Below are 57,671 nucleotides of genomic sequence, written 5' to 3'. Positions count from 1 at the left end.
CACTATCGAATCCACGCTGGGCACAGCGGAGATCCCGGCGGCGCCCGAACGAGTCGTCACCATAGGACAAGGCTCAGCCGACACCGCCGTGGCACTCGGCGTCGTGCCGGTGGGTGTCGAGGCCGACCCGTGGGGCGGCGACGAGGACGGATACCAGCCGTGGCTGCGGGCGACAATCGAAGCTGCCGGGGATGAGCTGCCGGTCGCCTTCGCCGGGCAGCCGGAACTCGATATCGATGCCGTCGTCGCGCTCGAACCCGATCTCATCCTCGCCCCGCAGTCCGGCATCCCCCAGGCCGACTTCGACATTCTCAACGAGCTCGCTCCCACTGTCGCGTATCCGGGTCAGGCCTGGAGCACACCATGGGACACCCAGATCGAATTGATCGGCCAGGCTCTCGACCGCGCGGACGATGCCGCGGCACTCATCGAGGACATCAACGGCGAGTTCACCCAGGCCGCAGCCGAGCACCCGGAGTTCGAGGACATCACCTTCGCCTACATCTACACCGGCGAACCCGGCTCACTCGGCGTCTTCCAGGCCGACGAGCCCCGATCGGCCTTCATCTCCGGTCTCGGACTCACCATCGACCCTGCGATCGCCGAACAACCCATGACGGAGGGCACCGCCTCGTCGGTGCTGGGCTTGGAGAATGCCGATCTCTTCGACGAGACCGACGTGGTCTTCTCCTGGTTCAACGACGAGAACCAGCAGGCCGAGATCGAAGCGCAGCCGCTGTACGCCCAGATCCCGGCCGTCGAGCGGGGTTCGTACGTAGTCAGCTACGACCGCCAGTTCGTCACGGCCACCAGCCTGCTCACCCCGCTGAGCGTCCCCTGGGTGATTGACCGCTACGCCGCATACATCGAAGAAGCCGTCAGCAAGCTCTGACACCAGAAACCTCTCGACCGACGCCGCTCGAGACCCGCCGACGACGAAAGGACACGGGGTGTCCACCATGACTGCACGCTCCCGGAGGACCACCGGATGGATCGTTGCCGCGGCTGCAGCTGCCTTCATCATGGCTGGCTGCGCTAATGCGGAAGATCCTGCCGAAGCCGATGGCGCGGCCGACACCACGGCAGGTGCGGGAGACACCGGCTCGGACAGCCCGGAACAGTTTCCCGTGAGCATCGACTCGGCGCTCGGCACCGCCGTCATCGAATCACCGCCCGAACGAGTCGTCACCATCGGCTGGGGCCCGGAGGACCTGGTGTTCGCGCTCGGTGTTGTCCCCGTCGGGGTCGAGCACGACGAGTGGTCCGGTGACGAGGACGGATACCGGCCCTGGTTCAGAGAGGCGGTCGAGGAGGCAGGGCACGAGCTGCCCGAGACGTTCATGGCCACTCCGGAGATCGACATGGACGCCATCGTGGCGCTCGAACCAGACGTGATCATCGCCCCGAACTCCGGGCTCACCCAGAGCGATTTCGATGTTCTCAACGAACTCGCTCCCACTGTCGCCTATCCCGAAAGAGCTTGGGCGACGCCGTGGGACACCCAGATCGAGCTCATCGCCGAGGCGCTCGGCAAGAGTGATCAGGCACCGGTGTTGATCGACGAGATCACCGCCTACTTCACCGAGGCCGCTGCGGCCCACCCGGAGTTCGAGGACGTCACCTTCGCCTACATCTATGCCGTGCAGCCCGGCCTGCTCCACCTCTACCAGCGCCACGATCCGCGAGTCGAGTTCCTGACCCGGCTCGGGTTGCAGGAAGTCCCGGAACTGGCCGAGATGGAGTTGAGCGAGGGCCAGTTCACCACTGACCTCGGGCTCGAACAGGCGGACCTGCTCGACGACGCCGACATCATCGTCACCTGGTTCAACGATGACGCCAACCAGGCAGAGATCGAAGCGCAGCCGCTCTATGCGCGCATCCCCGCGGTGGAGCGCGGCACCTACGTCCCCATCAACGACCACCACCTGGCTGCCGCGTCCAGCCTGATGACACCGCTCACCGTGCCATGGGTGCTGGACGACTACCTCGAGCTGATCTCCGACGCCGTGGATCAGCTGGACTGAAGCCGTGTCCACCGGAATCCCGGTCCCGCCCTCGGAGACCCGCTCGACCTCACCCGGTGAGCAAGGCACACAGGCAACGACGAGTGGCGGCCTCCCGGACCGTCCCAGGCCCTCCTGCCCACCACCGGAGCGTGAGGCACACCAGGCATCGGACGCCAACGCGTCGCATGAACAGTTGCCGTCCGACCGGCAGAACCGTCGCCGTTCAGCGTCGCGCATGTCTCTCGGGTTGGTCGTGGTGGGTGTGTTGTTCGTCGCGGCCGTCTTGCTGAGCCTGGCGGTGGGAAATAAGGATCTCTCCATCGCGGAGGTCTGGACGGCGCTAACTCAACCCGGCGGCAGCCACGCACATGTGGTCGTCGAGAGCCGGATACCGCGAACCGTGCTGGGCGTCCTGGCGGGCGCCAGCCTCGCTGTCGCGGGTGTGGTGATCCAGGGCATCACCCGCAACCCGCTGGGCGACCCCGGACTGCTCGGCGTCAACGCTGGCGCGTCGGCTGCGATCGTCACCGGTATGGCCTTCTTCGGACTGGCGACGGCTGCGGTGTGGGTGGCAATTCCGGGAGCGTTCATCGCGGTGATCGTGGTGTACATCCTCGGCTCCGGCCGACGCGGAGCCACGCCGCTGCGGCTGGTGCTGGCCGGCGCCGTCATCACGGCAGTCCTCGCCGCCTATGTCCAGGCGGTCACGCTGAGCACCCCGTCGGTATTCGACCGGCACCGCTTCTGGATCGTCGGTTCGCTGGCCGGCCGCGGGTTCGACGTCATCGGCGAGATCCTTCCGTTCGTGGTCGCCGGACTGGTGCTGGCATTCGCCCTGATACCCGGGTTGAACGTGCTGGCGCTCGGGGACGAGACCGCGCGGGCGCTGGGAGCATCGACCACCACGGTGCGGATCGGCGGCGCGGCGTCGGCGACGCTGTTGTGTGCTGCCGCCACGGCAGCTTGTGGGCCGATCGCGTTCGTCGGCTTGGCCGTGCCGCACATGGTCCGCGCCGTCACCGGCAACGATCACCGCTGGCTGGTGCCATATTGCGTCCTGCTCGGACCGGTGCTTCTGCTTGTCGCTGACGTGATCGGCCGGGTGGCATCCCGGCCCGGAGAGCTGATGGTCGGGGTGGTGACGGCGTTCATCGGCGCGCCGATCCTGATGCTCACGGTCCGCCGTTTGAAAGGCCGGATCTGATGACCGGACCACCAGCCGTCGGATCTCGCCGGGCAACCACGGCACCTCCGAACCCGGCACCTCCCACCACAGCACCTCCGGGCACGACACCTCCAAGCACGACAACTCCAAGCACGACAACTCCGAACACGTCGCCTCCGGTCCGCACGCTGCGTGTCGGGCAGATCGTCAGCGTGCCGGTCGGCGCCCGAAGCGTCGTCGTCGGATGCCTGCTGACGGCGGCGATCATGACGACGGCGGTCTTGACCCTCACTCTGGGTGATCTCGGCCTGCCGGTAGACCGGCTCCGCGACATGTTCGGCCATGGGCTGAGTCCGCAGGAAGAGTTCGTTCTGGGCCGGTTGCGCGGGCCGAGGCTAGCTGTCGCGGTCACGGCGGGTGCCGGGCTCGGCATCGCCGGCGCGCTATTTCAAACCGTGACCCGCAATCCCCTCGGCAGCCCCGACGTCATCGGACTCGCCGCCGGTGCCGGCGCCGGAGCAGCGGCGTTCGGACTCATGTGGACCGGCGTGCTGCCCCTGCCCATGGGAGCGCTGGTGGGCGCCCTCGTCGCGATGTTGCTGGTCTACCTCGGCACCGGTCACGGTTTCTCGTCACCGGCCCGAATGATCATCGTCGGGATCGGGGTGAACGCGATGGCGCTGGCGTTCATCCAGTGGATCATCACCCGAACGAGCCGTGAGCAGGCCACGGTTATCGCCGCGTACCTGAACGGCAGCACGGCTTCGCGATCGTGGGATGACGTCCGGCTGATGGCCGTCGCGCTCGTAATCTTGCTGCCACTCGCGGCCATGCTGAGCCGACGGCTGCAGGTCCTCGAAATGGGTGACGAGGTCGCCGAATCGTTGGGAGCGCGGGCCAACCTTACGCGGATCTGCACCGTCATAGTGGCGATCTGCTGCGCCACCGCTGCCGTCACTGTCGTGGGGCCGGTCGCCTTCGTCGCCCTCACAGCGCCGCAGATCGGACGACGGCTCACCCGTGCTACCGGACCGAACATCGTCGTTGCCGCGTTGACCGGAGCGCTCATCCTGGCGCTCGCGGATCTGATCGTGCAACAAGGACCACTCAACACCCAGCTCCCGGTCGGCATCCTGACGGCTGCCGTCGGAGGTGTCTACCTCGGGTATTTACTGATCAAGGAATGGAAGAGGGTGTCGGTATGAACGACGCGCCCCGCGGCCCGTCCGATGTCCCTTCGAGCGACTCGACCCTGTGCGCACGCGACGTCACGCTCGGCTACGAATCGAGTGTTGTCGCCACCGGACTCAGCTTCGACGTCCCCGCCGGGGAGTTCACCGTCATCGTCGGGCCGAACGCCTGCGGGAAGTCCACACTGCTCAAAGCGCTGGCTCGGGTGCTGCGCCCCATGGCCGGCGAGGTGTTCCTTGACGGGCGAGCGATCGGCTCGTATCGCAGCAAGGCGGTGGCGCGGCGGCTGGCGATGCTGCCCCAGAGTCCCATCGCGCCGGAATCGATCAGCGTGCAGGACCTGGTCCGGCGCGGCCGCTATCCGCACCAGAGCCTGCTGCGGCAATGGACGGCCGCCGACGTCACGGCAGTCGACGAGGCCCTGTCCATGACCGGCGTGGCGCATCTCGCCGAGCGTCAGGTGTCCGAGTTGTCCGGGGGCCAGCGGCAACGAGTCTGGATCGCGATGGTGCTGGCCCAGCAGACCGAGTTCCTGCTACTCGACGAGCCCACCACCTTCCTCGACGTCGCCCACCAGTACGAGGTGCTCGATCTCTGTGCCGGCCTGCACCGAGCGGGCCGGACCGTCGTCGCCGTGCTGCACGATCTCAATCAGGCGGCGCGCTACGCCACCCACCTCGTGTGTATGAAAGACGGCGCGATTCACGCTCAGGGCCACCCGGCCGAGATCACCACGAGCGAGCTCGTCCATGCCACGTTCGGTATGCAGTCCCGGATCATTACCGACCCCGAAAGTGGGACGCCCCTGGTCATTCCCCGATCGACCGCTGGAACACAGGCTTAGCCAGCGGCAACGGCGAACCCGCGTAGGTTCTGAGTTGCCCCGGGTCAGAACGGTGGGATTTCTTCGGGGTCGGGTGCATGGGGGTTGCCCGGCACCTCGGAGGCACCCGGCGCCGTTCTAGGGCTGGCAAGGGTCGGACCGCAGCCGCAGTACTCAAGGCAGCCACAGTCCAGACGGGTCGGTGGGGGCTCGACCGCGTCATGCTCGTGCGGGCGTGGTTGCGACGTTGAAGCCATGACCGGCGGCGCCCGGTTCACATACTGGTGACCGAGCCCACTGGACCAGACCGTGATCTGCGATCCCGGCTTAGCGACTGCCCACCCACCAACGTGCTTCAACCGATGGTGACGTCGACAGCAACAGCCCAAGTTGGTGTCAGTAGTGAGCCCACCATCTGCATAGTCGACGACGTGGTCCTGGTCGGTGTAGGCAGCCGGTGCCCGACATGCCGGATGCGTGCAATATCGATCGCGGATCTGCACCAACCGGCGCAACGCAGCCCCGGCTGACCGCCGCCGCGCACCGTTGCCTCGTGCTACACCACCGTTATCGGCACCGCCGCCTCCATCGCTCGTGTCAGCACATCGCGCTGTATCACCGCGGCCCGCAGCTTCACCCCGACCCGCAGCTTCACCCCGACCGGCCATCTGAGCGGCGGGAGCGGTGGCGGCGATCTGAGTGCTGATGTCGTCGATGAGGCGTTCATAACCTGGGTGCGCAGTTCGCGCCCCGGCGTCGAGCCGGGAAAGATCGCTGGCACAGAGTTGCAACTCCACGATGCCGCGCGCCACCCCCGACACGCGCGAGTTCGGAGAAACCCCCCCCCGCGCGCGTACTGTGCTGATCCCGGCGGTGATCACGTAACCGTTGTCGTCACATAGCACCCATCTGAACTCGGCACCGGCCATCGTGGCCACGATCCGCCGGCCAATAGTCGCGGGGATGAAATCCCAGCCGACCACCTCGGCCGGTCGCTCATCAAGCCCGACCAAGGTTGCCAAGCTGATACGCACCTCGCCAGGAGTCCAACCGCCAGCACAGCGAGCTCCTGCATCCGCCGGGCCAGAGTCCGCGGCCCGGGCGCCTGACGACACGCTGGCGTCGGGCGCAACACACCCACTATCGGTGGCCTCATCACGCGTGGTACCGGCCGGATCGTCGCTCCGGCCACCATCAGCCTGGCCACCATCGGCCTGGCCACCATCAGCCTGGCCACCATCCCGGCCGCCGTCATCATCCGGGCCACTACTACCAGCCGGGCCTCCATCACCAGTCGGGCCACTATCCCGGCCATCGCCCAAGCCGTCACCCCGGCCACCATCACCACCCGGAGCATCACGCCTGCCATCGCCACCACCAGGAGCACCACCCTGGCCATCGCCCAAGCCATCACCCCGGCCATCGCCACCACCAGGACCGCCACCCCCGCCATCGCCCAAGCCGTCACCCCGGCCACCATCACCACCAGGACCACCACCCCGGCCGCCATCATCACCTGAGCCGGGCCCGTCGCTGGGACCAGTTGGGTCCTCGGGTTCAACAAAAGGGTTGGCGAGGACGTGAGCGATGATTTGTTCATCGCCCATCGCCTGAAACGTGCCGTCCAGCATCCCCAGGTACAGATCCGCGCGGATATGGTTCATTGGCCGGGCGTCGCCGCCACGTTTGCACCGCCGGGCGAGGACATCAACACGGTGGCACGCTGCGGCGGCACGCTCAACGGGCAGGTCAAGGCCGGACACGTTGGCCGATCCATCCGGGTTGCGTGAGCCCTGTACCCGACGCCCTCTGACCGCCTGTGTGTAGCGGCGTTGCGCCCAGTCCGGATCAATCGCGATAGCTGCGCGTTTGATCGCATCGATCAGCTCACCGACCAGCATGCCTGACGCGACCGGTATGAGGTCACGACAGATCTGAGCGGCTTGGTCGTCGCTCAGGCCAGAAGTCCATTGGGTGAATGCGATGGCGCGTGGCTCGTCGAGATCTCCTGCGAGCATCGCCTCACCCAGCATCGGCAAACGATCATGGATGTCATAGGCCAGCGCGAACGTAGTGTCGGAGCGTCGGCGTGACCACACCAAAGCCGCACGGGCTTCCTCAGCGGCGAACTCGCCTGGATGCTCGACCCTGGCCACCGAATCCGGCGTGTGCGCTTGGCGCATGCCAGTCTCCAGCAACGCCCGCAGGAAAATTGCCCGATCATGATTAGCCTGCCGGTACGCCGCGGCCATCACCTCTACCGTGTCAAACCCACAGACCAGCTCAACCGAGATCTCAGCCAGCAACGCAGCCAAACGAGGGCCAGGCGTCATGGTGGACAACCCCTCAGGAACCGGCGTCGGCCCGCCGGGATCCCCCTCCACACCACCGTCCGGGTCGGAAACGTACATGACGAGCACTCCCTGTGCGAATCACCGGCACGCTGTGGCTGACGGCCACAGACACACCAAGGGGATTGTTCGATGGCCCGGCCACACCCGAAAGCCCGCTACTCGTCACACGCCGATGGAGAACCCAACGACCCTCCCGGCAGCTACCCCCCACCATATGCCAAACACCTGTTCGATTCAACCCTCCTAACGAGCACTCACATCTCCAACGGCGATCGCCGGCCAGGAGCGAGGCCGCGCCCATGGAAGGCCACGAGACGCTCCGTCACCAGAGGTGATCGGCGGCACTGGGTAGACGACGAATGCCGCTCGGCAACGTGTCGCCGCTCGTCATCGCCGCGCGTGTGCCTCCTCTGTGAGCTCGGCCAACAGCCGGAAGCCGGCGGCGTCCACGGAGGCCGAGGTCGCGGAGAGGATTACCGCGCCGGTACCGGCGTCGCGATCGAGGCCGAGCCAGGAGCGGAAACCTCCAGTGCCGCCGTTGTGCCAGGTGATCGACCGGCCGCGGACCTCGATGGTGATCCAGGCCGCTCCGATCCGGACACGGCGTCCACCGAATACGTCGATTGGGTCGAGTGCCGCGGCACCGGGCGCAGCGCCGTTGAGGAGGGCCTGCACGAGACACGCCATATCCTCGATGCCAGCCCGGATACCGCCGGCCGGGCCGATCGCCTCACCGGTCCACGGTTCTCGGGTCCGTCCGAACCTGTTCCTACCCACGAGCGCAGCCGGCCGAAGCCCCTCGGGAGCGGCAGGTACATAGAACGTGGTGAGCCCGAGAGGGCCAGCGATGCGCCGCTGGACGAGTTCGGCGAACGTCGTACCCGCCGCGCTGGCGAGAGCATGCCCGAGCAACTCGAAGCCGAAGTTGGAGTAACGCGACCGCGTTGCCCCCGGCTTGGCCAGGCGGGCCTGGGACAGCAGCTCGTCGAGGTTCTCACCGTACGGGTTCGCACCGTGCACCCACAGCGACAGCGTTCTTCTGATCGCCGACGCCGATCCGGGCAACGCGGGCAACCCAGGCAACCCGGAGCGATGGACCGTGATCGAGCCCAGCTCCAGGCCGGCCGCCGGGGTGCCGAGCAGCGGCAGCAGATCGCCGAGCGTCGACGTCGGGGCGACCTCCCCACGAGCGAGTGCATCCACATAGAGGAGCCCGGTGACCCCTTTGGAGATCGAGCCGATCTCGAAGTCCGCGCCGCGGGCAGCACCGATACCGGCGACGCGAACCTCGTCCGGAGTGACACTGGCGGCCGCGACCGCTCGCCGCCTGCCCCGAAGGAGCCGGCTGACCGTAGCCGCGAGCTCGACGTCGCCATTCACACCAGTCATGGCTGCCCCTTGAACAGCCCACGACCACCGAACTTCTTGTGCACAGCCTGCTTCGACACGCCCAGCGCCGCGGCGATCTCGGCCCACGTGACACCGGCATTGCGGGCCTTGCGGACGAGCACCGCCTCGCGCCGCTCCAGCTCCTGGCGCAACCGCCCAGCCGCAGCAAGCGCAGTCAGCGGATCATCCTCCGCGGCCGAACGAGCCAGCGTCGTCAGCACATCATCACTCATGGCGTCAACCTTAGTTGACAGGCGTACCGTGGTCAACCTATGTTGACGACGTGCCCGAGGGTGACCTCCCGGACCGCCTCTCGCCACCCTTGCTCAACGGCTGGACGTCATGGCCCGCAGCGTCTCGATCGTTTCCTCGAGGCCACGGTGCACGGGCTTGTCTCGCCTGACGACGAGCGCGAGCTCCCGGTGCAGCAGTGGCGACAAGGGGCGCGCAACGATGGCCGCGCGCTCACTCTCCTCCCGGACCGCCATGCCCGGCAGAATGGCGTATCCGAGCCCTGCTCCCACCAGTTCCTTGATCGCCTCGACGCTCCCCAGCTCCATGATCGGCTTCACCGCTATGCCCGCGCGGGCGAACCAGTCGTCCACGAGCCGCCGGGAGTGGCCGCCGGGCTCGTACAGGACCAGCGGCAGTGTGCTCAGGGTGCCGGGGGTCACGGTGTGCGGCAGGGCATCGTCGTCAGCCGGAGCGATCACCACGAGTTCGTCGCTCAGCACCGGCGTCACCTCGAAGATCCGGCCGGGCGCCGGCGTGGTGACGAGCGCGACGTCGAGACGGTTCTCCTCGACCAGTTTCAGGATGTCCGTTGTATTACCCGTGCGCACGACCAACTCCAGAGCCGGCATGCGCCGGCGCAGGCTACGCAGGATGGACGGGAGCACGTAGATGCACGCGGTTGCGCCCGTCCCGAGCCGTACCCGGCCGGCCTGGCCGGTGGCATACGGAGCAAGGGCTTCCATGGCGCTGGCTACGGCGCCCTCGATACGCCCGGAGTGCACCAACAGCTGGGCACCGGCGGCCGTGGGGGTGACTCGTTTGCCGACCCGTTCAACCAGCCGCACGCCCAGGCGCTCCTCGAGCTGGCGGACCCTGAGGCTGATGGCCGGCTGGGTGAGGTTCAGCCGCTCCGCCGCCCCTGAGAAGCTGCCAGCCTCCACCACCTCGGCGAATGCGTGCAGCTGAGCCAGATTGAACTCATGCATATCAAAGCATTGCTTATGCACTGTATAACGTCAATGAGCAATGATTATGCTCGTGCGGTGACGTCGATCCTCGATCCGCGCGACCATCAGCACCGCACCAGTTCCGTTCGTGACGCCACCGATGCCGACGTCCCGGCCATTCAGCAGATCTACGCACACTATGTGCGGCACACGCTCTCCACCTTCGAAGAAGAGCCGCCGACTGTCGACGAGATGCGGTCCCGCCAGGCGGCCGTTCTGCGGGCCGGTCTGCCTTACCTGGTGGCCGAGGCGGGCGGGGCCGTCGTCGGCTACAGCTACGCCACGGTCTACCGGCCCCGGCCGGCGTACCGGTACACCATCGAGGACTCGGTGTACGTGGCCCCGGACGCACAGCAACGCGGCGTTGGACGTTTGCTGCTCTCGGCTCTGATCGAGCGGTGCGCCGCGGGTCCCTGGCGGCAAATGATCGCCGTGATCGGCAACAGCAACAACACCGGGTCCGTCACGCTGCACGAAAAGCTCGGGTTCCGCTACGTCGGCACCCTCACGGCTACCGGCTACAAGTTCGGCCAATGGATCGACACCGCGCTGATGCAACGCGAGATCGGACTCGGCCAGCACACCGCGCCCGAGCTTGGAAGCCCGGAGGACCGGCAGCCTTGATCCCGCGCCGCACGGTGCACTTTCTGGGTACCTCCCAGCTGGTCTGCTGGGGCGTCACGCACTACCTGATCGGCGTATTCGGCAGTCACATCGAGGACGATCTCGGCTGGGAATCCGCGCAGGTCTATGGCGGTTACTCGGCGGCACTGCTGGTCATGGGGTTTGCCTCACCGGTGGTCGGCCGGCTGATCGACCGACACGGCGGCAGCAAGATCATGAGCATCGGGTCGGTACTCGCCGCCGCCGGCTGCACCGGCCTGGCGGTGTCCACCTCCCTCGCGACCTATTACGCCGCGTGGGTCTGCCTCGGAGTGGCCATGCGGTGCACGTTGTACGACGCCGCATTCGCCACCCTGGCACGTATCGGCGGGCCGACCGCCAGGCGTGCCATGTCGCAGATCACCCTGCTGGGCGGGCTGGCGTCCACCGCGTTCTGGCCCATCGGACACGGTCTCACCGGTCTGGTCGGCTGGCGCGGAGCGGTCCTGTGTTACACCGCCATCGCCCTGGTGACCCTCCCGCTGCACCTCGCCCTGCCACGCGGCCGATACGGTGAGACCTCCGATGCGTCGCCGCACAAGGGACCCGCGCCTTCACCGGCGGAGCCACCGGAGCCGGGTACGACACCACCATCCGCAGCGGTGCCGGAACCGCTGGCGAGGACCGGCCGCGAACGGCTCATCGCGGGGAGCCTCTACGCCGTGATGATGACCTCGGTAGCCTTTCTCGGCGCCAGCATGTCGGCGCACATGATCAGCATCCTGACCGGCCTGGGCCTGGCAGCCACAGCGGCGGTCTGGGTCGCCGCCCTGCGAGGTGTCGCGCAATCGGTAGCCCGACTCGCCGACGTCCTGTTCGGGCGGCGTATCCATCCGCTCACACTGGCGTTGATCGCCACCCCGCTCCTGCCGCTCGGTTTCGTCGCGGGCCTTGGGGCCGGAGAGCTGCTGATCCTCGCGATCGCGTTTCCCATGCTCTATGGGGCCGGCAACGGCCTCTTGACGATCACTCGCGGCACACTGCCGCTCGCGCTGTTCGACCACCACACCTACGGCGCGTTCGTCGGGCGGCTGCTGCTGCCCGGCTTCATGCTCTCAGCCAGTGCGCCCATCGTCTTCGCTTTCGTGATCGACAACCTCGGCGAGCGCGGCGCGCTGCTCGTAGCGGCATTCCTCGGCACCTTCATCCTCGCCGCCGCGGCAGCATTAAGGATCCGCTTCCAGCAGGGACCGCCGACGACGTAGCGCCGCCCGGGGGTCGTCGTTCAGGCACTCGGCCGATATTCGCCGACCGGGTCGAGGCGCGACAATCCAGCCGGCAGCTCACCGCTGTACACGACGCCCAGACGGCGGGTGGGCCGGGTCAGCGCCACGTACAGGTCAGAGTAGCCACGCGGCGAGTCGGCGATGATCTCATCCGGCGCCACGACGATGGCGGCGTCGAACTCCAGGCCCTTGGCCTGCTCAGATGTCAACACGGCGACCTGAGCATCGAGCATGTCCGGATCCCCGGCGCCCCGTGCCCCTGGGTGGTATGGCTTGATCGCCGCCATGCTCCGGGCGAGCAAGGAGACGGGAACGACGAACGCGAGTGTGCCCTCGCCTAGGGCCGCGAGCTCACGGGTGGCGATCTCGGGCAGCACGGTGGCGAGCTGATCCGGGGCGACACACCACGACCACGGCAGGTCGCCACCTTCTCGCACCGCACGCGGCGCTGCCCCGTCCGAACCACCCGCGGCCAGCACGTCTGATGCGACAGCCATGATCGCTTCGGTGGAGCGATAGTTCACCGTCAGCCGGGCCCGGCGCCACCGGCCGGCAGCCAGCGGATCGAGCACCTCCGCCCACGAAGTGACTCCGTCTGGGGCGCTGGTCTGAGCGATATCGCCCACGACCGTCATCGACAGTGTCGGGCAGCGCCGGAGCAGAAGCCGCCACGCCATCGGCGACAGCTCCTGGGCTTCGTCGACGATGACGTGGCCGTAGCGCCACTCCCGGTCCCGCCGGGCGCGCTGGGACAGCGTCGCGTCCGGCCCGGTGTCGTGGTACCTCGACAACACGAGTTCGGCGTCGACCGGCATCGCCACTTCTTCGTCGATGGCCATGTCCATCGCCACGTCGTACGCATCCGATACCAGCTGGCGTTCTTCTTCGGTATGCCTCGAACGCTCCATCTCCGCCAGCATCCGCTGGCCGGCAAGCCGGTCGAGCGTGGCGTCAAGCTCTCCGACCAGCGTCGCGATCTCGTCCAGCAGAGGCACGTCGGCGACGGTCCAGGAGCCGCGGTCGGCCCGCTGCACGGCGTTTCGCTCGTCCACGCTGAGCTGCGGGGCGACGTCCGCGCGCAGCACCGGGTCGGTCAGCAGATCGCCGAGAAGCCCTTCGGGGGTCAGCTCCGGCCACAGCACGTCGAGCGCTTCCCGGACACCAGGCGAGGAGCGCAGCTCCTGGTGCAGCGCGTCACGGTCGATGAGCCCGGAAAGCTCTTGATCGACTTCGTCCTCGTTCTCGTCGGGTGCTTCGACGCCGTCGAGCACGGACTCGATCGCCGTGAGCGCCTGACTGGTGAGTTCCTCCAGCACGGCGCGCACGACGAACCGGCGCATCCGGTTGTGGGGTTGTTGAGCGCGCCGCGCCAGTTCCTGGGCCTCGTCCCGGATTCGCCGGCAGGTTTGGTCGTCGAGAACGTAGGTGTCTCGATCGGTGACAACCTTCATGCCACCGATGGGCGCACGTTCATTGTTGCGGACCGCTTGTTCCAACACGGCCGCCATCCGCAGATCGCCTTTGACGACGGCCGCCGCCTCGGTGTCCGGCCGCGACGTTGCCACACCCGGATACAACTCCCCCATGGACGCAAGAACGACGTCTGTTTCGCCCAGGCCGGGCAGCACCTGATCGATATAGCGCACGAACGTGGCGTTCGGCCCCACCACGAGAACACCGTTCTTGGAGAGCCGCTCCCGGTGGGTGTACAGCAGATAGGCAGCACGGTGCAGGGCGACGACCGTCTTTCCGGTGCCAGGCCCACCTTCGACGACGAGGATGCCCTCGGAACCGGAACGGATCACCCGGTCCTGCTCGGCCTGGATGGTGGCGACGATGTCGGCCATCCGGCCGGTGCGGGCCGACTTCAGCGACGTCAGCAGGGCTGCCTCACCGGTCAGGTGCTTGATCTCGTCCTCGCCGAGTTCGTCCAGCGCCAGGAGGTCGTCGTCGAGGCGGATCACGCTACGGCCCTTCAGATGAATATGCCGGCGACGCCGCACACCGAGCCGTTCGGCAGGCGTGGCACGGTAGAAGGGAATCGCCGCCGGCGCCCGCCAGTCGACAAGCAGCGGATCGTATTCCTCGTCGTAAATGCCGGCCCGTCCGATGTAGAGCGGAGCATCGTCGTCGACGTCCAGGCGGCCGAGCACCAGACCGTGTTCGGCGGCGGAGAGCCGCGCAGCCCGGCTGGAATGGTGCTGCGCCGCGACATCTCGTTCGAGCTTCGCCTGGTGGGTCGGTGATTGCTCCGCCCCGATGCCGTCAACGAAGTGCTGATAGGACCCATCGCGCAAGGCATCGAACCGCTCATATACCACAGAGACGTAGGCCTGTTCAGCCTCAATCTCTTTTTTCATATTGTCGATTGACGAAGGCTTTTCAATCACGGTATAATCGGTCGCATTCAACGCTTCTTGCCTTTCGGAATTCTCCGGAATAAACAAATCAACAAGATAGCGCGAATTCGTCGGCTTGAACAAATCAGGTGAGTCCAGCGACCACTGACATCGTCGGCGATGACGGTTCAGGGCACCCCGATCAGCCGCAGTCCGGCGGCCGTGATCGCCGCGGCCAGCACGACGACGACGAACGGCGCCCGGCGCCATGCCAGCACGCCACCAACAACCACCCCCGCCGGCCGGGCAAAACCGGCGAACTCCTGGCCGTCGAGAACCGCCGAGGTCACCACCAGCGCTGCGAGCAGAACCACCGCCGAGACCGCCATCAGTTGCTCCACTCGCGGCGACAACTCGACCCGGTCCCGCAGGACCGGACCAGCGAATCTGAAAGCGAACGTGCCGACTCCGAGCACTATCGCCGCGAACACCAATGTGGTCACGAGGCCACCTCCTGTTGCCGCCGCTCAGGCTTGCGTCCGGCGCCGGCCAGCACCCCCACCAAGGCCAGCAGCACAGGCAGCCCGGCCGGAAGGAACGGGGCCGTGGCCACAGCCACCACGACACCCAGAAGAACGGCACGCCGTACAGCCGGGTCCCGCAGCGACGGCAGCACCAGAGCGAGCAAGACGGCCGGGAAAGCCGCGTCCAGCCCGAGCGCATCGGTATCCGTGATCACGGTGCCGCCAACGGCGCCGATCACCACTCCGAGGTTCCATGAGACGAACAGCCCCAGTCCGCACGCCCAATAGGCGGCGCGGCGCTTATCAGCATCGTGCTGGGCCAAAGCAAATGCGACCGATTCGTCGATCATCAGGTGAGTGCCGGCGATTCGCCGCAGCCAACCCTGACCGAGAACGTCGCCGAGGGCGAACCCGAACGGCAGATGCCGAGCATTGACCAGCAGACCGGCAATGACAGCCGCCACCGGATTGCCGCCCGAGGCGACCAATCCGACGAACATGAACTGGGCCGCGCCGGCGAACACCACCACCGAAAGCAGCATCGGCATCCACACCGGCAACCCGGAACCGACGGCAATGGCCCCGAAAGACACACCGACGATCCCGCCCGCCGCCCAGACCAGCGCGACGTCGCGCACCAGTTCGGGACCGAGTGTTCGCCATATCGAACGCATAGCGTTCTATGATGAACGGAGCAAGACTGTTCGTCAAGCCGAACGAAACGACTTGTGGAGCGAACGATGGTTCAGGATTCCGGCGCCCCGTTGGCCGTGATAGCCGCCTCCTTGCGGCGTGAACGCAAACGCAGTGGGCTCTCGCTCACCGAGGTCGCCCGTAGGGCGGGCATCGCCAAATCCACCTTGTCTCAGCTCGAGTCCGGCACGGGAAACCCCAGCGTAGAGACACTCTGGGCACTTGGTGTCGCGCTGGACGTGCCGTTCGCTCAGCTGGTGCAGCCGACCCGCCCCAAGGTGCAGATCATCCGCAAAGGTGAGGGACCCGCTCTCGCCGCCGAACACGCCGACTACGTCGCCACCCTGCTGGCCTCCTGCCCGCCCAACGCCCGCCGCGACATCTACCTCATCGCAGGCGAACCCGGCGCACCCCGCCAGTCCGAGCCGCATATGCCCGGTGTGACCGAGCATGTGATCCTCAGCCGTGGCCGAGCGATGATCGGTGTGGCCGAGGACCCCGTTGAGCTCAATCCCGGCGACTACATCGCGTATCCGGGCGACGTCGCGCACATTTTCAAGGCCTTGGAGCCGGACACCTCCGCCGTCCTCGTCTCCGAACACACGTAACGGAGCGCGCAACGGAACTCGCCTCGCGGCGGATCGTGCCGAGCGTTCGCTCCTCGGCACGATCCCGACACCAGCGCGAGATCACCCGCCCGCACCTCCGGGACACCCTGGCGATCTCATCGCACCGGAATGATCCCCAGGACCGTCTGGTCCACCTCGTTGCCGGCCGTGTCTGTGGCGACGGCTCGCAGCGATACGCTCGCGCCGGACTGCAACGCGCTCACCGGGAGCAGCGTCGCCCGGAAGGTGGCCTCGCCGGTGCGCCGCGCAGGCGCCTCCCGCCACGTCTCACCATCGTCGACTGACCACCAAAGCCGCATCGACTCGATGCGCTCCGGTACTTCCACCCCGGCCAGATGCCGTGCCCTCAGATCCAGATGAAGGGGCCGCCGGGCGAAGGCGTGCGCCAGTTCATCGAGGTCCGCGTCGTAGTCGAGGATCAGCAATGGAGGAATGGTCAACCCGCCCCCGAACGGATCACCGGCAGGCTCGGAGTCGAACGTCCACACCGTTCGGGCCCGCTGCGAACGCATGAAGTCATCGCGCAACGTCAGGTCGTGCTTGAGACGGAACCGGCCGGCCTCGTCCGGCACCGGGAAATGGCCGGCGTACGTGTCCTGGCTGTCGATCAACTGCCCGTCTTTGAACAGCGTGATCTGGCTCGACTCCACGAGGTCATCGTTCAACTGACCGACCCGCCCACTGGTGCCGACCCCAATTTCGGCGTTCAGCGCGACCGAGCTGTGCCGGGAGACTTCCGGCGCGGGACGCAACGCCGCACCGACCTGGAACTGGGTTCGCTCACGCCGCTCGTAGGTATGGAAGTCGTCGCAGATCTCGAAATAGGTGTCCTTCAGTACGCCGAGACAATGCCGCCACGAAACATCCGGGCCCGCCGTCATGAACATGTCCGTTTCACTCGGCACGTCCGCGGGCATCCAGCTCATGAAACTGATCCCGATTCCGCTGAAGCCGAAACCCAGGCCATTGACGTGCTCGCCGTCCGCCCGGATCGGGTGGTGTTTGGCCTCGACTCTGGCCATGTCATTGACCTCACGCTGGGTCAGCGTGCGGGACAGCGGGTCGGAGAACCGCGGCGCGTCCAGCACGAGATCGAAGATATCTGGATTAGCCGAGTTGCCACGTCCGGTCGATCCCAACCGCCACCGGAACACCGCGTCGAACCTGCCGGTCTCCACCGGCTCGGTCGGGGTGATGAAAACCTGCCCGTCCGCGACCATCTCCGCATCGACGAAGACGGCCTCGAAGTAACCTCGTTGGTCGTCGCTGTGAGTGGCGTACAAGATGCCGGCGAAATCGCGGGCCTCGGTCGGCTGGCCCTGGATCGTCGGAGGTTCCAGACGTTGCGCTTCGCGGGCATCGATCACGTACGAGATGTCGGAGCGGACCTCGAGGCCGGTGGTTCCCGCGATCGTCAGCGTTTCCCGCCCTCCGTCGTCCGACGGACTGACGATGCGGGTGAACACGCTGTAGCTGCCGGGGTCCACCCGGGCCGAGGCATACCCGTTCTCGTCCGGGTACAGCCGTCGCATCAAGCCGGTCTCCGCGTTGACCGCCTGGATCGTCGGGTCGGCGTTCGGGAGTCCCAGGCCAGTCGCCGGATCGTACGGCTCACCGTTTCGATCCAGCAGCTGGACTTCGAGGTCGTAACGCTCCTCCTCACTGAATACGCCGATGGGCAGCCGGAGCAACGTGGTCTCGCCGGAGCGGACCGACACGCCGCCGTCCCACGGCCCCGCGGACAGCAGTTCCGGATGGAGCGTGACAGTGGTCGTGGCCGAACCGCTCGCCGGCACCGTCAGGGTGGCCGGACTGACGTCGAAAGCGCCGTCGGCGGCGGGCACACCACGACTGGTACTGAGCTCGCCGACCAGATCGACCGCGACCGGCTCCGCGCCGTCGTTGGTCAGCGTGAGTTTCTGCCTCCGAGGTGTGTTGTCACCGAATCGCAGGTAGCCGAAATCGAGGGTGGCGAGATCGGCACGGAGGTTCTCGTGTACCGCACGGTTCAGGTCGAGCCGGCCGTTGCCGTGCGACCAGGACGTCTGATACTCGTAGGTCTCCGCGGTGGTGACCAGCTGTGCCTTGATCTCCTGCCAGCTCGATTCCGGCCGCTGCTGCATGAGTAGGGCCGCGGCACCGGCGACGATCGGCGTAGCCATCGACGTGCCGGTCATCGGCACGTACAGATCGCTGTCCCGCGCTCCCGCACGCGCACCCAGGATCTCCACGCCCGGTGCGGTGATCTCCGGCTTGAGCCGGTAGCTGCCGAGGGTGGGACCGTTGCCCGAGTACATCCACGTCGCCTCCGTCTCGGTGACTGCACCGACGGTGAGGGCCGACGCAGCCGAGCCCGGCGTGTTGATCGTGAAATAGGTCTCACCGAAGCCGCCGTCGTTCCCGGCGGCGGCGACGAACAGGGTTCCGGTCTGCTCAGCCAATGCTTCCAGCGACTCGACCACAGGGTCGTCGACATCACTAGCTGGACCGCCGAGGCTGAGGTTGACCACGTCGGCGCCTTGATCGACCGCCCATTCCATGCCGGCGATCACCCACGAAGCCTGCCCGGCGCCGTCGTCGTCGAGCACCTTGGCCGACAGCAGCGTGGCGCTCGGTGCGACACCCTGCCGGGCACCATCGGCACCCGCGCCGGTTCCGGCGACGAGCGACGCCACGTGCGTGCCGTGGCCGTGTATGTCCGCCGCGGACTCCGCGCCGGTGAAGTTGGCGTGTGCCCGCACCTGCCCCTCGAGTCCCGGGTGCGCGTCATCGACACCGGTGTCCAGCACAGCGACGGTGACACCGGAGCCGTCCAGCCCGGAGTCCCAGGCCGCCGGCGCCTCGATCTGATCGAGATAGCCGTCGAGAGCGGCAACCTCGACTTTGCTGTCCAGCCAAATCTTGTCCACACCCCCGAGCGCGTCGGCGGCGGCCATCGGACGTGGCTCGCTGATCTCGGCCAGGGCGGCACCAAGATCAGCCGCATTCTCCTTGTCCAGTTCGACCGCGGCACCGGTGATGCTCTCGAGCTGTTCACCGGCCCGAAACAGGCCCGTGTTGTCGGCGAAAGTGTTCACCGAGCCGGCGCTGCGGACGATCAGCGGCAAGGCGTCAGAATGCTGATCGTCGTAGCCCATCTCCACGAGAGTGGTGATGTTGAACAACGCCGGATCCAGCACCTCCGGCACAAGCGAAGCGACGTCATCGGGCACGACGTGCACGTCAGCGCCGTCTCGATACACACTGAACCCCGACGGCTCGGAGCCGGGTGCCGGATCGAACATGACCTCCGGCTCGCCGGCAGACGGCGTCAGCGTGACCCGGTCGCCCGTTACAAGTGTCACCGTCGCCGGGGTGCCGGACGACGTGTCCGTGACGGGTGGATCCTCCGGTCCGGACGCAGAGCCGCTCCCGGCTGCCGGCAGCGGCCCGGCCAGCGTCGCCACCAGCATGACGCTGACCGCCGGCGCCAGTAGGCGACGCACGGATCGATGGGCAGGTGTGGTGCGCATCCTGGATCCTCTTCTCTCCCGACGGGCGACCGTGAGGCACATCGTGTCCCGGTCCGGTGTGCGTTGCGAGTGGGTGTATCACCCAAAGCTGCGCCGGCGTCCTGCTATAGCGGCTCCCACCGTTCCGCCGGGCGGGGTTCGTCGTCAGTGTCCCGCTGTGTGGTCATCGGCTCATCTGGGTCGCGCTCCGGAGCTTGACCGGGCGATTCGGGTCCGTCCATGGGTGTACACGATGCGCCGTCGAAGCACCGGACGCGAGTGGGTAAATCACCCATTGTTCCCCTGTTCGACATTCGAACTGGCGATGTCGAAAATGCGACATGTCATAACAACGGCACATTCAAACTAGTGACTCGCCGTGGGTTGTCAGGCGAATCTGGGCGATACGCGGCACCCAGCCGCGGCTGCCCCGCTCGGTTCCCGAAAGGCTGCACAGATGCTCCCGTTGTCAAGACTTCGACACGTCGTGGCCGGATTCGTCCTCATCACCCTGGCTGCCACGACCGGAATCTCCGTCAGCACGGCAACCAGCCCCGGCCACCACCCGCCATTCGCTCTGGGCTCGACCTCCGGCGACGGCATCCCCCGGGGCGTCTCGCACACGGTGATGCTGGTGACCGGCGACGTCGTGCGGGTCGAACGAGCCGGCGCCGGACGCCAGGTCGTCACCGTCGAACCGGCCGAGGGCCGTGAACTGATCGACTTCCACCAGCTCGAACTCGACGGCGAACTCTTCGTCATCCCCCACGTCGCCATCCCGTACCTGGACGGCGACCAGCTGGACCAGGCGCTGTTCAACGTCGATCAGCTCATCGAGCAGGGCTATCACGACGAAGCCATGGACACCCTGCCGCTGATCGTCCGCTACGGCGACGCGGCGGCACCGTTCGGTGACGACACAACGGACGTGCTGGCCAGCGCAGAGCACGAGCTCTCGCTGGAGAGCGTCGACGCCCACGCGATCAGCGTCGACAAACGGGACGCGGCCGCGTTCTGGGACTCGGTCGACAACCGGGACGACGCCGACGTCTCAGCGACACTCGACCATGACATCGAGATGATCTGGCTGGACGCGAAGGTCGAACCGGCCCTCGAGCACAGCGTCGAACAGATCGGCGCACCCGCTGCCTGGGAACATGAACTCGACGGCACGGGCATCACGGTCGCCGTGCTGGACACCGGGATCGACACGGAGCACCCGGATCTGGCCGGCAAGATCAGCGACGAACGTGACTTCACCGGAAGCGGGTCGACCAACGACCTGATCGGACACGGAACCCATGTCGCGGCAACCATCGCCGGCAGCGGCGCCGCCTCCGACGGCCTGCGCACCGGCGTAGCACCTGGCGCGGAACTGCTGAACGGCAAGGTGCTGGACGACGGTGGCACCGGCTTGAGCTCATGGATCATCGAAGGCATGGAGTGGGCCGTCGCCGCCGGAGCCGACATCGTCAACCTGAGCCTCGGAGGCGGGCCGACCGACGGTACCGACCCGATGAGCCTGGCGTTGAACGCCTTGACCGAAGAGACCGGTGCCCTGTTCGTCGTCGCCGCCGGCAACTCCGGTCCGGCCAGTACGACGGTAGGCACGCCGGGCAGTGCCGACGCCGCGCTGACGGTCGGAGCCGTTGACCGCGACGAGTCGCTGGCCCGGTTCTCCAGCCGTGGCCCACGCCTCGGCGACCTGGCGATCAAGCCCGAGATCACCGCTCCCGGCGTAGGCATCACCGCCGCCCGAGCGGCCGGAACGTCCATGGGCAGCCCGGTGGACGAGTTCTACACAGCGGCCAACGGGACGTCGATGGCCACCCCCCACGTAGCGGGCGCGGCGGCGATCCTGGCCCAGCGGCACGCCGGGTGGACCGCAGACGAACTCAAGGATGCGCTGGTCAGCACCAGTGTGGCAGCGGCTGAATACACCGCGGACGAACAAGGTGGCGGCCGCGTGGACGTGGCCCGAGCCGTCGGCCCGGGGCTCTACGCGAGTGGCATGGTCCACCTGGGCACTTTCACGGAGGATGACGACGAGCACACCCGCACCGACGTCGTGTACACGAACACCACGGACACCGACGTCGACCTCGAACTGGACCTGACACTGACCACCGCGGGCGGCGATGAACCCGGTGAGAACGCAGTCAGCCTCGAGCAACGCCATCTGCGCGTGCCCGCCGGCTCGACGGCGTCGGTCGAGGTCGTCGTCGCTCCAGATGTGCTCGAAAGGGGCCGCTACTCCGGCCGGCTCACGGCCCGGGCCGGCCACACCGAAGTCGGCAGCGTGATCTCGCTGCTGAAAGAACCGCCGATGCACACCGTGACGTTTTCGGTCACTGATCCAGACGGGCGGCCGGGAACCGCCCTGCCGCTGGCCGTCTACGGCGACGATCCCCGGTTCGACATGGTGACCGACCTCTGGCAGCCGGGGCAGACGATCACCCGCGAGTTCGGCGAGGGTTCGTACTACGTGTTCGCCAACATGGACCACTGGGATGACGAGTACGGCGAGAGCGCACATGTCGTCGTCCTGCCAGAGCTGGAGATCACCGAGGACATGGACGTCGTGCTCGACGCACGCGACGCGGTCGAGGTGGAGATCGAGACACCGAAACCGGCCGAGCAGACCGGCATCTACAGCTACTACGCCTACCGCGACATCGGTTCGCGGACCGTCGGCAACGCAGTGATGAAGTTCCCGCACACCGAACGCCTCTTCGTCACCCCCACCGAGGCTGTCTCAGGCGGATTCGAGTTCAACTCCCGGTGGCAGCTACGCGCTCCGATGTTGACCGCCGAGGTGGTCGGGCGGCCGCGGCAAGAGCTGGACCTGTATTACTACTCTCCTTCCATCGCGCTCGAAGGCACCACGACCTTGCCTGTTGTCCATGTGGGCGAAGGCACGCCGGAGGACTATGCCGGCGTGGACGTCCGAGACGCCATGGCGCTCGTCACGCCATCCGGCGATCCCGACTTCAACGCTCTGACGGAAGTGGCCGCGGACGCCGGCGCCGCGATGGCCGCGTTCGTGCCGCCAGGAACCTACAGCTGGTTCAGCGAATGGCAGCCCGGCGACTATCGGTTGCCGGCGATGAGCACGTTCGTTCCGCCCCGGCAGGCCGGACCGCTTCTGGAGTTGCTCGCCGAACGCGACGTCAAGGTCCGGCTGACCGGGATGATCGACAGTCCGTACTTGTACGACGTGATGCAGGTGTCCGAAGGCCGGATTCCCGAGCGTGTCCGGCACGTCGTGGATCGAGACACCAGCGCCACCGTCATCAACCGGTACCACGGCACAGGAGGCGACGAGTGGGTCAAGGAGCAGCGATTCGGCTGGCGGGAATGGATGGGGTCGGTCATCAACCAGACCGAGAGACATCTGCGCAGCCCGCACGTGCGGGAAGAGACGGTCAGCTCCGGCGGCACGCTCTGGCAGCACCGGGTCCGCCACGACTCGCCCTGGCTGAGCGGGATACCGGTCCAAGGCGGCATGACTCACCTGCCACGCACCTACGAATCCGGCGAGCGTCTCAACACCGATTGGCATCAGGCGGTGGTACGCCCGGCGATCCCGCGGGCCGTCGACGGGCTGACCAGCTACCGCGAAGGTGATGTCTTGACCATCCGTATTCCGGAGTTCGCCGACAGCAGCTCCGACCACTACGGATTCGCCGAAGACGCGGACGAAGCCTGGGGTGACGAGGTCACGGCCAGGCTGTATCAGGACGAGGAGCTCATCTTCGAGGGAATCGGCGCGTGGGGCGACTACCTGGTGGCCGCCGGGCCGGCCCGATACCGTCTCGATCTCGATGTCGAGCGCGACCAGCCGGAATGGGAGTTCTCGCCGCGCACCAGTACGACGTGGACTTTCACCTCCGCGCGTCCGGCACAGCCGGAAGAGCCACTGCCACTAATTCAGATCGACTACGACGTCCCCACTGACGTGCGCAACCAGGCGCCGGCGGGACGGGTGGTTCACCTCGGCCTGACCGCGCGGCACCAGGATGGATTGGGCGAGCTCGATGTGGTCCGGATGTCAGTGCGAACTTCCTACGACGACGGAACTACCTGGGAGGACGTCCGCCTGCTCGACGACGGAGCGGGAGAGTACCGGGCCCTTGTCCGTCACCCACCGCTCCGGGCCACCGACGGCTACGTCTGGCTCCAGGTGGAGGCCGAGGACGACGCCGGCAACATCGTCAAGCAGACCATCGAGCGCGCGTACGGACTCGGGGGCCGCTGATCGAACCCTTTAGGACCCGCGCGGGCCGCCACGGTTGGGTCACACCCAGCCGTGGCGGGCCGCCTGCCAGGCCAGCTGCATGCGAGTCTCGGCACCAACCCGTTGCATCATGTCGCTGATCCGGCGTTGCACCGTGCGCTGGCTGATGCCCAGCTGGGTCGCGATCGCCTTGTCGCTGACACCGGCCACCAGCAACGACAGCAGATAGAGGTCATCGTGCCGGACAGCTTCCGAGGTACGTTCGGGCGCTGCGTGCTCAATGGCCGGCAGGGCGCCGGCGGCTTCGGTGACCTTCAGGGGCGAGGAGTTGGTCCAGTAACTCTCGAACAAGGCGATCAGGGCTGCGAGGAGGTTGCTGTCGCGGACCAGCGCGGCCGTAGGTTCGCCGGGACCGTCGCCACCACGCACCAGCGGGCACAACGCCAACTGACGATCGGCAATCACCATGCGCACCGGCAGGTGCGGGGTGGCCCGGGCCTGCTCGCCCTGCCGGATGCCTGCCGCGACGTTGGTGATCATGCCCGGCTCTTCGAGCAGCGCCTGCTCGTAGATCACCTGGTAACGCACACCGCGCGCGAGCATCTCGAACTCTTCGTTGTTGTCCTCCGATGGCATGGCCACGTGACCGGAGCGGCAGAACCACAGCGATTCCTCCCGGGTGCCAAGCTGAAGGTTGCGTAACTGCTGCCGGATCGCCGGCGCTCCGGTGACCACTTCCACCAGCTGTGTGGCGTCACGGCGGCGGACGCTGCTGCGGTACTCGTCGGCGAGGTGCGCGACCGCTCCGCGGGCGCGCTCGAGCGCTTCCTGGCCGCTGAGCAGCAGCGGTCCGAGCCCGATGTCGGGCGCCGTCACGGTGAAGCGCACGGACTCGCCATTGACACGGCGGCTGACCAAGCCCTTGGCGTGCAGCGAGTCCAGGACATTCTGCGCCTCGGACGCGGTGACCTCCAGCATCGCGGCCATGGCGACCGAATCGGCTTCGACGACGCCGACCAACAGGCGATACATGCGTTCTTCGGCCGCGCTGAGCCCGACCGCCTCGAACACCATTCCTCCTCGCCCTCGCTCGACGCTGCCCAGTCCCGAAGTACCAGCTCAGGGACGCTCACGCGGCGATATGACCCAGCTGGTATGTACCCGCCGGAGCGGGCGCCCCTCTACTGTACGGATACCCCCTGGAGGTTCAACCCTCCATCACCCTCGTCCCAGTAAGGAGATCCCCACAATGGATCGACGACTGAAGAGACTGGCCGCGGTACCCCTGCCCGCGGCCTTGGCCATCGCGCTCGCCACACCATTGAGCGCGGTCGCCAGCGACGATGTGGACGTCGCCGACCTGGCCACGCCAGAGATGCTCGCCGCGGCCGAACGCGACCTCGACCTGAGCACACAGGAAGCGATCGAGCTGTTCGCCAGCGACCTCGATGCGATCGAGACGCACGAGGAGCTGACCGAAACCCTGGGCGACGCTCTCGGCGGCAGCTGGATCGACGAGAGCGGCGACCTGGTCGTGGCGATCACCGACCGGAGCAAGGCAGCCGAGGTGCGCGCCAGCGGCGCCAAGGCCAAGCTGGTCGAGCACAGCGAGCAAGACCTCGGTGAGGTCGTGGCAGATCTAGACGAGTCGAATGTTCCAGACGCATCCGACATCCACGGCTGGTTCGTCGACGTCGAGTCGAACAGTGTTGTGGTGGAAGCGGCACCAGGTGCGGGACCGCTGGCCCGGGAATGGCTCGCCGAGGTGGGTGTCGACACCGATACCGTGCAGATCAAGACCTCCAGGACCGCACCCGAACCCCTCTATGACGTGATCGGCGGCTATCCGTACAACGTTCCCGGCTCGGGCTGCTCGGTCGGCTTTGCTGTCCAGCCACGTGGTTTCGTCACAGCTGGCCACTGCGGCCGGGTGGGCACCCGCACCACCGGCCACAACGGCGCGGCCCAAGGCGTCTTCGAGCGCTCGGTGTTCCCGGGCTCGGATGCCGCCTATGTGTCGGTCAACCAGAACTGGACCCCGCGCGCTCTCGTCTCTCGTTACGACGGCACCTTCGCCGCCGTGAACGGCTCGCAGGTCGCCCCCATCGGTGCCACCACTTGCCGCTCCGGCCGCACGAGTGGCTACCGGTGTGGCCAGATCCAGGCCTACAACCAGACCGTGAACTACGCGCAAGGGCCGGTCCGCGGGCTGACCCGGACCAACGCGTGCGCAGCCCCTGGTGATTCGGGCGGTTCCTTCATCGCCGCTGGAATCAATGCCCAGGGTGTCACTTCCGGCGGTTCCGGGTTCTGCGGCTCCGGTCAGCCGCCTCAGACCTTCTTCCAGCCGGTCAACCCCATGTTGAGCAGCTGGAATCTCAGGCTGGTCACGCAGTAGCGCTAATCACGACAATCCGGGGAAATCACTTGGGGCGGGTGCTTGCACCCGCCCCAAGTCGCTGTTCGCGATCACTTCCGCCAGCCGCACACACCCGAAGGGCGAAGCTCTGACCAGCGCTCACACTCCGCACTACACCCCTTCATCTCGGTTCCATCACGATCCCCACCAAAGGGACTACCTTTCGTTAGGATTGCTTCCAGTTCGGTCCTAGGCCACTGGTCAACCCTGGTTCACGTCCTGAGTACGGAAGAGGAACGGTATGTACCCACACGTGCCATTCCATGCACGAGCAAGTGGTCGGTCACTTGGCGTCCACCCGGAGGCCGGTCATCGAAGCAGGAATCGGCACCTTGGCTCGGCAGGTCTCGTGTCACGGCTCATCAGGGCACGTATGAGGACGGCTGCCGGCTGGCCACCCTCCCAGCACGTCTCGGCCTGACAGCGACCGGCAATCCCGGTCGGCTCCGAACTGACATCGAACAACTCACCCACGCAGGACTCCGTGCGGCAGGTGTCCTGTGCCTGCGTTATTCCCGCACTCATCGCCGGAAACGGGACGCCGTCCTGCGGCGCCGCCGGCCACTCACGGTGCTCACCGGCGGCTCAACCGGGTGCGCGAACTCCGCACTCACCTCAACGGAAGGGTCATGGACATGAGATCTGGCACCAAGAAGGCCCTGAACTGGGTCCCTGCCGTCGCAGTTCTGGCGCTGGTGGTCAGCGCGTGCGGCAACGACGACGACGGCGACGCCGCGGCCCCGGATCCCGATGGCGATCACTCGGGCGAACTGACCGTCTGGATCATGGGCGACGCCGCGGATCCCGTCGGCAGCGCCGTCGGCGAGATGGCCGCGGCATTCGAAGCCGAGCACGAGGATGTCAGCATCAACGTGGAATACGTGCCGTGGACCGCGGGGAAAGATCACTACACCAACGCGATCATCGCCGGCGAAGTTCCTGACCTGGCGGAATCCGGCAATACGTGGACGCCGGAGTTCGCCGAGGAGGGCGTGCTCGCAGAGGTGGATCTCAGCCGGGACGAGTTCGTACCAGTACTCGAGGAATCCGCGACCTTCGACGGCGCGACCTACGGCTACCCCTGGTACGGAGGTTCACGGGTCCTGCTCTATCGCACGGACCTCTTCGACGAGGCGGGCGTCGAACCGCCGGACACCTGGGACGATGTGCTTGAGATCGGCGAGACGATCGAAGCCGAAACCGGTGTCGCCGCGTTTCAGGTCGCGGCCAACAACCAGCACTTCTTCCTGCCGCTCGTATGGCAGGCCGGCGGCGAGATCGCGACTCAAGAAGGTGACACCTGGACGCCGGGATTCGACACCGCCGAAGGGCACGCAGCCTTCGAGTACTTCGACACCCTGTGGCAGACCGGCTGGAGTCCGCCGGACGCCCAGACCGACGACTTCACCTCGCTCAGCCTCGCCGAGGAGTTCACCAATGGCCAATCGGCGATGGTGACGGCGCTGCCCTGGCAGGTCACCGGGATCATCGCCGACAATCCGGACCTTGAGGGCAACATCGGCGCCGTACTGATGCCGGCCGGTCCGGCTGGCAACCGCGACACACTGGCCGGGGGCAGCCACCTCGTGGTGTTCGAAGAGTCCCAGCAGAAAGATCTCGCCGCGGCGTTCGCCGAATACATGATCGCCTCGGAACAGGCCACCGACTTCGCCGAGACCACCGGATTCTTCCCGGGCACGGTAGCCGAGGCCGAGGCCATCGTCGACGAGGACGACTGGCTCTCTCCGGTGGCTGCCGAGCAGTTCATCGAGCACGCCCGTGCCTATCCGGTGGCCGGCTGGTGGGGTGCGCTCGAAGGCGCCACCGCGGTGAAGGACACCCTGCAGGAGCTCATCGCCGGGAACTTCACCGTCGAGGAGGCCGCGGCCAACCTCGACAACGAGATCAACAGCCGGACCGGGAACGGTTCGAATTGAGTGAGGCTGGAGCACCTGGCCGGGGACCGTCTCTGGTTCCCGGCACGGGGCACCAGGTGACGCCACGGCCCGGACCCACGCGGTCGTGGCGGCGGATCTTCGACGACAGGCTGTTCCCCCTCCTGCTGATCGCCCCTGCGCTGATTTTCATCGTCGGACTGGTGGGCTTTCCGGTCGTGCGCACCGCGTGGCTGTCTTTCACCGACGCCGCCGGCATCCGCGCCTTGACCGAAGGCGACATGAACTTCATCGGCCTCGGCAACTACGTCGAGATCTTCTCCAATCCGATCCTGCGCCGCTCCGCGATCACCACCGTCGTGTTCGGCCTGATTTGCGTGGTCGGCACGATGGCACTGGGTATCGCGGTGGCCCTGCTGCTCAACCAGCCGTTCCGTGGACGCAGGCTGCTCGGTGTCCTGGTGCTGTTGCCATGGGCGATCCCGCACATCGCGGCGTCGTTCGTCTGGCAATGGCTCTTCAATGGGCAATACGGCGTCGTCAACTGGACGTTGTCATCGCTTGGTTTCTCCACGTTCGACGAGTTCTCCTGGTTCACCCAGTACTACACGGCCTTCACCGTCGTCGGCATCGTGGTGATCTGGCAGTCGTTCCCCTTCGTCACCATCGCGCTGCTGGCCGGGCTGCAGACGATTCCGAACGACATCATCGAGGCTGCGAAGCTGGACGGCACCACGGCCTGGCAACGGCTCAGGATGGTCACCCTGCCCATGCTGAAACCATTGCTGCTCGTGCTGGTCGTGATCTCAACGATCTGGGACTTCAAGATGTTCGACCAGGTCTGGGTGCTCACCGGCGGTGGGCCCGCCCGGCGCACCGAGGTGCTCTCGGTCAGCACCTACGTCGAGGGCATCACCCAGAGCCAGTGGGGCATGGGCTCGGCGCTGGCCATGGTGCTGTTCGTCATCCTCATCGTCATCACGATCATCTACATCAAGCTGATCCGCGAGGAGGAGCAGATCTCGTGACCACCTCGCTCACCCCGCCCGCGGCACCGCGTACCGGACCGCGCTACCCCACGGCGCAACAGCTGCGCCGCCGCCGGATCGTCCAGCGGATCTTCATCTATCTGGCGGCCATCGCCGTCGGCCTGTTCGCCGTCTTCCCGCTCTATTGGATGGCCATCACGGCGGTCAAGCCGCAGGCGGAGATCATCACCCCTGAACCGGTCTGGTGGCCGTCCGAGCTGGTCTTCGACCGCTTTCCCCAGGTGATCGACCGGGGCTTCGGCCGGTTTCTGCGAAACTCGCTGATCGTCGCCGTCACCACCACGGCCATCGGGCTCGTCGTGGCGACGATGGCCGGTTACGCGCTCGCCCGGTTCCGGATCCCGTTGCGGAAGTACCTCGCGCTGGTGATTCTGGCTACCCAGCTGTTTCCCGTAGTCGTGCTGCTCATCCCGCTGTTCATCGTCATGCGCAACCTCGGGCTGACCGGCAGCCTATGGGGTTTGGTCGTCGCCTATCTCGCGTTCATCACGCCGCTGATGATCTGGATCCTGCGCGGCTTCTTCCTGTCGGTTCCGAACGAACTCGAGGAAGCAGCCTTGATCGACGGCTGCACCCGGTTCGGTGCCATGCGCCGGGTCGTCCTCCCGCTCGCCGGGCCAGGCATCGCCGCCGTCTCGATCTTCGCCTGGATCGCGGCGTGGAACGAGTTCCTGTTCGCGTTGACGTTCGTGCGCAGCGAATCACTGCGCACGTTGCCGGTGGGGCTGGCCTTCTTCGTCGAACAGGAACGGGTGGACCACGGCGCGATCATGGCCGCATCGCTCCTGTTCACCCTGCCGGTGGTGGTGTTCTTCCTGTTCGTGCACAAACGGCTCACCACCGGGCTGGTCGCGGGAGCCGTCAAAGGCTGACCGGAAGGCCCCTGCTCAGCGCCTACGTGCCGCTCCCACCCGCGCGTTCAGGCGCTCGAGTTCGGCCTGCTCTGCCGGGGCCACGGGAACGTGCGCCGCGGAACGGATCCCGGCGGCGGCCTCGAGCCGGCGGGCGGCGTCGTCGTGCTGCCCGGCCAGCATGTACGCGCCGGCCATCCCTTCCAGCGCGCGTGTTTGCAGCCAGGGGTCACCCACGCGCCTGGCCGCATCCAGCCCCTCTCCGAACAGCCCCAGCGCCGCTTCGACGTCGCCACGCTGGACCGCGACGAACCCGAGTTCGGTCTGAATGTGGGCGACTCGATCGTGCGCTTGGATCCCGCGATTCCAGTCGAGCCAGCCCCGCAACCGAACCTCCGCGGTGTCGAGCTCCCCATCACGCCGGGCGACACCCCCGAGGCCAACCTCCGCGAGCTCCATCGCCACCTTGATGAAATGGTCGCCGGCGAGCCGCCGGGCACGCTCGAAGAATTCCTTGGCCGCCACGTTATCGCCGGTCAGCCACGCGATCTGGCCGAGGCCACAGAGCACGAAACACGCATCTGCCCACAGCCCGAGTTCTTCGGAGATGCGCAGCGACGTTCGGTACAGCCGGGCGGCCTCATCGAAATCACCAGTCAGGATCGCGCGTTCGCCGAGAAGGCTGGCGGCCATCGCGACACCCCATTGATCACCCAGCTCTTCGAACCACGCCATGGCCTGCTCGCCGTCCCGGGCAACCGAGGAGACCGCACCCTGGCGCAGACGATAGCTGCCGCGCACGACGAGCGCCGCTGCCATACCCCACCGGTCACCCGTGGCCCGGAACGTCGTCAACGACTGCTCGAGCAGGCCGGAGCCGATACCTCCGGCACTACTTCCGACGCTCAGCAGGCAGTAGCCAAGGGCCCACTCGGCGCGTGCTCGATCGAGTGGATCATCGAGGTCTTCGAGAGCCGAAAGAACCTCATCACTCATACCGGCCCAGTCCGGCTCCGCACCGGTACCGAAGGCCAACGCGGCCCGCCACACGACGGCACGAGACCGGACGGTGGCTGGTGCAGACCCCGGAACGGCCAACGCCGTCCCCAGCGACCGGCCAAGCTCTCCCAGTCGGCCACGCAACACCCAGTACCAGGTCAGCGCGTTACTCAAGCGCAAACCGAGCGTCGAGTCCGGCAGCTGAGCCGCTCCGTCGAGCGCGGCACGCAAGTTGGCGGTCTCGGCGTCGAGACGTTCCAGCCACTGCCGCTGCGCCACTCCATACAGGTGCGGCTCGGCACGCTCGGCCAGTTCGGTATAGAAGCGCAGCTGCCGGCGGCGGGTAGCCGGTAGCTCACCAGCTTCCTCCAGCCGCTGCACACAATAGGCCTGGACTGTTTCGAGCAACCTGAATCGGCGCTCCCCGCGGGGGCCGTGAGCCACCGTGACCAGCGACCGGTCCACCAGCCGCGCCAGCACATCGGGAACGCTGCCAGCGGCCACGCGATCATCACCGCAGATCGCTTCAGCCGCCGGCAACGTACTCCCGCCCGGCTGAACAGCGAGCCGGCGCAAGACGGTGCGTTCGTCGTCGGTCAGCAACTCCCAGCTCCAGTCGATCATGGCCCGAAGCGTCCGCTGCCGCGGCGGCGCATGCCGGCGCCCGGCGGTCAGCAACTGCAAGCGGTCGTCCAGCCGGGCCGCGAGCTCGTGCACACCCAGCGCGGACACTCGTGCCGCGGCCAGCTCCAAACCCAGCGGGATTCCGTCCAGCCGGCGGCAAATGGTCGCTACCGCATCGGCGTTGCCGGCGTCGAGGACGAAGCCTGGTGCCGCGGCCGCGGCACGCGCCACAAAGAGGTCCACCGCCGGAGACCGACGCAGCACCGCCGGATCGGTGCCGGCCGCTGGGTCCGGCAGTTCGAGCGGCGGAACCAGCCATACCACCTCACCGGATGCCCGGAGGGGTTCCTGGCTGGTGGCGACGATACGAAGCTCTGCCGCGGAGGTGAGCAGCACCTCGGCCAGTCCGGCCACGGCGTCGATCACGTGCTCACAGTTGTCCAGAATCAGCAGAACCTGCCGATCGGCGAACACACCGGCAAGTCGTTCGGTCACACTGGTGGAACCGGGCGAGCCCGGATTGCTCGCTCTGGGATCATCGCGGATTCCCATCGCGGTCAAGACCATCTCCGCCACGGTTGCCTCGCACTCGGCAAGGGAATCCGTGCCTGGTGCGCCCGGACGCTCGGCCGCGGCCAGCTCCACCAGATATACGCCGTCGGCCAACGTCTCCGCGGCTCGGGTGGCCACCTCCAGCGCGAGGCGGGTCTTGCCCACGCCACCCGGCCCCGTCAGCGTGACGAAACGGTTCGTCTTCAGTAAAGACGCCACCTCAGCAGCCGCCTCGGCGCGGCCGACCAGCTCGGTCACCGGCGTGGGCAGGCTGGGGCGGACGGTAACCGCAGGCGCCACCGGGACGGTCAGCGACGCATCCTGCCGCAGGATCGCCTGATGTAATGCGGCGACCGGCGCGCTCGGATCAAGGCCGAGTTCGTCGCGCAACCGCTCACGTAGATCGCCATAGCTGGCCAGGGCGTCGTTCTGCCGGCCGGAGCGATACAAAGCACGCATGTGCAACGCACGCAACCGCTCACGCAGCGGGTAACGGTCAACCAGATCGCTCAGCTCACCCACCAGCAGGCGATGTTCGCCCAACTCGAGCCGGGCCGCCGCCTGCTCCTCGATCGCCATCAACCGCTGTTCTTCCAGCCCGACGGAGGCAGAGCGCACAAAACCGGCGTCGGCGAAGTCGGCCAGCACGGGCCCACGCCACAGGGCGAGCGCATCGGCCAGCAGAGCTGCTTTGGCGCGGGGGACGTCGGTGCGCTGGGCCAACGTCAACAGGCGCTGGAACTGCTGCGCATCGAGGCCGTCGTCGGGGATCCGCAACACATAGCCGGGAGCTCGGGAAACCACCAGGTCTCGCCCGCCGGCTTCAGCGGATTCCAGGGCGCGCCGCAGCTGCGACACCTTTCCCTGTAGTGCGTTCGCCGGATTGTGGGGCAGCTGGTCACCCCACACGTCATCGATCAGCCGCTCCGACGAGACCACCTGGTCCGCATGGACCAGCAGGTCGGCCAGCAGCGCCCGCGTCTTCAGCTCAGGCACCGTCACCGGTTGCCCCTCGGCGGACCACACCGCCAACGAGCCGAGCATCCCGAAGCGCATGGCCCAACGCTAGCGCTCTGCGGGCACCGCCGCCGCCGACCGAGCGCTACCCAACAGCGGACCGCCAGCCAACCAACAGTGAACCCGCACGGCCAGCTCGAAGACTGGGCATCAGCGAGGCGAACCGAATGGTCAGGAGGGCGGTAAAGATGTCAGACACGCGACTACGTGTCGTGATCATCATCGGCAGTGCCAGAACCGGGCAGGGATTGGCCGACTGGTTCGCCGCCCACGCCAACCGGCGCGGCGACATCGACGTGGACGTGATCGACCTGACCGACGCCTGGCTTCCCGAGGCCGTGCCGGAGCTGATCTCCAAAGACCGGACACGGCGCCCCCGGGCGGTGCAGGACCTCGCGCCGTGGCTGGCGGCGGCCGACGGCTTCGTTGTCGTGACCGCGGAGCACAACGCCAGCTTCCCGGCCTTGCTCAAGAACACCATCGACTGGTTCGACGCGGAGTGGGCGGCCAAGCCGGTGGGCTTCGTGTCGTACGGCGGCGCCTCCCGTGGGCTGCACGCCGTGGACCACCTTCACCGGGTATTCACCGCGGTGGGTGCGGTCGGCATCGGCCAATCAGTCAGCCTCGGCGACGAAGCCGAACGCGTCTGTAGCGGCCAGCCCGACGCCGAACACGGCGCTGCCGCCACCACCATGCTCGACCAGCTGGTCTGCTGGGCGGCGATGCTCCGCGAACATCGCAACGTATCCCCGATGCCTGCCTCACGCCCATCCGACTCGGCCTGATCTCCACCTCTTCTATCCCCGCACCCACACCCGGTGCTGCGCCGAGCCAGAATTCGACCCCGTACTCAGAAGGAGCCCGACATGTCCGTCGCCCACCCGCCCCGATCCGGCGAACGCGCCGGGACACGGGAGTGGCTCGGCCTGGCCGTTCTGTTCCTCCCGGTGCTGTTGCTGGCGCTGGACAACACGGTTCTTTTCCTCGCGCTGCCCCATCTCAGTGCCGACCTCGAGCCCACCGGCCCTCAAATGTTGTGGATCATGGACATTTATGGCTTCATGATCGCCGGCTTCCTCATCACGATGGGCACGCTCGGCGACCGGATCGGACGCCGCCGGCTGCTGATGATCGGCGCGGTAACCTTCGGCCTCGCCTCACTGGCTGCCGCGTATTCGACATCGGCCGAGATGCTGATCCTGACCCGGGCGCTGCTTGGTGTCACCGCCGCGACACTGATGCCGTCGAGCCTCGCACTGATCAGCAACATGTTCACCGACCGCAAGCAACGTGCGTTGGCCATCGGGGTCTGGATGGCCGCGTTCTCCGGAGGCGCCATCCTCGGCCCCGTGGTGGGCGGGGTCCTGCTCGAGTGGTTCTGGTGGGGCTCGGTCTTTCTGCTCGGCGTGCCGGTGATGGTTCTGCTGCTGGCGCTCGGGCCGTTCCTGCTACCGGAATACCGCAACCCCGACGCCGGACGGGTGGACTTCCCCAGTGTGCTGCTCTCGTTGGCAGCCATCCTGCCGTTCATCTACGGCTTCAAGGAACTGGCCAAAGACGGCTTCGCCGCGACGCCGATACTTCTGATCGCCGCCGGGGCCGTCGTCGGCGTTGTGTTCGGCCGCCGCCAGCTCGCCCTTGACGATCCGCTGCTGGATCTGCGCTTGTTCGTGAACCGGTCCTTCAGCGCTGCGCTCGGGATCATGCTGATCGGGATGGGAACCATCGGTGGGGTCTACTTGTTCGTCACCCAGTACCTGCAGCTGGTCGAAGGGCTGTCACCGCTGCAGGCTGGCCTGCGCATCGCGCCCGCGGCGATGCTCGAGATGATCGTCGCCGTGCTGGTTCCGTTGCTGGCGCGCAGGCTGCCACCACCACACATCGTCGCTACCGGGCTCGTCGTCATGGCGGCAGGTCTGCTGGTTCTCACGCAGGTCGACAGTGCGCCCGGGCTGGGCCTCTTGCTTTCGGGAATGTTCGTCGTCTTCCTCGGCACAGCTCCGCTGATGGTGCTGAGCACCGACCTGGTCATCGCGACCGCGCCTGCCGAGAGGGCCGGATCCGCGGCGGCCTTGCCCGAGGTGAGCGGCGAGTTCGGGATCGCCATGGGGGTCGCCAGCCTGGGCAGCCTCGGAACCGTCGTCTACAGCAGTGGACTATCCGGCAACCTGCCGGCCGCGGTGCCGGCAGAGATGGCCGAGATGGCGCGGGAGAGCCTCGCCGGAGCGACAAGCGTCGCCGGACAACTGCCGGCAGAGCTGGGAGCCGAGATGCTGGATGCTGCTCGCAAGGCGTTCACCGACGGATTGAACACCACCTCAGCCGTCAGCGCGGGGCTGCTCGTAGGGCTCGCCATCCTGACCATGACGCTGCTGCGCCATGTCCGTCCCATCGGTCAGACCCACGACGATCAAGAGCCGGCCACTGGCCCGCACACCGAGAAGGAGGAAGCGTGACCATCATGGTCACCGGCACCGGCGGCATCGCGCACCGTGGCTCACGGCCGCTGGCCGGGCGAGCGAGCCGCCGTGCGCACGATGTTCCTGGCCATCCCCCCGAAGATCACCCCGTGGAGCGGCCAGAGCATCCACCAGTAGAGCTGGCCGGCCAGACCGCGTGGGACAAAGACGGCACGCTGCTGGTACACCGAGCCGTCGCCGTCCGACGTCACCCTCATCTCCAGCCAAGCCCGGCCTGGCACCTTCATCTCCGCCCGGAGCCGGAGCAAATTGCCGTGATCGACCTCTTCGACCCGCCACCAGTCGAGCGCGTCGCCCAGATGCAGGCGCGCCGGATCACGACGGCCCCGGCGCAGTCCGACACCGCCGATCATCCGGTCCGCCCAACCCCGGACCGACCATGCCAGCGGGAACGAATACCAGCCGTTCTCCCCGCCGATCCCTTCGACCACCCGCCACAGGTCGGCGGGCGGCACCGGCGCTCGCAGAGTGCGCCGGTCCGAGAGCACTGAACCCCCGGACCAGGAGGGGTCGGTCGGGAGCGGGTCCGACGGAGCATCGGATGACGAAGCCGTGGACCATCGGCTCTCGACCTCGGCGTCGCGGATGCGCTCCAGCGCCAGTTCGACCGCTTGCTCGTACGAGGTGAGACCGTCCTCGCCGGACATGTATGCGGCGATGTCGTGTTCGGTGCAGATGGCTTCATGCACCAGAGACTGGATGAGCGGCATGGCGATCGACTTCGGCACCGGTGTGACCAGATTGACCCATAACGCGGACAGTCCGGGTGTCAGCAGCGGGACCGGCACGATCAGCCGGCTGCTCAACCCGGCCACCTTGGCATATCGCCTCATCATGTCCGCGTACGTCATCACCTCGGGTCCGCCGATGTCGAAACTGCGGTTGAGATCGGACGGGAACCGGACGCAGGCAAGGAGATATCTCAGCACGTCACGGACTGCGATCGGCTGTGTGCGGGTATGCACCCAACGCGGTGTGATGCTGACGGGAAGCCGCTCGGTCAGGTAACGCAACATCTCGAAACTGGCGGAACCGGAACCGATGATCACAGCAGCCTGCAGCACAACTGTTGGCACCGGAGAACGCAGGAATATGTCCGCGACTTCCGCCCGGGAAGCCAGGTGCGCGGAGAGCTTAGACTCGTTCGGTGGGTGTAGCCCGCCCAGGTAGACGATCCTCGGCACACCGGCCCGGTGTGCGCTTCGCGCGACTGTCTCAGCGGCCTGGCGATCGATATCGGCGAACCGCTGCGAGTTCAGCGAGTGCACTAGGTAGAAGACCTGGTCCACGTCTGCCATGGCGTGTTCAAGGCTCTGGGCATCAAGCACATCGCCCCTGACCACTTCGACGTCAGCTGACCAAGGCAGGTCACGGAGCTTGCGCGGGTCGCGTGCCAGGCAACGCACTTCATGGCCATCGGCGACCAGCCGAGGCACCAATCTGGTTCCGATGTACCCCGTGGCCCCCGCAACGAGTACGCGCATCATTCCTCCGGGTCAGTCACACTCGCCTTCTTACCCGGGATTGTGAACCTCGGCAACGACGTCTCCGCCTCGAGGAGCCGGTGGGTCACTACGCCAGCAACTGGCGGGACACTCTGTCCATCACCTCGGCACGTCGCCGGTCGGAGTAGTCGGCCCGGATCAAATGGTCACCGACGCGCATCGACATCGTCATCAGGCAACGAGCCTCTACCTCCAGCTCGTCATCACAGAACTCGCCGAACAAGGAACGCAGGTATGCCATCTGCCGGTTATCGACACGACCAACTCGCTCCGCGATCACGGCATCGCGCCGCGCCCACTCGCGAATGGCCAGATCCACGGCCACCCCGAGTGTTGCTTCGTCGTCGACGGCGTCCACGGCCTCGAATAGCCGGCGCAGCTTGGTTCGCGCGTCCTGGTTGGCCGCGACCCCCTCCACGTGCTCGATCATCGCATCGGTGACCCCTCGCTCCCAGGTGTCGAGCATCTCCTCGAGCAACGCCGCGCGGTCGGCGAAATGCCCGTAGAAACCGCCCTTGGTCACCCCAAGCGCGTGCGCCAGTGTCTCGACCCGCACCGCATCCGGGCCTCCCGCGGCGAGCATTCGCAGCCCCTGGGCGATCCACGCCTCGGGTGGAGTCCGGACCTTCGCCATTGTCAGCCTCCGCTCGTGAAAGTGGCACTTCGCACCAATTATACGGCGCCGTACATTCGGTGATAGTCTTTATATACGCTTCCGTATGAATCGAGGTCGGATGAAACTCCCGGAGACCGCGTACACCGCCCAGCCCTGGCGGATTCATGAACTCGCCCCCGATTTCGCCATCGAGGACGTATGGGCCCTACCACCACAGGGGGATGCCGGCGAACTCCCTCGCCTTGTCTCGGCGATCTTCGGCAACAACTTCCCCGAAGGGGCTCCGTTGGTCGTGAGATTCCTCTGGAACGCCCGCTGGAAGATCGGCAAACTGTTCGGCTGGGACGAGGCATCACACGGACTCGGCGCCAGCGCGCCGTCACTGCGGGATCGGTTGCCCGACGAGCTGCGCGGCATATCCACCGAGCCAGAGATCGACATCCAGCCGTTCTCCACCGTCTACTATCTCGACGACGAATTCGCCGCCGAGATGGCCAACCGGACCGTGCACACCGTGATGCACCTGGGCTGGATCCCGGACGGGAAGGGCGCCTACCACGGCCAGATGACCGTCCTGGTCAAGCCGAACGGACGGCTCGGCTCGATCTACCTGGCCGGGATCGCCCCGTTGCGCCGGTTCTTGGTCTACCCGGCACTGCTCCGCCGCATCGACCGGCAGTGGCACAAACAGGCTAGCTCGTAGAAGGCGCTGGTCGTCGAGTCCCGCGAGACGATGCCGAAGGGCGAGCCCGACGAGCACCGCGACGCCGGCGAGAGGTGACGACGTGGTGGCAGGAACGACGAAGCGGCTGACCAGAAACACTCTGGCCAGCCGCCTCACAGGGTGTGGAGGTGCCGAGAATCGAACTCGGGTCCTTCGACGCCTCTCCAGGGCTTCTCCGGGCGCAGCTTGCTATGCCTCTACTTGGCTCCGGTGATCACGCAAGCAAGTCACCGTGACGAGCCCAGCCACGTACATGTCCCTACCGACCCCGTAGCCGTGCCGGCAGGTGAGCCTCCTCAATGATGCCGAGCACCGGGACGGAAGCACTCCCGGGTCGACAGACTTCAGTCTCTTGCCTCAGGCGGCAAGAGCGAAGTCAGTGCGCTTTTCGTTGGCACTTATAACGTTTGCCGCGATCGTTTACGAGATGACGCGACATCCTCGGCCCGCTTCCCCTGGTTCATCGTACGAAGTCGAAACCGCTCACCCCCTGTTGAATTATCAATGCCTCGCCGACCAGCGAAGTGGCCACGCCGTCAAGGCGATACAAGGCTACACGGAACAACACCCTTCCGGCGACCGACATTCCCGCCCCATGATTCGTGCGGAAGAAGGTTTCGCTGAGGGCTACTCGCGAGTAACAATTGATGGTAGATCTCCGCCGAAGCTGGGAGGCGAACAATGACAACGACGCAACCCGCCGCGGTTCACGTCGATGAGCAAGAAGCACGCCGAGTCGCAGAGGCCGCACGTGAGACGGAGTGGCGCAAACCCTCGTTCGCGAAGGAGCTCTACCTGGGCCGGTTCCGGCTCGACCTCATACACCCCCACCCGACCCTGTCGGCCGAAGACACCGCCCGGGCTGCCCGCTTCCTCGAGCAGATGTACACCGTATGCACCACCGAGCTCGACGCTGCCGTCATCGAACGCGAGGGCCGGATCCCCGACGAGAGCATCAAGGCGCTGGCCCGCATCGGGGCGTTCGGGATGAAGATCCCGGAGGAGTACGGTGGTCTCGGACTGACCCAGGTTGCCTACAACGAAGCTCTCCGGCTGGCCACCAGCGCTCACCCGTCCCTGGGCGCGCTACTCTCCGCCCACCAGTCGATCGGTGTGCCCGAACCGGTCAAGGCGTTCGGCACCGAAGAGCAGAAACAGGAGTACTTGCCCCGCTGCGCCCGGGGGGCCATCAGCGCGTTCCTACTCACCGAGCCCGACGTCGGCTCAGATCCCGCCCGGCTAGCCACCACCGCCACACCGATCGAGGACGGCAACGCCTACGAACTCGACGGCGTCAAACTCTGGACCACCAACGGCGTGGTTGCCGAGCTTCTGGTCGTCATGGCCCGGGCGCCGGAACGGGAGGGCGAACGGGGAGGTATCACCGCGTTCATCGTGGAGGCCGACTCTCCAGGAATCACGGTGGAGAACCGGAACGCCTTTATGGGGTTGCGTGGGATCGAGAACGGTGTCACCCGCTTCGACCGGGTCAGGGTACCGGCGCAGAATCGCCTCGGCCCCGAGGGCGGCGGCTTGAAGATCGCGCTGACCACCCTCAACACCGGCCGGCTGGCCATCCCGGCCACCTGCTCCGCGGCTACCAAATGGTGCGCGAAGATCGCGCGCGAATGGTCGGCGGCACGGGTCCAGTGGGGAAAGCCGGTCGGCAGGCACGCCGCCGTCGCACACAAGATCTCCTACATCACCGCCACCGCGTTCGCACAGGAGGCCATACTCGAGCTGTCAGCGCACATGGCCGACGAGAACCGGCACGACATCCGGATCGAGGCAGCGCTGGCCAAGTTGTGGTGCAGTGAGACCGCATGGAAGGTGGCGGACGAGCTCGTCCAGATCAGGGGCGGACGGGGTTACGAGACGGCGGACTCCTTGCAAGCGCGCGGCGAGCGGGCGGTCCCGGCCGAACAGGTCCTGCGTGATCTGCGGATCAACCGCATCTTCGAAGGCTCCACCGAGATCATGCATCTGCTGATCGCACGCGAAGCCGTCGATGCGCATTTGCAGGCAGCCGGTGACATCATCGATCCCGACGTCGCCCTTGCCGGCAAGGCCAAGGCCGCGGCGAGCGCAACGGGCTTCTATGCGAAGTGGCTCCCCAAACTCGCCACCGGCACTGGACAACTACCGAACGCTTACAGCGAGTTCGGCACGCTGGCCACCCATCTGCGCTACATCGAACGGGCCTCACGCAAGCTCGCCCGGCAGACGTTTTACGGGATGGCTCGCTGGCAAGGCAAGCTGGAGAAGAAACAGGGATTCCTGGCACGGGTCGTCGATATCGGCGCTGAACTGTTCGCAATGGCAGCGGTCTGTGTGCGGGCGAACATCATGCGCTCCAACCCGGAGGGCCTGGCTCTCAGTGTCGCGGCAACCGGCTCCGACGGCCCAGGGAACGGTGGTGCGAGTCCCGCGGAGACAGCGGAAGAGCTGGCCGATGTGTTCTGCCGGCAGGCCCGGCTGCGGACCGAAGGGCTATTCCGCGCGCTGTGGCACAACACCGACTCCGCCGACGAGTCTCTGGCCAAGGCCGTGCTGCAAGGCCAGTACACCTGGTTCGAAGCCGGGGTGCTCGACGTCAGCGAAGGAACCGGACCGTGGATCGCCGATCCCGATCCGATCCCGAAGGAGAACGTCGCCCGCCGTATGCTTCCGTCGACACGCTCACCTGGGTAGCTCTTGGCAGCGGGCTCGGCGCTAGCGGCGGCGGGCCCGCGACATGGCGCGCTCGGCTTCCCGCTTCGCCTCGCGCTCGGCGATGGCCTGCCGTTTGTCGTGTGTCTTCTTACCCCGAGCCAGCGCGATCTCGACTTTGGCGTAGCCGTCCTTGAAATACAGGGACAGTGGTACGAGGGTGAAGCCCTTCTCCTTCGTCTTGCCTATCAGCCGGCTGATCTCGTCCCGCCGAAGAAGTAGCTTTCGCGACCGGCGCGGCTCGTGATTGGTCCAGGTCCCGAGGTCGTACTCCGGGATATGAACGTTGCGCAGCCAAACCTCACCGTCACGAACCTCGGCGTAGCCGTCGCCGAGCGACGCCTTGCCGGCCCGGAGCGACTTCACTTCGGTGCCCGTCAAGACCATGCCGGCCTCGTACGTGGCATCAATGTGATAGTCGTGCCGTGCCTTCCGGTTCTGCGCCACCAATGTGCGTCCGCGCTCGCGAGCCATAACCACAGGATCTCATCTGCGACGCCGCCAGCACGAATCCATTTCGCCGGCGTCACCCATCTCCGGCACCGGACCCGGTCCGGGGGCACGTGTCCACGCCGTGCCGGTTCCGGGGGCCGGCTCGTTACCCGAGATAGTCCATGGGATTCCGCAGCGAGCCACCCACGTAGAGCATGAAGTGAAGGTGGCAGGCCGTAGACATCCCGGTGGTACCGGAGTAGCCGATCACCTGTCCCTGCGACACCTGGGCACCAGCACCGACGGCATAGCGTGACAAGTGGCTGTAGGTGGTCACCATGCCGCCATGGTTGACCGCGACCTGATTGCCGTACGCGCCTCGGTATGACGCCCACTCGACGGTGCCCGCCGCCGACGCTCGGATCGGTGTTCCGCAGTATGCGCGGAAATCGGTGCCGTCGTGCAGCTTGCGTACGCCGGTGATTGGATGAGTACGCATGCCATAGGGCGAGGTCACGTATGGCTGCGAGACCGGGAACCGCAGACCACTCGACGAGTTGCCGTCGTCGTTGCCGCCACCGCCGCCGCCGTTGTCGCCGCCACCACCGCCGCCGTTGTCGCCGCCGCCACCGCCGCCGTTGTCACCACCACCGTTGTCACCGCCGCCGTTGTCACCGCCGCCGTTGTCCCGGTCCCGCTCACGCTCACGTTCCCGCTCGCGTTCCCGTTCCCGCTCGCGTTCCCGCTCACGCTCCCTTTCGCGTTCCCGTTCAGCGTGTTCACGCTCGAGTCGGTCGATATCGCTCTGGATGCTGTTGCGTTCGGACTCCAGCGCCTGATACTGCCGCTCGTTCTCGTCCCGGGCCGCCTCGGCCGCCAGCCGCGCGTTCTCGCGCGCTTCGACCAATGCCTCGACCTCCGCTTTGGCGTCGGCCGCGGCTTGCGTGGCTTGCTCGGCCTCTGCCTGCATCTCCCGGGCTCGGGCCTCGGCCCGCTCGGTCTCCTCGAGTTGCTCGGCTGCCTGCTGGCGCAGCTCCTCGGCCTCAGCCTGTAGGTCCTCGAGAACAACACGTTCGTTGGAGAGTTCGGCTCGATCGTCTCGCAAGTCGGTCAGGACCATGGTCTCGGCATTGACGACCGCCCTGGTGGCCTCGACCGTCGTCAAAAGCTCGTGAAGATCGGTGGCCTGCAAGGCCGCGGCGAGAGTGGCGAGCTCACCGCCGGTGCCACGCTGGTACGCCTGTGAGGCGACCTGGCTGATGGACGCCCGTTTTCCGTCGATACGCTCGTTGACGTCTGCGATGCGGACCTTCTGGTCCTCTACCCGCTTCTCCGCAGCTGCCAGTTTCTCAGCCGCCTTCGCGTCGGCCGCCCGGGCGGCAATGACCTCGCCCTCAGCGATCTCGACCTCACGGTTCGCATCCGCCAGTGCAGATTCGGCATTGGCCAGATTCTCTTCAGCCGCCGGTATCTGACTCACGGCCTCCTCGAACGCCTGAGTCGCCTCGTTCAGCTCTTGGGTGGAGTGTGCGATCTCTTCCTGGAGCTCATCGAGCTCACGCTCGGTATCCTCGAGTTGCTCTTCTCCCTCGCGGATCTGATCCTCGAGGTTGTCGGCCCATGCTGGGCTCAGCACCGAGAACGCCACGCCCAAGGTGAGCACTAGCGCCAATCCTCGGCGGTACCACGAGGCCCCGTTAGTCACACGATTCACACTTGACTCCTCCGTACCAGACGTGCACGACCGTAACATCATTCACACGCACATGGAAGAAGTACGGAGGAATCGGCATGCGGGCAGGCACCTCACACCGAGAATGGTAGAGGCGATTTGCCCGAAACGTTGGGGGCGGGGCCCCCTGAATTCACACGTACTTAGACCCGCAAATAGCGGCGAAGTGTGATAAATGACGCAAAGGCCGAGATGAGCACACCTGTCAGCAACAGCCATGGAACCATCATCCACACGTCACCCTGACTGACCCATGCGGTGAAGGTGAAGTTGGGCGCGAGCAGGCGCGATACCGCCACCTCTTGCAGGGCGAACACCGCCGCACAGCCCAGAATGGACCCAATGAGCCCCGCGATCGCGGCCTCCAGAATAAAGGGCAACTGAATGTAGAAGTTCGACGCGCCCACCAGGCGCATGATCCCCGTCTCTCGCCGTCGACTGAACGCCGCGAGACGGATGGTATTAGCGATCAACAATGTGGCCGCCACCACTTGGATCACCGCGATGACAATAGCCCCGACTTGGAACCAGTCCAGGAGTCTGAACAGCGGCCCCAGCACTTCTCGTTGATCATGGACATTCTGCACCCCCGGCAATCCCGCGACGGCAGAGACCACGCCGTCGTATTGATCAGGATCGACCAATGCGACCCGGAATGCCTCTTGCAACTGGTCCGGAGTGATGACCTCTGCCACCGGGTCGTCCAGGGGCTCGGTGAACCGGTCGTACGCCTCTTGCTGAGACTCGTAGAAGACCTCCGCGACCTCGGGATGGCCCTCCAGGGTCTGCAGAATCGTCTCCCGCTCGTTGTCGCTGACCTCACCCCCGGCGCAGTTCTCCGCAACCGAGTAGGCGTTGCACATGAACACCGAGATCTCGACCTTGTCGTACCAGTAGCCCTTGGTCGCCTCGGACTGGGCACGGATCAACAGCCCGGTGCCGAACAGGGCGATCGAAATGGAGACGGTGATGACGACCGCAATGGTCATCGTGAGATTGCGCCGGAGGCCGGTCGCGATCTCGGACAAGACATACTGGAAGCGCATCGCTTGATTCCGTAAGGGTGAGAGAGGGCTTGGCGGTCAGCGCGTGTAGCCGTACACGCCCCGGGACTGGTCTCGCACCAGCCGGCCGTGCTCGAGCTGAATGACCCGCTTGCGCATCTGGTCGACGATCGATTGGTCGTGTGTGGCCATGACGACAGTGGTACCCGTCCGGTTGATTCGGTCCAGCAGCTTCATGATTCCGACGCTTGTGGCCGGGTCAAGGTTCCCGGTGGGCTCGTCGGCCAGCAGAATCAACGGCCGGTTCACGAACGCTCTGGCCACCGCTACCCGCTGCTGCTCACCACCGGAGAGCTGATCGGGCATCCGGTCTTGCTTGCCGTCCAGCCCGACGAGATCCAGCACCGCGGGCACGTCCCGCAGGATCTGCCGCCGGGGTTTGCCGATCACCTGCAGCGCGAAAGCGACATTCTCGAAGACCGTCTTGTTGGGCAACAGGCGGAAGTCCTGGAAGACGGTGCCGATACGGCGCCGCAGGTGCGGCACCTTCCAGTTCGACAGCCGGTGCAGGTCCTTGCCGGCCACCCTGATCCGGCCCGACGTCGGCCGTTCCTCCTTCAGCACCAAGCGCAGGAAGGTCGACTTGCCAGAGCCCGAAGGGCCCACGAGGAAGACGAACTCTCCTCGCTCGACCTCCATGGTCAAGTTGTCCAAAGCCGGCCCCGACTGGGTGGGGTACACCTTGGTGACAGTGTCGAATCGGATCACGTTGCCTCGCCGACGATATGGGGATCTTCCACGTCCGGAACTGGTCGCTCGCGTAAACGCCGCACCCGAGTGTACGTCGTCTTCGGTGATACGGCACGGCCGAGCGGGCCGAACCGTCGTGTTTCACGACTCACCGTGGCGATTGCACTCGGAGCACCGCAGGCCCGAATCAAGATTGCCGATGGGCCGGGCGGTGCGCACAGCAGGCCGGGCGCCCCTCCTAGAGGAGGGACGCCCGGCCGTAGGCCACTACCGATGAGCAGGGGAACCTCTACCGGCTATCGGTGTGATGGAGCGTCGTTGCTGATCAGGCCATGCCACCGGCGGTACGACGACCGAAGGCGAGCATGCCGCCGCCGAGCAGCAGCAGCGCCGCGCCACCGACCATCCAGGCCGTGCCGGCCGAACCGGTGTCCGGCAGTTGCTCGTCGTTGTCCTCGTCATCCTCCGGAGGTGTGGTCGGCTCCGGGCTGTCGGTCGGCTCGTCCGTGGGGTCCTCGGTCGGCTCTTCCGTGGGGTCCTCGGTGGGGTCCGGCGTCTCGGTCGGATCCGGAGTCTCCGTGGGGTCCGGAGTCTCGGTCGGGTCCGGCGTCTCCGTGGGATCCGGAGTTTCGGTCGGGTCCGGCGTCTCGGTCGGGTCCGGCGTCTCGGTCGGGTCCGGCGTCTCCGTGGGATCCGGCGTCTCAGTCGGGTCCGGCGTCTCGGTCGGCTTTTCCTCGCCGCAGACGAACCAGTTGCTGATCGCCCGGAACTTATCTCCGCCCTCGTACTTCGGCGGCCCTGTCATGTCTTTCTCGGCGCCGCCCGTGTAGACGCGGTACGGAGTGCCAGCCTTGATGAACACACCCGTAATGATCTTGTCGTCGTTGAGCAGTTCCACGTTGAGATACTGGTTGTCATCACCCGAAATGGTGCCCTTGACGTCGGCGTTGTCCGCGCCGCCACCGTTCTCGCTCTCGACCCGGATAAGCAGTTCTCCGTCAAGCCCCGCTTCCTCACAGGTCTTCGGATGGGGCTTCTCATATTCATAGAAGTCCGCGTGTGTAACGTGACCGTCTGCCGCGGTCACGGCCGAGGCGGTCGAGACGAGTCCTACAGCCAGGAGCGCACCACCGGTCAGCAGGCTGGCCATACCCGCGGAAAGCGCTAATCGGCCCCTATTAGGGCGCGTAGATGTCACAGAAGATGGCATGCGAAATACCGGCCTCTCAAATACTGCTACTAAGCAGGCCCCCCGAAGGCCTGGATCGCGCTACTGTGGCGACCAGCCCGAACTGTACACAAGGTACGGACCGGACACCAGATCCGACACGGCATAAAATTATTGTTGCCGCAACTGATTCCCGCGCATGTGACTCAACTCACCTCGATGCGCACTGTCGCCACCCGTGCCCCGGCTGCCGGGAGCACCCGCTGGTGTTCGGACCAAACCCGGTGTTTCAGGAGTCGGTGTTGCCCTCTTGCTGTTTGCGCCACCGAATGCCAGCTTCCAGGAACCCGTCGAGGTCGCCGTCGAAGACCGCCTGCGGGTTGCCTACCTCGTACTCGGTCCGCAGGTCCTTCACCATCTGGTACGGGTGGAGGACGTATGAGCGCATCTGATCGCCCCAAGACGCCTTGACGTCGCCCGCGAGCTCCTTCTGCTGCGCCTCTTCTTCCTGGCGCTTCAGGAGCAGCAGCCGGGACTGAAGGACCCTCATGGCCGCCGCACGGTTCTGGATCTGGGACTTCTCGTTCTGCATCGACACGACGGTGCCGGTCGGGATGTGGGTGAGCCGGACGGCGGAGTCGGTCGTGTTGACGCTCTGCCCACCTGGGCCGGACGAGCGGAACACGTCAACCCGGATGTCGGCCTCGGGAATGTCGATGTGGTCGGTCTTCTCGATGAGCGGCACCACCTCGACCGCGGCGAACGACGTCTGCCGCCGGCCTTGGTTGTCGAACGGGGAGATCCGCACCAGACGGTGCGTCCCGGCCTCGACGGAGAGTTTCCCGTATGCGAAGGGAGCCTTGACCTCGAAGGTGGCCGACTTCAGGCCGGCTTCTTCCGCGTAGGACGTATCCAGCACGTCGGCTCGATAGCCGTGCCGCTCAGCCCACCGGGTGTACATACGCAGCAGCATCTCGGCGAAGTCGGCCGCATCGACGCCGCCGGCGCCGGACCGGATGGTGACAACTGCTTCGCGCTCGTCATACTCGCCGGACAGCAGGGTCCGGATCTCGAGATCGGCGATGAGGCGCTGGAGTTGATCCAGCTCCTTACTCACCTCGGCCATCGCGTCGGCGTCTCCCTCATCGCGGCCGAGTTCCAGCATGACCGGCAGATCTTCGACACGCTGCCGCAGCTCACTCACCTTCCGCAGCTCGGCCTGCGCATACGAAAGCCGGCTGGTGACCTTCTGGGCACGGTCGACGTCGTCCCAGAGGTCCGGCGCGGCGGCCTGCTCCTCGAGTTCGTCGATCTGCTCCTTGAGCTTCTCCGGCTCGAGGACGTGCTCGACCCCGGCCAGCATTTGGGACAGTTCTTGGATCTCAGCGTCAATATCGCGTGTTGCCACGTCTCCCAAGGGTACGCGTCTCAACGCCCTCCCGACCCACGTCGCCCGGCCCAGCCACCGCGTGCCGGTGATCGTGAGCGGATTTTGGTTGTTTCCCGGCAGCAAAGCGCCTGGTGGGCACCCGCCGGAACAACCAAAATCCGCTCACGATCACCGACAGGGGGCGCGAGGTTACGGGCGCTTCCATTTATCCCTTTCCGGGGGCGCGAATGCCACCTGAGATCCGACATATACGTTGATGATCACTGATTCTCGGTACCTGTGGATAAACCGGATCGGGGGTTGAACGAGTCGGTCGTTCACGGCATGATCAACGCCTTGTATCGCCAATTCGACTTCTTCGGTGGGTAGAACATGTCATGGGCGCAGTCGAGATCATCGATGCCGAGGTGCGCGACGTCGTGCGCCGGGAGGGCATCGATCCGGTAACCCAACGTGACGCCGTCCGGCGAATAGTGGACGACGTCGTCAACGCCTACGGCGAGAGGAGTCTGGCCCGGCCGCTGCCCCCACTAGAAGACCCGGGCGCGGTCGCACGTTCGGTGACCGACATCGTGGCCGGCTACGGGCCACTTCAGCGATACCTGGATGATCCTGAGGTCGAGGAGATCTGGATCAACCAGCCGGACCGGATCTTCATTGCACGCCGCGGTCGCAGTGAACTGACCACCACCATCCTCACGGCCGACGAGGTCCGTGGCCTCGTGGAGCGGATGCTGAAAAGCTCGGGGCGGCGAGTGGACTTCTCCAGCCCGTTTGTCGACGCCGCCCTCCCTGATGGCAGCCGCCTGCATGTAGTTATCCCGGATATCACCTCAGAACACTGGGCAGTCAATATCCGCAAACACGTGCTCTATGCCACCGGTCTCGATGATCTAGTCAAGCTCCGTTCCCTCAGCGAGCAGGCCGCGGCATTCTTGGAGGCCGCCGTCGCGGCGGGGCTGAACATCATCGTCTCCGGCGGCACTCAAGCTGGAAAGACAACCCTCTTGAATTCACTGGTCTCCGCGGTTCCGGCCCGGGAGAGGGTGATCACATGTGAGGAAGTCTTCGAACTTCGCGCACCGATCGCGGATATCGTCCGCATGCAAACCAGGCAGGCCAGCCTGGAGGGCACCGGCGAGATCACATTGCGTCAGCTGATCAAGGAAGCCCTGCGGATGCGGCCGCAGCGCATCGTGGTCGGCGAGGTCAGACAACATGAATGCCTCGATCTGCTGATCGCGCTCAACTCCGGGCTACCCGGAATGTGCAGCATCCACGCGAACAACGCCCGCGAGGCGGTCACCAAGATGTGCACGCTGCCACTGCGTTAGTAACCGTCTACTTCCGATTGTCCAACGGGACCGACACAGCAATTCCACCGCTGGCCGGTCCCTCGATGCGGACTCGGGAGGTCCGACCGTGGCAACAACCATAACCACCGAACTGGAGACATCCGTACGAAGTCTCGCCACAGCGCTGAGCGCCTGGAACGGCGGGGATTACGACCCCGACAACCCGCACCAGCGCCAGGCGGCTACCGACTCCATCGAGACCATCGACGCGATGATCCAGGCTCTGCATCAGGCTCGATCCGAGCTGGTCACTCAGGCTCGACGCTACGACGATGCATCGAACGCCCGCACTGATGAGCTGCTGGCGCGTCTTCGCGCGGAGCGCGAGTGCCGGGAGATGGTGACGGCCGATGACCACGCCTGAGATTCGTGAGCAGGTTGACCGGGTGAGCGAGGCTCAAGCTGCCGTTCAGACGGCGCTTTGGAACCTGCAACGGCAGGTCGTGCGCCTGGACGTGCTCGTATCCGAGCGTACTGGAGACAGCGGCGCTCAGGATTCGTTGCCCTCTGAGTCGTCGCGATAACGCTCGATGAGCATGGCCATGAACTGGGACAGTGCGAGACGTCGCCGGGCGGCTTCTTGCTCAGCCCACGCCCACAGCGGCTCATCATCCGCCCGGATGTACAGGTTGAGGTTTCTGCCACGTGCCACGCTTATCAGCATGCGCTCCGCGTGGAGTCCACGCCTATAAGCGCGTATCGTGTGCATCGTCAACGACCAAACACAGAACGGCCCTGCCAGGTGCGTCCACACCAGACAGGGCCTAGGAACCCACCTAGTAGGAGGCAGGGACCATGCCAGACAGAGTACAAAGATCAGGACACACACCATGGTGTGATCATGTCCACATCGACCCCGGCGAGCGTTGCCGGGTGTACATCACCAAGATCCATGCCAGCGACGACACCAGTCACGAGCTGTCGGTAGAGCTGGTAGCCGACGCCGATGGACGACCACAGCCAATGATCATCGCGACCGGTCATATGCGGTTGAGCTGGTCGAGTTTTGGGAGACTTCTCAGTGCCTTGGTCGATGCTCGACGCAGATATGCGGGATCGTAATAAATATGACGACCACCCGGAGGCAAACAGTGAGTTCTGACAACTCGGCTCAACGCGCTGTCGATTTGATACGAAGTGTGATCAAGGCAACCGATATCCACGACTTTCACCCTGGTGATCTGGAGATGATCACGCAAGAGGCGAAAACGCAGTTGGTCGGCCTATCTCCGCAAGAGGTCGCCGCTGTGACGCTGGTGCTGGCCTCAATCGCGTCGTTCGCCATTGCCAACGTTGCAGAGCTGGCGAATCGGCCAGCCGCAGACGTTTTTGAGCAGATGATTGCACGCGCTCTGGTCATTAAATCTGAATCAGTTAAAGAAGATGGAGAAGTAGAATGAGAATGAGAATGAGAATGAGGAAAATTGGGTTAGCAATCATCGCCGCGCTCGTGGCGACAGCATGCGGCGGGGATGACGACAGCAACACAAACGCTGAGCCGATCTCCACGGCCGAAACCGAAGCAGCAACAGAAACAGAAACAGCAACGGCGGTTGAGACCGAACTTGATCCCGTTTGGAATGAGATCGGGATGTCGCCGGAAAACAGCGATGAGGAGATCACAACGGCCGCACTTGAGGTTGGGTTAGGTGACAGCACAGACATCTGTGGTGATGTTCGCTCGATGGGGTTGCATCCCTTCTCGAACAGTTTTACAGCCGAATTCTTAGCTTCGGACATCGGACAAGAGCTACAACCACACTGGGACTCAAAGACCACCTACGTATTCTTTCGCGATCTATGCTCTGACAACGAACAAGAAATAGAGACAGCGACAGAGCCTGAGCCCACCGAGACGCCGACGGAAGAAGACTACATCAAGCGTCAAGATGAGATGGTAGAGGTTATTCCAGCTCAGTTTGAAGAAATTGAAGACAAACTAATCTCCGAACTGGATGATGTGATCGAGTTCGACTATAGCCTGGAGAAGTTCGAGTTCAACACCATGAACCCGCCAGGTCGGTTCACGATGACAGTAAAGATTGACACTATCCGTCCCTATGAGGCGAGTGAAATAAAATCTGACATTGCCGCTTGGCTTGCGCCTCATTTTTGGCATCCAGAGAATCTAAGCTTCGCCTATGGTGAGGCATGGATGCTTCCAGATCTAGTCATCCGAGTCGATAGCCGAATCTATACATGCGAGTCTGAGATTCTCGTTGCTGCGGATACGTCCGGATCTAATAAACCTCACTGCAAGCTCAGCTTTTGAGCTGAGGTAGGCGAAACTTGCGCCCCTGGTCCATCACCGGACCGGGGGCGCTTTCGCGTCTATGACGAGGCGATCACAACTGCCGGGCCACCGTTGACTGGTTCGGCCACAAGGTTGCCGTCATCGTCTTCGCGCACAATCCAGCTCTGCGTCCTGAGCGTGGCTGGCCTCGGGTGGCGGTGTCGCTCCAGCGATTCAACTCGTTTCTCCATGCGGCGCATCCAGCCGTCCATCGTTTCGGGTTCGCTGGTGAGATCCACTAGTCGCCTCCTGTGAAGGGTGCTCGGTCAAGCGTGACCTGTATCCGCTCGCCACCAGCGTTTTCGGTGACCTGTACGCGGTCTACGACCTGCTCAGAGGTCACGGTGCGGCACATCATCTCTGTGCGGATTGGCACGCGCCTGCCCGGCACCAGGTCATCGATGGTCAGCGCCGTTCGGGGGTCGAGCGTGGCACCGGAGCCGACCCGCAGCCGTACCGGCACCGGGTTGCGTCCGGCCAGATCGAGCCTGGCCTGCTCGGCTAGAGCTTCGGTATCGACCGGATCGCCATCGTCGCGGCCTTCTGGACGCTGCGTGGTGAGCCGTTCGACCAGGCCATAGTACGGATCGGTCCCGCCAGCGTCTCCGGCGTGGCCTTCCCCATCGGTCACGGCGGCGTAGGTGCCGAAGTCCATGCCGTGGGCTGTGATGGTGATGTCGTCACCAACGAAATCGTTCTCGCTGACCGTGGCTGACGATCCGAGAGCATCGCTGGTGCGGTTGTAGATGTAGATGCTGCGCCCGACTGTGGCGAAATGCGCGCCAGCGGTCGCTAGGTCTTCCAGCTCATCGAGCACATATTTCTCAAAATCTAAAATCTCACGGCTCTGCCGGGTCACGTTGCTGGCATAAATTTGCAGAAATGGCAGCACATTGATAGGTGGGTTGAGATTTTCAAATCTGGCCAGCTCACTTTGCAAGATCAGGCGGGATCTATCGACCACTGAACGCCTGTTGTCGGTGTAGCCGGTTTTCAGGATGGCCCGCTGCGTCCAAATTAGCATGTCGCGGGCGGTGATCGTGACCGCCTCTCTCGACCACTGTGGGGTCATTACGACTCCATCCCACACCCGCTCGTTGCCCCGATAGATCACCAGCTCGTTACGCCACGGCTCGACCCTAGACAGTAGCCCGCAACACTCAGGCGTTGGGTTGATAACGGTCACCTGTGCCGAGCTGACGCTGTTGCGCTCTCGGGACCACGACAGGTCCGAAACATCCGTGATTTCACCGATGCGGACCATCCCGCTTCGATCGTACAAATATGCCGTGTGTGCTTCTGCGGGTATAGCCATCTATGAACGCACCGCCAACTGAACAGATGTAGTTACTACATCTGCGTCATCGGGTGCGAAATCGACCGTCATCATGTAACTCAATCCACATGACAGCTCGGGCCATGTCATTGGACCACCGCCAGAGCCGTAGATGAGATGGTCAGCAGTGAATTCCTGTCCTCCTGGACGCTCAACGGACACCCTTTGCGTCATTCCATCGAGCGTCATCGTTGAGTTTCCAGGGATATAGGAAACAATGAATTCGCCACACCATCCACATGGGTCGAGATCAGTGAACTCAGTGCGATTAAGCGGATTCGGATAGAACCTCACCCTTGCCTGTCTCACCGCTGTCGATGACCGGTTCTCCAGCTCGATAATGGGAACTGCGTTTTCCCATGGCGACAACAGGTCACCGGGTATCACAACCGTGCTGCGTCTGTAGGTCGTGACATCCTCCAGGCAGTCAGGTGGCGTCGGCGCACGTGGCGGGTCAGGAGGTTGTGGGCAGTTCGGATCGGACAACGGCGGAGGTGGCCCTTGATCCGGTGGGCAGTCGTCGGCAGCCGGAACGACCTGGCCGGTGTCGGCTGGCTGCCACTCGGGAGCCAGCGTGCGCCATATCCAGGGGATACCTGCGGTCATGGTCCACTCGATGCGAGCCACGCGCCCGGAGCATTCATCGTCGTCAAAACGCTCTAAGATCACCGGACCCTCGGTGACCGTGACGTCTCTGATCGTGCGGATGTACAGCTCTGCGCACTCGGCCGGATCGATCACCTGCCTGGATAGTGCGACGACCTCTGTCACATGTACGTCATCACCACCGAGCACGCTCACCTGTGGACGCACCGGACCTGAGTCATCGGGTGCTGTCACCGCGACCGGCATGGCAGCAAGGCTCATCACCGACCGCGAATGATCGGGACCACCGCGCCATGACACGTCATAGCCGTCGATCTCAGACTCGCCGTCGAAGTATTCGACTTCGGCTGTTCCTCTGCTCATGATCGCCTGTGAAATCCGCACGAGAGTCCCGGCTGGTACGTCACCACACGCTGTGATCTCCAAGTTCAGCGGCTGAGTTCCGGTGACGGGAATGGCTGTAAATGCAACCTCGGCCGGTTGTCCTGGTTGCAGAGTCACTCTGGCACCGATCAGTTCGTCGGTGCCCACGGAGATGCAGATCTCCGCGTCGGTATCGGTGACCAGCGCCGATGGCGACATGTCGGCAGTTCCGGTCCATGCAGCTCCCGGCATGCCTCCGTCGAAATAGTCCACAAATGGGTCACCGGTTGGTGTGACGATTGCGCCGTCCCAGTAGGCGTATCGGGCCGTGGCAGCCGCGCCATCATCGGTCACTAGAGTGGCCTGTAGCGTGACATAGGCTGCCTGCGCCGGGGCAGTGACGGTTCCGCTGACGTAGGTCCAGACTCCCGCAGGTGTCGCAACCTGGAAAGCCGCATGTTCAATGCCTAGGTTGTTGCCGTCAGCGTCGTAGAAAGTTGCCGAAAGTACGGATCTTGCATCTTCACCAGGGAAAGCATGAATACCAACGAAATAATCGCCACCACCATTTACGTTAATTCTAAACGGCGGTTGTTCATTGCCTACCTGCATACGTGAGACTTCACTGTCTACCAACCATGCGCCGATTATTTCCGCATACATCGAATAAGTGCCGGAGAAGGACTGGTCTGTAGATCGATGTAAGTCCCAAGCCTGGATATCATGCACCGACCACCCGTTGGCGAAACCGACACGCGGGTTTGGTACCAGATTGGTGCTCGTGGTGTCGATCTCCAGCGTGACTCGCCCTGACCACTCGTCGCCTGCACGCCCTGGAGCCCTGGCCAGCCCGGTCGCGATGGGATCGCCTTCGGCCAGGTCGGTTGTGATGCTGATCTGGCCAGCATCTTCATGGGCAAGCTTGGTGATCGTATTGGCGTGGCCATCCCACAGGTCAGCGTCGCGCCGGAACGTGGGGTTCGGTACCCAGTTGTCACGTCGCAACACGATTGGACCGGACTCATCCAGGGTCTCGCCATCGGCGTTGACGACAGCGACGTCAACGATCTGGCCATCCTGGAGATCGTCAAACGTGACCTCGTACGTGGTGTCATCACACGGAGGCTCGAACTCTGGGCCGGTGGCGATGGTCGGCAACTCCTGCACGCTGATGTGTCCCGATCGCCAACGGCCACCCTCGGTGGTCCAGCCCCAGCGCAGCTCTACCGGGTGCGCGACTGGTTCGGAGTTTGGATCAACCGTGCCTGATGCGATGTCCGGGCAGCACGAGAAAAAGCACAGGTCAGAGCCTGAACACCCGGCACACGGATTTCCGTCGAGCGCTCGTTTCAGCCATTCGAAACCTGCATCGAGCGCGCAATCGTCTGCGCCGAGCAGGACACCGGTCACGTTGATCTCTCGTACGCCGTGACGTACCCGACCGATCACGCCACCGTCACGAGTGGAGGAGAGCACTGGAGCTGTGCGGGTGGAGTCGGTCAGCCCGACGATGGACAGCGGTAGAAAACCAGCAAACCGGTACGTGTCAGGATTGTCCGGATCGAACCAGGAAGGCTCATCAAGAACAATCGATCGGTATTCACCATCGCCGAGTGCCTCAGCTAGCGTGTCACACTCATCACACGCCAAAAAGTCCCAGCCCGGAGCAATTTGCGGAGCGTAGTTATAGAAACGCTCAGCGTTGAATAACTCGATTCCACCGAATGAAAACCAACCCTTGTACGGCATTTTCTCACCTGCCCGATGTCACGAGTCGGTTCATGACCTTTTCAGCCACGATTTCGGGGTCTTGAGCGGGAGTGATCACATTTATGTTGTTGTTATTGGTGACCGGACGCATCGATTCGCTATCGCTGGCTACGAACGCTGGACCACTCGATGACTGACTACTGCTGAGTGCGATCTGTCGTCCAGATGCGCTGATGTCGGCACGTAGGTCCAGCTCAGACTGCATCTCGCGGGCAGCGGTATCTGCGATGCGGCGAGCAGATTCCAAGACATCGCCGGATGCGCTCATCGAGGAGGCATATCGACGGAAGATGTCTATTCCGAGAACTTCCCGCATGAACTTTTCAGCTCGTGCTCTCTCTGTTGCAAGATAATTGAGCGCAGCTTGGTCCGACATGGAATCCGGGATGCCACGAGCGATGAGTTCTAGATACGCGTCGACGTCACCGCGCTTGAGTGCCGACAGCTCCCGATCGGTGAATTCCTCAATATCGAGCAGCTTGACGTTGTCTCGTGCCGCCCTGGAAGCCGAATCCACCACCCGTTTCGTGGCGTCGATGATGTCTCGCTCTCCAGCGAGGATGCCCTCAGCGATGCCCTCGGAGATGGGCAAGCCAACGTCATCATTGAACAACTTCGATGGCGATGCGATCGAAGCGGCTGCACGTGCCGCCGCTAGAGCCGCTCTCACGGCTGCGACCGCTGCTGAGATGATGCGTCCAACACCGGCTGAGATGCCGGATGCGATACCGCTGCTGATGGCCTGGCCGACTGAGTAGGCGCCACTAGTCGAACCGGCTGCCGCTGAGATGGCCGACGACGCGACCAGGCGCCCAGCAGTGGCTGCCATCCTTGCGCGCGCTGCGATGCCCTCGGCGAATGCTCCGGTGAGAGCAGAGCCCGCCACGTTTGCAAAGGCTGCTGCCTGTTGCGCGGCCTCGATTACCTCCAGTGTGAGGCCCCTCGCTACGACAGTCACTAGTCGGGTAGTCCTAGACATCCCCTGTGCGAATGCCGCCGTGACCGCCATACCGACGACTGTTGCGGCTGCGGCTGCCTGCTCACCGGCACCGATAATGTCACCGGTTGCGCCGACCATGACCGACTGCGTTCCAGACTGACCGGCACGGATACCGGATGCCTCTGAGTCCATCAGGACAGTACCGGCACCGATGGCTTCTGTTGCCTTGCTAGTGGCTCCATCAACAGCGGCTCCGGTGGAGTCAACGGCCTGGTTCACCAACGATGGCTGCCCATCTTGGATTCCAGAAAGGAATCGAGATATGAACGAACCAGAAGCAAGTTCGGCAGATGAACCAGCCGCGTTTTCTAGCGGTTCAGACACTCCCAGTGCCTCAGCAACACTGGGCATCACATTATCTCTGATGTCTCCAGGCAACAGATTGAGAGGTTCTAGTGTTCCTGTTCTCATCGCCTCGCCTACAGCGTGAGAAACCAGCGCCTGTTCAGCTGCCATTTCCAGCATGGCATTACGGTTGAGATCGTTGATTTTCTGGAGTCCGGCCTCCATCTCGGCCAGGGCTTCGTCGTCATCGATGTTCGCCGCGATGATGGCTGCGATCTCCGGCGATTCTGCTGCCAGTTGGGCCAGACCCGTCATGCCCGTGGAGACGATCGTGTCCATATTGGAGACGAAATCTTCGGCATCCTGTTGCACACCGAAAATCGCGTCTGAAATATCGGACAGATCGAGTGCTCCACCGGCCTCGTTCATCCGTTGGACGGCTTCTATCCACTCTTGTGAACCGACTTCAAGTCCAGACAGATTGTCCGCAAAAGTGTCGTTTTCTTCAGCCATTCGCTGGACTTCAGCTACCCAAGCCTCAGACCCTGGCTCCAGTTCATTCAACTTGTCGAAAAACCCATCGAACCGTTGCGTCATATTCTCAAACGAACGAGAAACAACGTCATCGATTCCAGGAATCGATGACTGTAGTGTGGAAGAAAATGATTCGAACTCTGCCTGCACACCAGGAACCGCGTTTTCTAGCGTCTCAACCGATACGCCTAGCCTCTGAGCGGCTGCCTCGAAATCTTCAGCTGCGTGTTCTGATTCTTCCA

43 protein-coding genes, 1 other RNA gene and 1 pseudogene (2 of these 45 running past the window's edge) are annotated in these 57,671 nt (G+C 65.1%); 21 read left to right on the top strand and 24 right to left on the bottom strand.

Translation table 11 applies throughout. The annotated features are described in order from the left end of the window. The 5 genes from F7O44_RS16600 to F7O44_RS16580 form a co-directional block, all read left to right on the top strand. Window positions 1-892: the 3' portion of an ABC transporter substrate-binding protein gene (locus tag F7O44_RS16600; RefSeq protein ID WP_222851428.1), read on the top strand. 158 nt of this gene lie to the left of the window's left edge; only the last 892 of its 1,050 coding nucleotides appear in the window; the start codon falls outside the window, past its left edge; the stop codon is at window positions 890-892. Between the two features lie 67 nt (window positions 893-959). Further along, complete coding sequence (locus F7O44_RS16595; protein WP_162451375.1) at window positions 960-2,024, top strand: iron-siderophore ABC transporter substrate-binding protein; 1,065 nt, start codon at window positions 960-962, stop codon at window positions 2,022-2,024. Window positions 2,025-2,241: 217 nt separating this feature from the next. Next, window positions 2,242-3,210 carry a FecCD family ABC transporter permease gene (locus tag F7O44_RS16590; RefSeq protein WP_162451374.1) on the top strand — a complete coding sequence of 323 codons (969 nt, stop codon included), beginning with the start codon at window positions 2,242-2,244 and terminating at the stop codon, window positions 3,208-3,210. Further along, window positions 3,210-4,376, top strand: a complete 1,167-nt coding sequence (locus tag F7O44_RS16585; protein WP_162451373.1) for a FecCD family ABC transporter permease — start codon at window positions 3,210-3,212, stop codon at window positions 4,374-4,376. The genes F7O44_RS16590 and F7O44_RS16585 overlap by 1 nt, the downstream gene beginning before the upstream one ends. Continuing rightward, window positions 4,373-5,206, top strand: a complete 834-nt coding sequence (locus F7O44_RS16580; protein WP_162451372.1) for an ABC transporter ATP-binding protein — start codon at window positions 4,373-4,375, stop codon at window positions 5,204-5,206. Before F7O44_RS16585 ends, F7O44_RS16580 begins: the two co-directional genes overlap by 4 nt. Window positions 5,207-5,250: 44 nt before the next feature. Here the strand turns inward: F7O44_RS16580 and F7O44_RS16575 are convergent, their stop codons facing one another. From F7O44_RS16575 to F7O44_RS16560, 4 genes are all read right to left on the bottom strand, one after another. Further along, complete coding sequence (locus F7O44_RS16575) at window positions 5,251-7,596, bottom strand: HNH endonuclease signature motif containing protein (RefSeq protein ID WP_162451371.1); 2,346 nt, start codon at window positions 7,594-7,596, stop codon at window positions 5,251-5,253. Between the two features lie 330 nt (window positions 7,597-7,926). Then, window positions 7,927-8,928, bottom strand: a complete 1,002-nt coding sequence (locus F7O44_RS16570; protein WP_162451370.1) for a serine hydrolase domain-containing protein — start codon at window positions 8,926-8,928, stop codon at window positions 7,927-7,929. Beyond that, a complete protein-coding gene (locus F7O44_RS16565; RefSeq protein WP_162451369.1) occupies window positions 8,925-9,161 on the bottom strand; it encodes a helix-turn-helix domain-containing protein in 237 nt (78 codons plus the stop codon). Before F7O44_RS16565 ends, F7O44_RS16570 begins: the two co-directional genes overlap by 4 nt. Window positions 9,162-9,254: 93 nt before the next feature. Beyond that, the gene (locus F7O44_RS16560; RefSeq protein WP_162451368.1) at window positions 9,255-10,148 is read right to left on the bottom strand and encodes a LysR family transcriptional regulator; all 894 of its coding nucleotides are present in this window, start codon (window positions 10,146-10,148) and stop codon (window positions 9,255-9,257) included. Window positions 10,149-10,181: 33 nt separating this feature from the next. Here F7O44_RS16560 and F7O44_RS16555 point away from each other — a divergent pair, with 33 nt between their 5' ends. Then, on the top strand, window positions 10,182-10,793 hold the full coding sequence (locus tag F7O44_RS16555; protein WP_162451367.1) for a GNAT family N-acetyltransferase: 612 nt from the start codon (window positions 10,182-10,184) through the stop codon (window positions 10,791-10,793). After that, window positions 10,790-12,037 (top strand): MFS transporter, encoded by a 1,248-nt coding sequence (locus tag F7O44_RS16550; protein ID WP_222851427.1) that lies wholly within the window; start codon window positions 10,790-10,792, stop codon window positions 12,035-12,037. Before F7O44_RS16555 ends, F7O44_RS16550 begins: the two co-directional genes overlap by 4 nt. A 20-nt stretch (window positions 12,038-12,057) precedes the next feature. On the opposite strand, the gene F7O44_RS16545 is transcribed toward F7O44_RS16550, so the two are convergent. The 3 genes from F7O44_RS16545 to F7O44_RS16535 all read right to left on the bottom strand — a co-directional run bounded on the left by F7O44_RS16545 (window position 12,058) and on the right by F7O44_RS16535 (window position 15,595). Then, on the bottom strand, window positions 12,058-14,418 hold the full coding sequence (locus F7O44_RS16545; protein WP_162451365.1) for a HelD family protein: 2,361 nt from the start codon (window positions 14,416-14,418) through the stop codon (window positions 12,058-12,060). Between the two features lie 167 nt (window positions 14,419-14,585). Beyond that, complete coding sequence (locus tag F7O44_RS16540) at window positions 14,586-14,900, bottom strand: AzlD domain-containing protein (protein ID WP_162451364.1); 315 nt, start codon at window positions 14,898-14,900, stop codon at window positions 14,586-14,588. Beyond that, the gene (locus F7O44_RS16535) at window positions 14,897-15,595 is read right to left on the bottom strand and encodes an AzlC family ABC transporter permease (protein ID WP_162451363.1); all 699 of its coding nucleotides are present in this window, start codon (window positions 15,593-15,595) and stop codon (window positions 14,897-14,899) included. The genes F7O44_RS16540 and F7O44_RS16535 overlap by 4 nt, the downstream gene beginning before the upstream one ends. A 66-nt stretch (window positions 15,596-15,661) precedes the next feature. Here F7O44_RS16535 and F7O44_RS16530 point away from each other — a divergent pair, with 66 nt between their 5' ends. Next, on the top strand, window positions 15,662-16,222 hold the full coding sequence (locus tag F7O44_RS16530; protein ID WP_162451362.1) for a helix-turn-helix domain-containing protein: 561 nt from the start codon (window positions 15,662-15,664) through the stop codon (window positions 16,220-16,222). 116 nt (window positions 16,223-16,338) lie between these two features. On the opposite strand, the gene F7O44_RS16525 is transcribed toward F7O44_RS16530, so the two are convergent. Further along, window positions 16,339-19,755 (bottom strand): S8 family serine peptidase, encoded by a 3,417-nt coding sequence (locus F7O44_RS16525; protein ID WP_162451361.1) that lies wholly within the window; start codon window positions 19,753-19,755, stop codon window positions 16,339-16,341. Window positions 19,756-20,191: 436 nt separating this feature from the next. Here F7O44_RS16525 and F7O44_RS16520 point away from each other — a divergent pair, with 436 nt between their 5' ends. After that, window positions 20,192-23,992, top strand: a complete 3,801-nt coding sequence (locus tag F7O44_RS16520; protein ID WP_222851426.1) for a S8 family peptidase — start codon at window positions 20,192-20,194, stop codon at window positions 23,990-23,992. A gap of 39 nt (window positions 23,993-24,031) precedes the next feature. Here F7O44_RS16520 and F7O44_RS31940 read toward each other — a convergent pair whose 3' ends face one another. Continuing rightward, a complete protein-coding gene (locus F7O44_RS31940) occupies window positions 24,032-25,042 on the bottom strand; it encodes a LuxR C-terminal-related transcriptional regulator (RefSeq protein WP_222851425.1) in 1,011 nt (336 codons plus the stop codon). Between the two features lie 178 nt (window positions 25,043-25,220). Between F7O44_RS31940 and F7O44_RS16510 the strand changes: the two genes are divergently transcribed. The 4 genes from F7O44_RS16510 to F7O44_RS31935 all read left to right on the top strand — a co-directional run bounded on the left by F7O44_RS16510 (window position 25,221) and on the right by F7O44_RS31935 (window position 30,206). Further along, the gene (locus F7O44_RS16510) at window positions 25,221-26,369 is read left to right on the top strand and encodes a S1 family peptidase (protein WP_222851424.1); all 1,149 of its coding nucleotides are present in this window, start codon (window positions 25,221-25,223) and stop codon (window positions 26,367-26,369) included. A gap of 650 nt (window positions 26,370-27,019) precedes the next feature. Then, on the top strand, window positions 27,020-28,327 hold the full coding sequence (locus F7O44_RS16505) for an extracellular solute-binding protein (RefSeq protein ID WP_162451358.1): 1,308 nt from the start codon (window positions 27,020-27,022) through the stop codon (window positions 28,325-28,327). 56 nt (window positions 28,328-28,383) lie between these two features. Further along, entirely contained in the window at window positions 28,384-29,313 is a 930-nt protein-coding gene (locus F7O44_RS16500; RefSeq protein WP_162451357.1) for an ABC transporter permease subunit, read from the top strand. Continuing rightward, the gene (locus tag F7O44_RS31935; RefSeq protein WP_162451356.1) at window positions 29,310-30,206 is read left to right on the top strand and encodes an ABC transporter permease subunit; all 897 of its coding nucleotides are present in this window, start codon (window positions 29,310-29,312) and stop codon (window positions 30,204-30,206) included. Before F7O44_RS16500 ends, F7O44_RS31935 begins: the two co-directional genes overlap by 4 nt. Before the next feature lie 15 nt (window positions 30,207-30,221). Here F7O44_RS31935 and F7O44_RS16490 read toward each other — a convergent pair whose 3' ends face one another. Continuing rightward, on the bottom strand, window positions 30,222-33,416 hold the full coding sequence (locus tag F7O44_RS16490) for an AfsR/SARP family transcriptional regulator (protein WP_162451355.1): 3,195 nt from the start codon (window positions 33,414-33,416) through the stop codon (window positions 30,222-30,224). A 149-nt stretch (window positions 33,417-33,565) separates the two neighbouring features. Between F7O44_RS16490 and F7O44_RS16485 the strand changes: the two genes are divergently transcribed. Beyond that, window positions 33,566-34,162, top strand: a complete 597-nt coding sequence (locus F7O44_RS16485; RefSeq protein ID WP_162451354.1) for an NADPH-dependent FMN reductase — start codon at window positions 33,566-33,568, stop codon at window positions 34,160-34,162. An 81-nt stretch (window positions 34,163-34,243) separates the two neighbouring features. Next, complete coding sequence (locus tag F7O44_RS16480) at window positions 34,244-35,833, top strand: MFS transporter (RefSeq protein WP_162451353.1); 1,590 nt, start codon at window positions 34,244-34,246, stop codon at window positions 35,831-35,833. 41 nt (window positions 35,834-35,874) lie between these two features. Here F7O44_RS16480 and F7O44_RS16475 read toward each other — a convergent pair whose 3' ends face one another. Further along, the gene (locus F7O44_RS16475) at window positions 35,875-37,341 is read right to left on the bottom strand and encodes an SDR family oxidoreductase (protein ID WP_162451352.1); all 1,467 of its coding nucleotides are present in this window, start codon (window positions 37,339-37,341) and stop codon (window positions 35,875-35,877) included. An 88-nt stretch (window positions 37,342-37,429) separates the two neighbouring features. Continuing rightward, window positions 37,430-37,996, bottom strand: coding sequence for a TetR/AcrR family transcriptional regulator (locus tag F7O44_RS16470; protein WP_162451351.1), 567 nt, complete (start codon window positions 37,994-37,996; stop codon window positions 37,430-37,432). A 100-nt stretch (window positions 37,997-38,096) separates the two neighbouring features. On the opposite strand from F7O44_RS16470, the gene F7O44_RS16465 reads away from it, so the two are divergent. After that, complete coding sequence (locus tag F7O44_RS16465; RefSeq protein WP_162451350.1) at window positions 38,097-38,681, top strand: DUF2867 domain-containing protein; 585 nt, start codon at window positions 38,097-38,099, stop codon at window positions 38,679-38,681. 141 nt (window positions 38,682-38,822) lie between these two features. Here the strand turns inward: F7O44_RS16465 and ssrA are convergent. Further along, window positions 38,823-39,193: a transfer-messenger RNA gene (ssrA, locus tag F7O44_RS16460) on the bottom strand. Between the two features lie 190 nt (window positions 39,194-39,383). Between ssrA and F7O44_RS16455 the strand changes: the two genes are divergently transcribed. Continuing rightward, on the top strand, window positions 39,384-41,393 hold the full coding sequence (locus F7O44_RS16455; RefSeq protein WP_162451349.1) for an acyl-CoA dehydrogenase family protein: 2,010 nt from the start codon (window positions 39,384-39,386) through the stop codon (window positions 41,391-41,393). A gap of 21 nt (window positions 41,394-41,414) precedes the next feature. On the opposite strand, the gene smpB is transcribed toward F7O44_RS16455, so the two are convergent. From smpB to prfB, 6 genes are all read right to left on the bottom strand, one after another. Beyond that, window positions 41,415-41,885 carry an SsrA-binding protein SmpB gene (gene smpB, locus F7O44_RS16450; protein ID WP_162451348.1) on the bottom strand — a complete coding sequence of 157 codons (471 nt, stop codon included), beginning with the start codon at window positions 41,883-41,885 and terminating at the stop codon, window positions 41,415-41,417. Window positions 41,886-42,009: 124 nt separating this feature from the next. Next, a complete protein-coding gene (locus tag F7O44_RS31930) occupies window positions 42,010-43,557 on the bottom strand; it encodes a peptidoglycan DD-metalloendopeptidase family protein (RefSeq protein ID WP_162451347.1) in 1,548 nt (515 codons plus the stop codon). Between the two features lie 161 nt (window positions 43,558-43,718). Continuing rightward, on the bottom strand, window positions 43,719-44,621 hold the full coding sequence (ftsX, locus tag F7O44_RS16440) for a permease-like cell division protein FtsX (protein ID WP_162451346.1): 903 nt from the start codon (window positions 44,619-44,621) through the stop codon (window positions 43,719-43,721). 36 nt (window positions 44,622-44,657) lie between these two features. Further along, a complete protein-coding gene (gene ftsE / locus F7O44_RS16435; RefSeq protein ID WP_162451345.1) occupies window positions 44,658-45,347 on the bottom strand; it encodes a cell division ATP-binding protein FtsE in 690 nt (229 codons plus the stop codon). A 307-nt stretch (window positions 45,348-45,654) separates the two neighbouring features. Beyond that, window positions 45,655-46,479 carry an LPXTG cell wall anchor domain-containing protein gene (locus F7O44_RS16430; RefSeq protein WP_187361380.1) on the bottom strand — a complete coding sequence of 275 codons (825 nt, stop codon included), beginning with the start codon at window positions 46,477-46,479 and terminating at the stop codon, window positions 45,655-45,657. Window positions 46,480-46,786: 307 nt separating this feature from the next. Then, window positions 46,787-47,905 (bottom strand): peptide chain release factor 2, encoded by a 1,119-nt coding sequence (gene prfB, locus F7O44_RS16425; RefSeq protein ID WP_162451343.1) that lies wholly within the window; start codon window positions 47,903-47,905, stop codon window positions 46,787-46,789. A gap of 359 nt (window positions 47,906-48,264) precedes the next feature. Between prfB and F7O44_RS16420 the strand changes: the two are divergent. After that, window positions 48,265-49,215: pseudogene (locus F7O44_RS16420) on the top strand (TadA family conjugal transfer-associated ATPase); the annotation flags it as partial. A gap of 94 nt (window positions 49,216-49,309) precedes the next feature. Next, window positions 49,310-49,606: a hypothetical protein gene (locus F7O44_RS16415; protein ID WP_162451341.1), complete on the top strand. Its 297-nt coding sequence runs from the start codon at window positions 49,310-49,312 to the stop codon at window positions 49,604-49,606. Window positions 49,607-49,732: 126 nt separating this feature from the next. Here the strand turns inward: F7O44_RS16415 and F7O44_RS16410 are convergent, their stop codons facing one another. Together F7O44_RS16410 and F7O44_RS16405 are read right to left on the bottom strand one after the other, a co-directional pair. Next, on the bottom strand, window positions 49,733-49,894 hold the full coding sequence (locus tag F7O44_RS16410; protein ID WP_162451340.1) for a hypothetical protein: 162 nt from the start codon (window positions 49,892-49,894) through the stop codon (window positions 49,733-49,735). Window positions 49,895-50,058: 164 nt separating this feature from the next. Beyond that, window positions 50,059-50,226 carry a hypothetical protein gene (locus F7O44_RS16405; RefSeq protein WP_162451339.1) on the bottom strand — a complete coding sequence of 56 codons (168 nt, stop codon included), beginning with the start codon at window positions 50,224-50,226 and terminating at the stop codon, window positions 50,059-50,061. 155 nt (window positions 50,227-50,381) lie between these two features. Between F7O44_RS16405 and F7O44_RS16400 the strand changes: the two genes are divergently transcribed. Both F7O44_RS16400 and F7O44_RS16395 read left to right on the top strand, forming a co-directional pair. Beyond that, window positions 50,382-50,642: a hypothetical protein gene (locus F7O44_RS16400; protein WP_162451338.1), complete on the top strand. Its 261-nt coding sequence runs from the start codon at window positions 50,382-50,384 to the stop codon at window positions 50,640-50,642. 14 nt (window positions 50,643-50,656) lie between these two features. After that, a complete protein-coding gene (locus F7O44_RS16395; protein ID WP_222851422.1) occupies window positions 50,657-51,514 on the top strand; it encodes a hypothetical protein in 858 nt (285 codons plus the stop codon). Between the two features lie 259 nt (window positions 51,515-51,773). Here the strand turns inward: F7O44_RS16395 and F7O44_RS16390 are convergent, their stop codons facing one another. The 3 genes in view from F7O44_RS16390 to F7O44_RS16380 are tightly spaced (at most 51 nt apart) and all read right to left on the bottom strand, a layout consistent with a single transcriptional unit that may run on beyond the window. After that, complete coding sequence (locus tag F7O44_RS16390; protein ID WP_162451336.1) at window positions 51,774-52,799, bottom strand: hypothetical protein; 1,026 nt, start codon at window positions 52,797-52,799, stop codon at window positions 51,774-51,776. A 51-nt stretch (window positions 52,800-52,850) separates the two neighbouring features. Continuing rightward, entirely contained in the window at window positions 52,851-55,589 is a 2,739-nt protein-coding gene (locus F7O44_RS16385) for a hypothetical protein (RefSeq protein ID WP_162451335.1), read from the bottom strand. 4 nt (window positions 55,590-55,593) lie between these two features. Then, window positions 55,594-57,671, bottom strand: the 3' portion of a protein-coding gene (locus F7O44_RS16380) for a phage tail length tape measure family protein (protein WP_162451334.1). Its footprint extends 1,999 nt past the window's final position; the window shows 2,078 of its 4,077 coding nt (coding positions 2,000-4,077); its start codon lies beyond the right edge, outside the window — the gene reads right to left on this strand; it ends in the stop codon at window positions 55,594-55,596.

The organism is Phytoactinopolyspora mesophila (genome assembly GCF_010122465.1).
Lineage (GTDB): Bacteria > Actinomycetota > Actinomycetes > Jiangellales > Jiangellaceae > Phytoactinopolyspora > Phytoactinopolyspora mesophila.
This window is presented reverse-complemented; position numbering and strand designations above follow the sequence as displayed.

Bases quoted from the DNA above. Each gene is read 5' to 3' on its own strand.
- F7O44_RS16595 (WP_162451375.1), top strand. From the start codon at position 960: ATGACTGCACGCTCCCGGAGGACCACCGGATGGATCGTTGCCGCGGCT.
- F7O44_RS16590 (WP_162451374.1), top strand. From the start codon at position 2,242: ATGTCTCTCGGGTTGGTCGTGGTGGGTGTGTTGTTCGTCGCGGCCGTC.
- F7O44_RS16585 (WP_162451373.1), top strand. From the start codon at position 3,210: ATGACCGGACCACCAGCCGTCGGATCTCGCCGGGCAACCACGGCACCT.
- F7O44_RS16580 (WP_162451372.1), top strand. From the start codon at position 4,373: ATGAACGACGCGCCCCGCGGCCCGTCCGATGTCCCTTCGAGCGACTCG.
- F7O44_RS16575 (WP_162451371.1), bottom strand. From the start codon at position 7,596: ATGTACGTTTCCGACCCGGACGGTGGTGTGGAGGGGGATCCCGGCGGG.
- F7O44_RS16570 (WP_162451370.1), bottom strand. From the start codon at position 8,928: ATGACTGGTGTGAATGGCGACGTCGAGCTCGCGGCTACGGTCAGCCGG.
- F7O44_RS16565 (WP_162451369.1), bottom strand. From the start codon at position 9,161: ATGAGTGATGATGTGCTGACGACGCTGGCTCGTTCGGCCGCGGAGGAT.
- F7O44_RS16560 (WP_162451368.1), bottom strand. From the start codon at position 10,148: ATGCATGAGTTCAATCTGGCTCAGCTGCACGCATTCGCCGAGGTGGTG.
- F7O44_RS16555 (WP_162451367.1), top strand. From the start codon at position 10,182: ATGAGCAATGATTATGCTCGTGCGGTGACGTCGATCCTCGATCCGCGC.
- F7O44_RS16545 (WP_162451365.1), bottom strand. From the start codon at position 14,418: ATGAAAAAAGAGATTGAGGCTGAACAGGCCTACGTCTCTGTGGTATAT.
- F7O44_RS16535 (WP_162451363.1), bottom strand. From the start codon at position 15,595: ATGCGTTCGATATGGCGAACACTCGGTCCCGAACTGGTGCGCGACGTC.
- F7O44_RS16530 (WP_162451362.1), top strand. From the start codon at position 15,662: ATGGTTCAGGATTCCGGCGCCCCGTTGGCCGTGATAGCCGCCTCCTTG.
- F7O44_RS16525 (WP_162451361.1), bottom strand. From the start codon at position 19,755: ATGCGCACCACACCTGCCCATCGATCCGTGCGTCGCCTACTGGCGCCG.
- F7O44_RS16520 (WP_222851426.1), top strand. From the start codon at position 20,192: ATGCTCCCGTTGTCAAGACTTCGACACGTCGTGGCCGGATTCGTCCTC.
- F7O44_RS16510 (WP_222851424.1), top strand. From the start codon at position 25,221: ATGGATCGACGACTGAAGAGACTGGCCGCGGTACCCCTGCCCGCGGCC.
- F7O44_RS16505 (WP_162451358.1), top strand. From the start codon at position 27,020: ATGGACATGAGATCTGGCACCAAGAAGGCCCTGAACTGGGTCCCTGCC.
- F7O44_RS16490 (WP_162451355.1), bottom strand. From the start codon at position 33,416: ATGCGCTTCGGGATGCTCGGCTCGTTGGCGGTGTGGTCCGCCGAGGGG.
- F7O44_RS16485 (WP_162451354.1), top strand. From the start codon at position 33,566: ATGTCAGACACGCGACTACGTGTCGTGATCATCATCGGCAGTGCCAGA.
- F7O44_RS16480 (WP_162451353.1), top strand. From the start codon at position 34,244: ATGTCCGTCGCCCACCCGCCCCGATCCGGCGAACGCGCCGGGACACGG.
- F7O44_RS16475 (WP_162451352.1), bottom strand. From the start codon at position 37,341: ATGCGCGTACTCGTTGCGGGGGCCACGGGGTACATCGGAACCAGATTG.
- F7O44_RS16470 (WP_162451351.1), bottom strand. From the start codon at position 37,996: ATGGCGAAGGTCCGGACTCCACCCGAGGCGTGGATCGCCCAGGGGCTG.
- F7O44_RS16465 (WP_162451350.1), top strand. From the start codon at position 38,097: ATGAAACTCCCGGAGACCGCGTACACCGCCCAGCCCTGGCGGATTCAT.
- F7O44_RS16455 (WP_162451349.1), top strand. From the start codon at position 39,384: ATGACAACGACGCAACCCGCCGCGGTTCACGTCGATGAGCAAGAAGCA.
- smpB (WP_162451348.1), bottom strand. From the start codon at position 41,885: ATGGCTCGCGAGCGCGGACGCACATTGGTGGCGCAGAACCGGAAGGCA.
- ftsX (WP_162451346.1), bottom strand. From the start codon at position 44,621: ATGCGCTTCCAGTATGTCTTGTCCGAGATCGCGACCGGCCTCCGGCGC.
- F7O44_RS16430 (WP_187361380.1), bottom strand. From the start codon at position 46,479: ATGGCCAGCCTGCTGACCGGTGGTGCGCTCCTGGCTGTAGGACTCGTC.
- F7O44_RS16405 (WP_162451339.1), bottom strand. From the start codon at position 50,226: ATGACCGGTCGCGATGATCATTGGCTGTGGTCGTCCATCGGCGTCGGC.
- F7O44_RS16395 (WP_222851422.1), top strand. From the start codon at position 50,657: ATGAGGAAAATTGGGTTAGCAATCATCGCCGCGCTCGTGGCGACAGCA.
- F7O44_RS16390 (WP_162451336.1), bottom strand. From the start codon at position 52,799: ATGGTCCGCATCGGTGAAATCACGGATGTTTCGGACCTGTCGTGGTCC.
- F7O44_RS16385 (WP_162451335.1), bottom strand. From the start codon at position 55,589: ATGCCGTACAAGGGTTGGTTTTCATTCGGTGGAATCGAGTTATTCAAC.